Consider the following 43,937-nt stretch of genomic DNA (forward strand, 5'->3'; position numbering starts at 1 on the left):
CTATCGCGTCTGCTTCGGTGCAACGCATATCGCAACCATTGACCTCAACCATACCCGAAACGATCATCAATGACTGTCAGCCATGTCCCCGAACACCTGTCAATCATCTCCCCGGGACAAACATCAAGGCCCGGGGTGACGCTGAGGATGGCGCCCAATCTTTGAAAAGCACCAAATTGCGGAGTCGCGGAAAGCGAAAAGCAGAGCGAAGCGAACCGTGGCGGTGACGCGCCCCCTCCCCCCGCGACAATGCAGCCCCCTGACCAATGTTGTCCTTTCGGGCTAGGTTTTGACGCTGGTCAATTCCACCCCCTCAAAGCCCGGTTAGTGTCAATCCGTCATGACAGAAACGATCGTCGCCAAACCGCCGTTCACCCCGCCGGACCTCTCCAGGCTGCCGCGCTTCCTGCTGGCACCGCTGCCGCTGCCGATCGTCCAGCCGGTGCTCGCCCGCATCGTCACCCATGTGGCGAAGACGCGCCCGGAAGTGTTCGAGCGGCTCGGCGCCTGCGCCCGCCGGCGCTATCTCATCGATCCGACCAACCTGCCCTTCGTCATGGTGCTGGTGCCGGATCCGGTGCGCCCGAGCCTCACCGCATATCGCCGCGGCGCGGACATCGCCCATGACTGCTCGATCGCCGGCACCTTCCTGACGCTCCTCGACATGATCGACGGCAGGCTCGACGGCGACGCCCTCTTCTTCAGCCGCGATCTGAAGCTGAACGGCGACACCGAGGCGATCGTCACGCTGAGGAACGCCATGGACGACCTGGAAGGCAGCATCGTGGAGAACGTCGTCGGCGCGCTCGGCCCGGCCTCGGCCCCGGCGATGCAGGCGCTGCAGAAGCTTCGCAAGATCAGGACACCCGACAATGACCGCTGAATCCCTCACCAAGACCGAACTGGTCTGCCCCGCCGGCACGCCCGCTGCCCTGCGCACCGCCGTCGATGCCGGCGCCGACGCGGTCTATTGCGGCTTCCAGAACGCCTCCAACGCGCGCAACTTCGCCGGCCTCAACTTCACGCCGGCCGAGCTGGAAAAGGCCGTCGACTACGCCCACCAGCGCGGCGCCAAGGTGCTTCTGGCCTGCAATACCTTTCCGCCCGGCGGCAGCACGGACATCTGGAAGACCGCCGTCGACGATGCCCACAGCTTCGGCATCGACGCGATCATCGTCGCCGATGTGGGCGTCGCCAACTATGTCCGCGAGACCTATCCCGACCAGCGGCTGCACCTGTCCGTCCAGGCCGGCGCCTCCTCGCCCGAGGCGATCCGCTATTTCTGCCGCGAGTTCGACGTCCGGCGCGTTGTCCTGCCGCGCATCCTGACGGTCGCGGAGATCAAGAAGGTCCACGACGCCATCCCCTGCGAGATCGAGGCCTTCGTGTTCGGCAATATCGGCATGATGAAGGAAGGCCGCTGCGCCCTCTCCACCTATGTCACCGGCGAATCGACCAATATGGACGGCGCCTGCTCGCCCGCCCACCACATCCGCTACGTGGAGGACGACGAGCGCAATTTGACGACCCGGCTCGGCCGCTTCGCCGTCGACCACTTCGCGGCCGGCGAGGCCGCCGGCTACCCGACTATCTGCAAGGGCCGGTACCTGACCAACGACCGCACCTGCGGCTACTACGCCTTTGAGGAGCCGCGCACCCTCAACCTCTCCGCCCTCTTGCCCGACCTGATGAAGGCCGGCGTCACGGCGCTGAAGATCGAGGGCCGGCAGCGCAGCCGCGCCTACGTCAAGGCCGTCGTCTCCGCCTTCCGCCATGCGGTCGACGCGCTGATGGAGGGCCGCGATCCCAAGCTCGCCGACCTCATCGCGCTGACCGAAGGCGCCAAGCAGACCGAAGGCGCGTTCAAGACCAAGACCTGGAGATAAAAACGGTGACCGAGAAGATTTCCGCAGAGCTCACCCTCGGCCCGGTGCTCTACAACTGGAAGGCCGACGCCTGGCGCGACTTCTATTTCAAGATCGCCGACGAGGCGCCGGTCGATACCGTCGTCATCGGCGAGACCATCTGCTACAAGCGCGCGCCCTTCTTCGAGCCGCTCTATGGCGAGGTCATGGAACGGCTGGAGGCCGGCGGCAAGACGGTGGTGTTTTCCACCCTCGCCGAGGTCATGCTGCCCCACGACCGGCGCATCGTGGAGAGCATCTGCTCCATCGAGGACCACCTGGTCGAGGTCAACGACGCCTCGGGCCTCTATCACCTGACGGGAAAGCCGCACAATATCGGCCCGCTCTTCAACACCTACAACGAGGAGGTGGTGAAGACGCTGGCCAAGCGCGGGGCGAAGAATTTCTGTGTGCCGCATGAGATGCGCGCCACGGCGATCGAGGCGGTGGCGAAAGAAGCGAATGCCCTCGGCTGCACCGTCGAGGTCCAGGTCTTCGGCCGCCAGTCCCTCGCCCTGTCCGCCCGCTGCTACCACGCCCGGGCCCATGACAGGATCAAGGACACCTGCCAGTTTGTCTGCGAGGATGACCCGGACGGGCTGAACCTCAGGACGCTGGAAGGCCAGCCCTTCCTGACCATCAACGGCGTCCAGGTGCTCTCCAACGACTATGTCGACCTGATCGCCGAACTGCCGGACCTCGCACGCATGGGCGTCGCCCGCTTCCGCCTGTCGCCCCAGAACGTCGACATGGTCGCCGTCGCCAAGGTCTACCGCGCGGCAATGGACGGCGATATCACGGCGGCCGAAGGCCACGAGACCCTGAAGGACCTGGTCGGCGACACGCCACTCGCCAACGGCTTCTTCTACCAGCAGCCCGGCTATCGCTTCATCGACGGCGACGCCGTGGTGCACTGAGGGAACTCGGCTTTCCGTCTGAGAGGCCCATCGCCGCCTTGACCAAGTCGTCTATGCGGCGCCGATCGATCGTTCCGAAAGGCCGCCTGGATTGCCGCGTCGGCCTTACGGCCTCCTCGCAATGACGTTGAAATAATTGAGAAAATCGTCATTGCGAGCGAAGCGAAGCAATCCAGTGCTGAGACGGCGGCATAGACAGGCGGCCCGATAGGCCGCGCCACCAAGCAGGCCCCTCACCCCTTCGTCAACTCCGCAATCCGCTCGTGCACGAACGCCGGCAGCTCCACTGCCTTTCGCGTGGAAAGGTCCATGGCGAGTCCGGCCGTTTCCGTGACGGCGGCGAGCCGGTCGGTGCGGGACTCGAACAGATAGTGCGTGAAGGTGAAGGTCTTGCGCGAGGCGCCGGTGAAGACCGTCACCATGTGGACGAGATCGCCGGCGCAAAGCCCGTCGAAGACCGTCAGCTTCATCTCGATCGCCACCCGCCCGAAGCCCTGTTCGGCGAGCCAGCGCGCCTTCAGCCCGCCATGCTCCCAGGCGTGCGGCGCGCCGTCGGTGACGCACGAGATATAGGTCTGGTCGAGCGCCTTGCCCTTGACGTCCGCCTGGCGCGGATGGATGGCGCCGCGGAACGTCACGCTGCCGCCACGGGCCAGAAGCGCTTCGCTGGTCGCGCCGGCCGGGTGCGGCGCGGCGGCAAAGCTGCGCGGTGACGCGGTGTCGAAATCGGCAACGGTCGGCAACCCCGCTGCGCCGCCTGGATGGACGGCGAACCCGTCGAGCGCCGTCGCCGCCAGCCGGCCGGTGACCGGGTCGTGCATCTCGTGCATCACCGTCAGCGGATGCGGCCCCCCGTCAACGACCGCCGAGGTCACCACCAGCGTCTCGGCCGCGCGCATTTCCTTGTGGTAGCGCACATGGCGCACCAGCCGCGGCCCGGTGCGTGCTTCGCTGAGGTCCGTCTCGGCCGCAAAGCGCCGCCCGGCCGTGTCGAACTGGGCGAAATAGAACTGCACGTTCATATGGGCGTTCTCGTCACACTCCCAGGTGTTGACGACGCTGCGAACGGTCTCGATCGCGCCCATCGCTCAGGTCCCCGCCACGGCCTTTGTGAGGAAGGCATCGATCCGCTTGCGGCTCTCCCGGGCGATAGCGATCGGAAAGGCCTGGAACACGTGGCAGCCACCGGGCGCGACGTCGAGGGCGGTCGGATTGCCGCTCGAGGCCCAGCGCTGCGCCATGAAGAGGCTGTCGTCGAGGAGCGGATCGCGCGAGCCGACGGAGAAGAGCGCCGGCGGCAGGCCGGAAAGATCGCCGTGGATCGGCGAGATGTCCGGATCGGCGACGTCGCGCGCCGGGCCGGACAGGAAATGGGCGACGAACATCTCGATGTCGCGGGTGTTGAGCACCAGCTTGCCGGCGCCCCAGCGCCGCACGCTCGGCGTCAGCGCCAGGTCGTAGCAGCCGGCAACGAGGTTGGCGCCGCAGAACGGCGTCATCCTGCGCCGGTCGCGCAAGCGCAGCAGCGTGACGACGGCAAGATGGGCGCCGGCGGATTCGCCCCCGATGGTCAGCCGATCGGTGCGGAACTCCTTTGCGTGTTCCACCAGCCAGAGCGCGGCCGCCTCGCAGTCGTCCGGCCCGGCCGGATAGGGGTGCTCCGGCGCCAGCCGGTAGTCGACGGAGACGACGACGAGGCCGCAATTGTCGGCGATCTCCAGCAGACGGTCGTCCTGCTGGTCGGTCGTCCCGAGCGTCCAGCCGCCGCCATGGAAGTGCAGATAGACGCCGCGCGGTGCGCCCGTCGGCGCAACGATCCGCATCGGGATCGGCCCGCCCGGCCCGGGGATCGTCACGGTCTCGGCGCGCGGGCTTTTTTCCGGCAGCGGAAACGGCCCGCCGCCTTCCGCCCGCGTCTGGCGAACAAGGGCCGGCTCGAACTGCCAGGGGTCGGGCAGCGCGGAAAGCGTTTCCAGCAGGTCGGCGTTGAAGGCGCGGGTTTCCGCCGAAACGGCGGTATCCTCGAAGAGGGCGGAATCGATTGCGATCATGGGCTTTCTTGCGGCTATCTTGTCCGTTCCGTGCGGAACCTTAGAAACTGAAGGAAGGGTCGCGGCGAGGCTAGCCTCTCGCGGGCGACAATCCAAGGCACGCCGGTCGCAGACGAACCAGGAAAGAGATTATGTACCGAACATCACGAAGTGACGTCACGGTCGACAACGCGGCAACGACGACGACCGACACGCTGCGCCAGGCGATGACCCGGATGACCGTCGGCACCAGGGGCCGCGGCATGACCGAGATCACCGACGCGATCGACGACTGGCTCTCCGGCGTGGAGGCCGGCGACGGGCTGTTGACGGTATTCCTGCGCCACACCTCCGCCTCGTTGACGATCCAGGAGAACGCCGACCCGGACGTCCAGCACGATCTCCTGACCTCGCTCGACCTGCTGGCGCCGGAGGACGGGCCCTGGATCCACACCATGGAGGGCCCGGACGACATGCCGGCCCACATCAAGTCGGCGCTGACCGATATCAGCCTCTCCATCCCGGTCGTCGGCGGCCGCATGGACCGCGGCACCTGGCAGGGCGTCTACGTGGTCGAGCACCGCGCCCGCCCGCACCGGCGGACTGTTGCGCTGCATTATCTGGGGAGTTGAGGAGGGGCGTCGCCGCAGACGCGCGTCGCCCGCAAGCCACTGCAGCGCAGGTATCTGCCATCGATGGATGGAGCTGACGCCGAAACTGGATTGCCGCGTCGGCCTTCCCGCGCTCGCGTCACGGGCCGCTCCCCGTCCTTCAGACCCTCGCAATGACGTTGAAACCAAGAAAAAAACGTCATTGCGAGCGCAGCGAAGCAATCCAGAGCAGAGGGCGCGGCAACGCATAGTCGCTTGCCGCAAGCCCTGAGTTTCGCTTGCGCCGGCCCCCGATACCCCGACACAGAACCGCTGGCAGAGCCGTACCGATAACCCGGCCGACTGCCGCCGCCCGGCCCACTGCCAAAAAACTACCGCACAACCATCACCGACACGTCGGTGTGACCGGCCAGGAATCCTGCATTGGAGGCGAACACATATTCCCGGAAATGGGGGATGTGCGAGGCCATGATGACGAGGTCGGCGCCGAGCGCGTGGATTTCCTTGTTCAGCGTCTCGTCGAGATCGACCGCCGGGTCGTGGCTGACCAGCGCCTTGGCGGCGATGTCGATCTCGTGCTTGGTACGCTGCCCGGCCGTGTATTCCTCCAGCACCCGGGCGAACTCTTCCGGATTGTGCGCCACCTTGCTCGGCGGCGTCGCCGTCACGGCGACGAAGGTGATGGTTGCGCCGTAGAGCTTGGCGATGTCGACCGCCGTGCCGATGGCCTTGTCGAGGTGATCCTTATGGACCAGGTCGATCGGCACCATGATGTTCTTGTACATGATTGTCCTCCCGCAAATGTCTCGTGCTGCAACGGAACCGGACCGCCGCGCCGGCAAAGGCGTCCCGCCGGCGGTCCGGATGTCCGAGCGTCAGGCCCTGCTGGCTTTCAACAGGCCCATGAAGATGCTGACGCACATGACCAGCAGGACGATGGTGAACGGAAAGCCCGTCGAGACCGCCATCGCCTGCAGGGCCGTCAGCGCCTGCGAGCCGCCGACCAAGAGCAGGGTCGCGGCGACCAGTCCTTCAAAGACGCACCAGAACACGCGCTGGGCGACCGGAGCGTCGGTCTTGCCGCCGGCAGTGATAGTGTCGATGACCAGCGAGCCGGAGTCCGACGAGGTGACGAAGAACACCACGACGAGGATGATGCCGAGGAAGGAGGTCAGCCAGGCAAGCGGCAGGTCCTTCAGCATTTCGAACAGCTTCAGGGGCAGCGCCGCCGACTTGACGCCGGCTTCCGGATCGGCCGCGACCTGCTCGATCGCCGTGCCGCCGAAGGCTGCCATCCAGACGACGCTGACCAGCGTCGGGATGACGATGACGCAGAACAGGAATTCACGCACCGTGCGGCCGCGCGAGACCCGGGCGATGAACATGCCGACGAACGGCGACCAGGAGATCCACCAGGCCCAGTAGAACGAGGTCCAGCCCTGCGAGAAGTTGGCGTCCTCGCGGCCGAACGGGTTCGACAGCGGCAGCAAATCCTTCACATAGGCCGCACCGCCCGCGATCATCGTGTTGAAGATGTCCATGGTCGGACCGATAACGACGATGAAGACCAACAGCAGCGCCGCCAGTGCGATGTTGATCTCCGACAGCACCTTGACGCCGCCGTCGAGACCGCGCAGCACCGAGATCAGCGCCATCGCCGTAATGACCGAAATCAGCACCACGCGCGAGACGTTGCCGGTCGGCACGCCGAACAGGTAGTTGAGGCCGGCAAGCGTCTGTTCGGTGCCGAAGCCGAGCGAAGTGGCAAGGCCGAACAGCGTCGCGAACACGGCCAGCGTGTCGATGATATGGCCTGTCCAGCCCCACACCCGGTCGCCGAAGATCGGATAGAAGGCCGAGCGCAGCGTCAGCGGCAGATTGTAATTATAGGCAAAGAAGGCGAGCGCCAGGGCAACCACGGCATAGATCGACCAGGGGTGCAGCGACCAATGGAAGATGGTCGCGGCCATGCCGAGATTGCGGGCCGCCTCGATATCGCCGGCCGCGCCGCCGAGCGGCGCCCAGTCGGTGCGCGCGCCGGCCTCCACGACCGTGCCGCCGAGCGAGGAGGAGAAGTGCGAGATCGGCTCCGACACGCCGAAGAACATCAGCCCGATGCCCATGCCGGCGGCAAACAGCATCGCGAACCAGCCGAGATAGCTGTATTCCGGTTTGGCATCGGCCCCGCCGAGCCGCACCTTGCCGAGCGGCGAGACCATCAACATGATGCTGAACAGCACGAAGATGTTGGCCGACAGCAGGAAGAACCAGTCGAAGGTCGAGGTCAGGAACGGCCTCAGCCAGCCGAAGAATTCCGTCGCTCCGGCCTGGAACATCAGCGTCACCATCACGAAGGCGATGATGGTCAGGCCCGAGATCATGAAGACCGGGTTGTGGATGTCGAGGCCGAGCATCTGGACATTGTCCTGGCCGACCTCGTAGTCGGTATCCGTTTCGATCTGGTAGTCGCTATCGGTTTGGTCCGTCATTGCGCTCCCCTTTGCTATCGTCGTCTTGGCGTCTGGCGCTCACACAAGCGACGGGCCGGCCGCAAATATGCCGACCTCATGCATCCCCAAAGGAAATACCCCTGCCGCTTGCCAGTTTAGGAAGGCATTTCGGAAACCGATGTTCCGTCTCCGACTCCAATGCCTTGGCGAACGACGGCCTCGAGCCGTCCCGGCAGTCCCGTTCGCAATCCAAAGATGTGAAGATCACCAGGAAAACGGGCGCAACGCCGCGCCCGCCAAAACGGGTTTGTATCCAGACGGTTGCACGGAACGGGGCCGCCGGTCAACGGCGGCGCCGGACGCTGCCCTTGCCCTTGTGGATAAAGCGGTAACTGGCAGGGGGCGAATGCTGCGCCGCAGCATCGGTGTGCGGGGGAGCGGAACCGACGCCCGCGCCGCATCCGGCCGCATCGCCGGGCCGATGGCGCCCCGGGCGCTGCGCGCCGTCTAGACCCCGAGATAGCCGATCAAGGCGCCCTGTATGAGGAGCACCAGGAGCCAGTGGCCGCCGTCGATGACGGTCAGCAGCACCTTCTTGCCCTGGAAGGCGTAGTTGACGGCCAGCGTGGTGACGACGAAGCCGGCCCAGATGAAGGCCGCCGAGATGACCCCGTTGCGCACCGTCACCGTATCCTGGCCGAGATGGCCGATGACGCCGGCAAGCATGAAGGCCATGATCAGGTTGGCGGCGGCACCGACCAGCATCGGCCCCTTTTGCGGGTTGCCGCCGCCCTCGCCCTTCAGCCGCGCCGGATCGATCTCCGCTGCCGCCATCCACTGCCGCCCGAGAATGCCGTACCAGACGGCGCCGACGACGAAGCCGGTGATCGCCGCGGCCAGGACCGCCAGGTAGTTGATGCCGGCAAAGATCATTCCGATGCCCTCCGTCATGCGCGGCGGGGCGCGCCGCGGTGATCCGTCGCCCTTGGGAGGCGCCGGATTGCTTTTACAATGATCCCTACCATGACCAAAGCCCGGATCGGCGTCACCGCTTCGTGACCGCGCGGCGGTGTCTCCCCATACGCAGCCCTTGCATCGATCGTGAGATAGGTATAAAGATATCTTTATATCAATGAAGCGATGCGACAGATAGTGCTGCAAAAACGCCAGCTCACCTCCAATGTCCTGCTCGGCAGCCTGAAGGCCGCCGCCGAAGTCACGCGCCTGCGCATCCTTGCGCTGCTCGCCCGCGGCGAACTGACGGTGAAGGATCTGACCGCCATTCTCGGCCAGAGCCAGCCGCGCATCTCGCGCCATTTGAAGCTTCTCGTCGAGGCCGGGCTGGTCGAGCGGCTGCCGGAGGGCGCCTGGGCCTATTACCGGCTCAGCGACGACGACACCGTCGGCGCCTTCATCCGCGGCATCCTCTGCCAGATCGACGACAGCGACCCTGTGATCGCCGGCGACAGCCAGCGCCTCGACGGCGTCAAGCAGGAGCATGCCGAGGCGGCCGCGCGCTATTTCTCCGCCAATGCCGGCGAGTGGGACCGCATCCGCCTGCTGCAGGCCGCCGATGCGGCCGTGGAAAAGGCCATGCGCGAGGCGGTCGGCAACCGCCCCTTCGAGGCCTTCCTCGATATCGGCACCGGCACCGGCCGCATGCTGGAGCTGTTCTCCGACCTCTACAATCGCGGCATCGGCATCGATGCCAACCATTCCATGCTGGCGGTCGCCAGGGCCAATCTGGAAAAGGCCGGCGTCCGCGACGCCCAGGTCCGCCACGGCGACCTCTACGCCCTGCCGCTGCCGTCCGACAGCGTCGACCTGGTCGTCATCCACCAGGTGCTGCACTATCTCGGCGATCCGGCGCGCGCCCTGCGCGAGGCGGCCCGTGTGCTCGCCCCCGGCGGCCGGCTGCTCGTTGTCGACTTCGCCCCCCACGACCTGGAATTCCTGCGCACCGAGCACGCCCATCTGCGGCTCGGCTTTTCCCACGACCAGATTGCCCAGGCCTGCGCCGCGGCCGGCCTTGAAACCGAGGCCATCCGCGACCTGGCGCCGGCAACCGCCGCCAGCGGCACCGGTGACGGCAATCTGACGGTTACCCTGTGGCTGGCCCGCGACCCGCGCATCCTGATGGCGGACGACGGCGTCGGCGCCAATCTGGAGACGGTCGGATGAGCGAGACCGAAACCGCCACCGACGACACCCCGGAGCGTCCCGAGATGCACGTATCTTTCGAGTTTTTCCCGCCGAAGTCCGACAAGATGGAAGCGACCCTGTGGCAGGCCATCGAAAAGCTGGCCCCGCTGGAGCCGCGGTTCGTCTCGGTCACCTACGGAGCCGGCGGTTCGACCCGCGAGCGCACCCATGCGACGGTCGCCCGCATCGTCCGCGAGACGAACCTCACCCCGGCAGCGCATCTGACCTGCGTCGATGCCACCCGCGAAGAGGTCGACCAGGTCGCGCGCGACTATCTCGCTGCAGGCGTGCGCCACATCGTGGCGCTGCGCGGCGACCCCATCGCCGGCATCGGCACCAGCTATCGTGCCCACCCGGGCGGCTATGCCTATTCCTCCGATCTCGTCGCCGCCCTGAAGAAGATCGCCGATTTCGAGATCTCCGTCTCGGCCTATGCGGAGCGGCACCCCGAAAGCCCCGACTGGCAGACCGACATCGACATGCTGAAGCGCAAGGTCGACGCCGGCGCCACCCGCGCCATCACCCAGTTCTTCTTCAACAACGACCTGTTCGAGGCCTATGTGGAGCGGGTGCGCGCGGCCGGCATCTTCATTCCGATCGTGCCGGGCGTCATACCGATCCACAATTTCACGCAGATCTCCAAATTCGCCGGCATGTGCGGCGCCTCCATGCCGCAGGCGCTGGTCGAGCGCTTCGAGGGGCTGGAGCACGACCCGGAGACCCACAAGCTGGTCGCCGCCGCCGTTGCCGCCGAACAGGTCGACGACCTCGTTTCGCGCGGCGTCACCGACTTCCATTTCTACACGCTGAACCGCGCCGACCTGGTCTTTGCGATCTGCCACATGCTCGGCATCCGCCCGCATATGGAAACGGTCGCCGCTTGAAAAAAGCGGCAGGACGAGCAGGAACAGCAACACGACCCGGCGCCTTTCGCGCCCGGATCCGAAAAAAATGATTGGACAAGAACCGTGACCGCACCCGTCAGCGAGACCGGAAAAACCCTCCGCGCCGCCGCCTCCGAACGCATCCTCATCCTCGACGGCGCCATGGGGACGATGATCCAGGGCTACGGCTTCTCCGAGGCCGACTATCGCGGCACCCGCTTTGCCGACTGGAACAGCGACGTCAAGGGCAACAACGACCTCCTCAACCTGACCCAGCCGGACGCCATCCGCGACATCCACCGGGCCTATATCGATGCCGGCGCCGACATCCTGGAGACCAACACCTTTTCCTCCACGACGATCGCCCAGGCCGATTACGGCATGGAGGAACTGGCCTATGAGCTGAACGAGTCCGCCGCCCGGCTCGCCCGCGAGGCGATCGATGCGGCCCGCACCGACGGCGTCGACCGTCCGCTGTTCGTTGCCGGCGCGCTCGGCCCGACCAATCGCACCGCCTCCATCTCGCCCGACGTCAACGACCCGGGCTACCGCGCCGTCACCTTCGACGATCTGCGCAGGGCCTATGGTGAGGCGGCAAGGGGGCTCATCGCCGGCGGCACCGACATTTTCCTCGTCGAGACCATCTTCGACACGCTGAATGCCAAGGCGGCCCTCTTTGCCATCGACGAGGTCTGCGACGAGCTGGGCGTCCAGGTGCCCGTGATGATCTCCGGCACCATCACGGACCTTTCCGGGCGCACCCTGTCCGGCCAGACGCCGACCGCCTTCTGGCATTCGGTCCGCCACGCAAACCCGATCTCCATCGGCCTCAACTGCGCTCTCGGCGCCAAGGAGATGCGCGCCCATATCGACGAGCTGTCGCGCGTTGCCGACACGCTCGTGTGCGCCTATCCCAATGCCGGCCTTCCGAACGAATTCGGCGAGTACGACGAAAGCCCGGAGGCGATGGCCACACTCGTCGGCGAGTTCGCAAAAAGCGGCCTCGTCAACATCGTCGGCGGCTGCTGCGGCACCACGCCGGATCACATCCGAGCCATCGCCGAGGCGGTGAAGGGCGCCGCCCCGCGCAAGCTGCCAAAGCCGCCGGCCCATCTGCGGCTGTCCGGCCTGGAGCCCTTCACGCTGACGCCGGAGATCAACTTCGTCAATGTCGGCGAGCGCACCAACGTCACCGGCTCGGCGAAGTTCAAGAAGCTGATCACCAATGGCGACTACGCGACGGCGCTCGACGTCGCCCGCGCACAGGTGGAAAACGGCGCCCAGATCATCGACGTCAACATGGACGAGGGCCTGCTGGATTCCGAGAAGGCGATGACCACCTTCCTCAACCTGGTTGCCGCCGAGCCAGACATCGCCCGCGTGCCGGTGATGATCGACTCGTCCAAATGGTCGGTGATCGAGGCCGGCCTCAAATGCATCCAGGGCAAGGGCATCATCAACTCGATCTCCCTGAAGGAGGGCGAGGAGCCGTTCCTGAAACAGGCCCGCCTTGCCCGGCGCTACGGCGCTGCCGTCGTCGTCATGGCCTTCGACGAGGATGGCCAGGCCGACAGTTTCAAGCGCAAGACCCAGATCGCGCGGCGCTGCTACGACATTCTGACGGAAAAGGTCGGCCTGCCGCCGGAAGACATCATCTTCGACCCGAACGTCTTTGCGGTCGCCACCGGCATCGAGGAACACGACAACTACGGCGTCGACTTCATCGAGGCCGCCCGCTGGATCCGGGAGAACCTGCCCGGTGCCCACATCTCGGGCGGCCTGTCGAACCTCTCCTTCTCCTTCCGCGGCAACGAGCCGGTGCGCGAGGCGATGCACACCGTCTTCCTCTACTATGCCATTGCCGCCGGCATGGACATGGGCATCGTCAATGCCGGCCAGCTTGGCGTCTATGACGACCTCGACCCGGAACTGCGCGAGCTGGCCGAGGACGTCGTCCTCAACCGCCGCAAGGACGCCACCGAACGGCTCGTCGACGCCGCCCCGCGCTTCAAGGGCGATGGCTCCGGCGCCAAGCGGGTCGTCAATCTGGAATGGCGCGCGCTGCCGGTCGAAAAGCGGCTGGAACATGCGCTCGTTGCCGGCATCACCGACTACATCACCGAGGACACGGAAGAAGCCCGCCAGGCCGCCGTTCGCCCGCTCGACGTCATCGAGGGCCCGCTGATGTCGGGCATGAACGTCGTCGGCGACCTCTTCGGGGCCGGCAAGATGTTCCTGCCCCAGGTGGTGAAGTCGGCCCGCGTGATGAAGGCTGCTGTCGCCTATCTGACGCCCTACCTGGAAGAGGAAAAGCGGCGCGCCGGGACCACCGGCAAGAGCTCCAACGGCAAGATCGTGCTCGCCACGGTGAAGGGCGACGTCCACGACATCGGCAAGAACATCGTCGGCGTCGTCCTCCAGTGCAACAATTTCGAGGTCGTCGACCTCGGCGTCATGGTCCCGGTCGACCGCATCCTGGAGGCAGCCGCGAGCGAGGAGGCCGACATCGTCGGGCTCTCCGGCCTGATCACGCCGTCCCTCGACGAGATGTGCCACGTCGCCGCCGAGATGCAGCGCCGCGACCTCGACCTGCCGCTCCTGATCGGCGGGGCGACCACCAGCCGCGTCCATACCGCCGTCAAGATCCACCCGAACTATACGGGCGGCCAGGCGATCTATGTGCCGGACGCAAGCCGCGCCGTCGGCGTCGTCTCCAAGCTGATGGGCTCGGGCCGGGCCGACTACTACAATGAGATCGGCGCGGAATATGCCGGCATCGCCGATGGCCATTCCCGCGGTCGCGGCCGCCGCCCGCGCCTGTCCCTGGCGGACGCCCGCAAGAACCGGTTCCAGCCCGCCTTTGCCGGCTACACACCGCCGGCGCCGTCCTTCCTCGGCACCAAGGCGATCCACAACGTGCCGGTTGCCGACCTCATCCCCTATATCGACTGGACGCCGTTCTTTGCGACCTGGGAGATCACCGGCAGCTTCCCGCAGATCCTGGAGGACGACCGCCGCGGCGAGGCCGCCCGCGCGCTCTATGACGACGCCCAGAAAATGCTGGCAAGGATCGTCGAGGAGAAATGGCTGCAGGCCAACGGCGTCGTCGGCTTCTGGCCGGCCAACGCCTCCGGCGACGACATCGTCCTCTATACCGACGACAGCCGGAGCGAGACCCGCGCCACGCTCTATTCGCTGCGCCAGCAGATTGCCCGCCAGGGCGGACGCCAAAACGAGCGCAAGAACACCGCCCTTGCCGACTTCGTCGCGCCTGTGGAATCCGGCACGCCGGACTATATTGGCGGCTTCGCCGTCACCTGCGGCCTTGGCGAGGCAGCCCGCTCCAGGGATTTCGAGGCAGACGGCGACGACTACAACAAGATCCTCTTCCAGGCCCTTGCGGACCGGCTGGCCGAGGCGTTCGCCGAATATCTCCACGAGCATGTGCGCCGCGACTACTGGGGCTATGCGCCGGGCGAGAAGCTGACCCAGGAGGAGCGCATTGCCGAAGGCTATCGCGGTATCCGCCCCGCCCCCGGCTATCCGGCCCAACCGGACCACACGGAGAAGGAGACCCTGTTCGATCTGCTGGACGCCACCGCGGCCACCGGCATCGAACTGACCGAGAGCTTTGCCATGTGGCCGGCCTCCTCCGTCAGCGGCCTCTATCTCTCCCACCCGGACAGCCACTATTTCGGCGTCGGCAAGATCGAGCGCGACCAGGTCGAGGATTATGCCCGCCGCAAGGGCTGGTCCTTGCAGGAAGCGGAGCGCTGGCTGGCGCCGATCCTCAATTACGATCCGGCCGACGAGAACAAGGCGGCAGCGGAATAGGGCTGCCGGGAAAAGGTGTTTTCGGACCGGCGCCGGCAATGGTGCTCGCCACCGCCGGCAGCTGTCATGTCTGCCATGCGCATGATCGATAAAAACACCTCGACCCCGGTAACCAAATTCCAATCCGTAATTGTCTATAGTGGGACCGATCGGGGTCCTACTGTGCACATCGCGGAACGGCTTTATGGCGGGCGTCAGTCTTCTTGAGGAAATGACTCACCTTGCGGCGCAGCCGTCGGACGAGAGCCGGCGCGCGCTGTTGAGGAACCTCACGGACCTGTTCGACGCCGAGACGCCGGAAGCCCGCGATCACACCAAGGGTCTCTTCGAGGAAGTCGTCACCCGCGTCATCGACGATGTCGCGGTGCAGATCCGCGCGGAAGTCTCCGAGCGCCTGTCGAAAATCGACCAGTCGCCGCGCAACCTGATGCTGCGGCTTGCCAATGACGACGCGACGGTCGCCGCCCCGGTCCTGCGCAATTCCGAGGTCCTGACCGACCACGACCTGATCCGGATCGCCGAAATGAAGGGCCAGGATCACCTGATGGCGATTTCCCGTCGCAAGGCCCTGTCTGAACGGGTCACCGACATCCTGGTCGCGCGCGGCGAGACGCAGGTGCTCCATTCGGTGACGCGCAATGTCGGCGCCCGCTTTTCCGAGGCGACCTTCGAGACCCTGATCGAGCGCTCCGAGGGCGACGACGAACTCCAGAGCAACATCGTGGAGCGCGCCGACCTCACCGAACCGCTGGCCAATCGCCTGAGGCCCTTTCTGTCCGAAATGCTCCGGGAAAAGCTGGACGAGGCACAGCTCAACGCCAGCGACACCACGTTCCACGCCGCGGTCTCCACCACCGTCAGGCGCGTGGAGAACAAGCTGAAGGCCCGCCAGCGGGCGCGGCTGGAAATCCGCGTCATCGCCGCCGAGATCCAAAAGGGCGAGCGCGATATCGGCCCCACGGTCGAGGCACTATGCAAGGCGGACCGCGCCCTCGACGTCGCCAGCCTGATCCTGACGCTCTCCGACCTGCACGGCATCGACGCCACCAAGACGATCTTCAAGCGCGAGCCGGGACCGATCGCCGTGCTGTGCAAGAATGCCGGCATCCCGACCAGGACCTTTGCCGCCATCGTCCGGTTGCGCCGCAAGCGGCTGAAGCTCGACGACGCGGAGTCCGCCAAGGAAGTCGCGCTTTACGAAGCCCTCAAGGACTCCGACGCCCGCCGCGCCGTCCATTTCCTGAAGCTGAGGAATTCGGCCGCTTAAAGCGCGTCTCCCGAAAGGGAAGCCGGTCTTGCGGCCGGCACAGCTGCACAAAGCAAATGCGGGGTGCGCCCTGCGTCGACAGGACAAAGCCTCAATCGGGAATGTCGTCGACGCCGGCAACCACGATCGCAAAGCGGTCGGCAAGGCCGGCGAGACTCGCCGTCTTCAGCGTCGCGGCGGGCACGACACCTGCCCCGGCCGGTCCCGGCAGGTCGCGCGTCGCCGTCGCCTCGGCCGGAATGGTCACCCGGAAGCCCCGATCCACCGCCGCCCGCGTCGTCGCATCGACGCACATATGGTTCATGAAGCCGGTGATGATCAGGTTCCGGCATTTGTCGGCGGCAAGGCTTTCCGCAAGGTCGGTGTCCTGAAAGGAATTCGGCAGCGGTTTCTCATGCACCGGTTCGCCGTCCTGCGGCGCCACTTCCGCCATGATCGCCCCGCCGGGTCCGCTGCGGTCGAAGGCGCCGCCCGGCTTGCCGGCATGGGCCACGTGGTGGACGGGCACGCCCGCCGCCCGCGCCCGGGCGAGCAGCCGCGCGATCGCGTCGACAGCAGGCCCGACGCCCTCCAGCGGCAACAGGCCGGAGCGGTACTCCTCCTGGGCATCGATGATGATGAGAACCGAGTCCGACAGGCTCGACGGTGCGGCCGGCGCACCGGCCATTTCCAGAAGGGTCTTCGGCGCCATGGCGGATCACTCCCTGAGTCGCAACGAACGGTGGCCGCGAGCATAGCCGCTTCCGGCGACGATCTCTTGACCTTCCTTGTGCCGACGGTCGCGACATTCATCGCGAAGCCGGTCCCCCCCGCCTTCGCACCGCAACATGACTTTTCACCGGCAAATTGTCGCATTAAGGCGAATCGGATCGCTTCGTGGTTGCATTGGAAAGGCTTCCGGGCTCGGCCTCCGGCGCTGCCGCCCGGCGGCGCCTGTCGCCACTGGCGCAGCGGCCGTGCCGGAAACGGAAACGGGGCGCTGCGATCGCAGCGCCCCGCATTGACTGTCACTCATTTTCGGCAATCGAAGGTTTTTTCGCCAACCTTCTGTTTTTTAGCCGTTTTTGCCGCCTTTCCGCTCTGGCGTTTAGAGGGTACCCACGATAATTGCGGCGATGAAGACGAAAGCTCCGCTGATCAACAGCGCATTCAGACTTCGTGTCATGCTCATCATTGGTCTCCCTTCTGCCAACACACCGATGATAATGCGGAACGACACGTAGTCGAAGAAAAAAAGTTTGTGCGGCGCAGAACTCGAACCAGCCCAGGTTGCGGGACCTGGCGGGGTGTCCGTTGAAAAAACTCAATAAACGGTTTTTACATCGCAGATGAAATCCTGATGAAAAAAAACCTCCGAAAACCATGTCGATCAATTGGAAATTAATTTCAAAGTCGAAATAACGCCGCAATTCATTTGCGTTTTTTACGATATGTTCGCCGTGCTCGACCGATTCGCCCGATCGTTTCGGGATAGATATCATTTTAGAGATGTTTTTAACGGCACCGCCATCTTGGTTGGCAATACTCGCTGGACTTGTGTCCATCCATAACCATGTGGCGTGACCGACGTGAGCAAGAACGCGGTTCTGAAGGAATACGAAACCCTCGCCGGCAAGGCCGCGCCGGACGGACGGCGACGGTTGCTGCGGCGCCTCGGCGACCTGTTCGGAGCCGGCAGCCTGGCCTCCAAGGCGACCTCCCGCGATCTCTTTGCCGATGTCGTCGGTCGGGTTCTGGAGGACGTTCCGGTGAAGGTCCGCACCGAAGTCGCACGGCGGCTGGCGGCGGACGACCAGGCCCCCCGCAAGCTGGTGTTGCGCCTGGCCGGCGATCATATCGTCGTCGCCGACCCGCTCCTGCGCACCTCCGTTGTCCTGACCGACGACGATCTCGTCAGGCTTGCCTCCGAGCAGTCGGTCGATCACCTGCTCGCCATTTCCCGGCGCGCGACGCTGTCGAAGGCGGTGACTGAAATCCTCGTCCAGCGCGGCGACCGTGCCGTCCTCCACGCGGTCACCGGCAACAATGGCGCGGAATTCTCCGAAGCCGCCTTCGACATGCTGGTGCGCTGCGCCGGCAACGACGAGGTGCTCCAGGAGAACCTGGCCGGCCGCAACGACCTGACGGCCACCGTCGTCGAGTGGCTGCGGCCACTCCTGACCGAGGAACTGACGATCCGCCTTGCCAAGGCGGACATCGCCGCCAGCCAGGAAGGCCTCGACCGCCTCGTCATGGTCACGGCCAAGCGCATCGAAACCGAGCTGATGGAGGTGCGCCAGACGCGCATCGACGCCAGCATCATGGCCGACGACATCCGCAGCGGCGTCCGCGACCTCGATTCGGTGGTGGAATCCCTCGTCAGGGCCGACCGCGCGCTCGACATCGCACTGGTCATCGAGGGCCTCAGCGAAGCCGAAGGGGTCGATGTCAGCCGCCTCATCTTCCGCAAGGAAAGCGGCCCGATCGCGGTCCTGTGCAAGGATATCGGCCTCGGCACCAAGGCGTTCATGGCGGTCGCCCGGCTGCGCGAAAGGCGTCTCAAGCGTGCCGCCCCCGTGACCCGGGCCGAGATAGAACTCTATTCCCGCATGAGCCCGGAGGAAGCCCATCGGGCGATCCGCGTGCTCAAGGAACGCCGCAAGCCCGAAAAGCAGGCGAGCTAGAAGAGACCGGCGACCCTTCGGTCCGCTCTAGGACCGCGCGGCGATCACCCGTTCCAGCCACGCCGCGGCGGCGAGCGTCGTCTTGTCCACCCTGACCGGGCCGACGATCTGCACGCCGAGCGGCAGGCCCTTGTCGCCAACGAGCCCCGGCACGTTCACGGCCGGCGTCCCCATCAGCGTCCACAGCCGGTTGAAGATCGACGAGCCCGTGCTGCCGAGGCCTTCCGGCGCCGCGCCCGGCGCCGACGGCGTCAGGATGACGTCGACGTCGGCGAACAGTTTTCCCAGCCCGTGCCGCGCCGAGCGCGCCGTCGCCTGCGCCGCATCATAGGCCTCCGGCGTGATCGCATCGCCGGCATCGAGCGTCTCGCGCAGGATCGCGCTGAGCTCGTCGCTGTGATTGTCGCGCTCGTAGGACAGCGCCAGATTGGCCTCGAAATCCTGGATCACCTGGTGCGCGGCAAAGGCATCGGCATAGGTCCCTGCAAGCTGCAGCGTCTCGACCCTGGCCCCGGCAGCGGCCGCAAGCCGTGCCGCCTCGCCGACGGCGGCCCGCATCTCGCCGCTCGCCTCGTTCCACAGATGCGTTTCGACAACGCCGATCCGCGGCGGCGAGATCTCCTCGGAGACCTCAAGATCACGACCGGTGAGAAGGGCGGCAAAGAGCGCGACGTCGACAACCCCGGCGCCGAACAGGCCGACCGTGTCGAGCGTCCAGGAAAACGTCTTCATGCCGACGGTCGGCAGCAGGCCGAAGGTCGGCTTGTAGCCGGCGATACCGCAGAAGCTCGCCGGCCGCACGACCGAGCCGCCGGTCTGGGTGCCGACCGCAAGCGGCAGCATGCCGGCCGCCACGGCGGCGGCCGAGCCGGACGACGAGCCGCCCGGCGAATAGGCCGGATTGTGCGGGTTGCGGGTGCGACCGGCGTGCATGAAGGCGAACTCCGTCGTCACCGTCTTGCCGATCACCGTCGCCCCGGCCCGCCGGCACAGCGACACGATCGCCGCATCGGTCCGCGCCATATGGCCGGCATAGATCGGCGAGCCGTAGGTCGAGGGCATGTCGGCGGTATCGAAGATGTCCTTGATGCCGACCGGCAGGCCGCAGAGCGCGCCGGTCGCCGGAGGCCGCGCCGCGCCATGGTCGATCGCCTCGAAGGCGCCGATCAGTTCTTCCTCGGCATCGATGGTGTCGAACACCTGGGCGAGCGTCTCGCCGATCCGGGTCTTGCCGGCACGGATATCGGCAACGAGTTTTGCGGCGGACAGCATGAGGGATCTCCCGAGCGGCAGGACGCCGAGCCGTTTCAAGCGACTCGGGCGCGTGCGATTGACAGGCGATAAAACACGCTCACCATGGCAAAAGGCAAGGCGCATTGCGACACGGCCGGCACATGCACAACACGCCGGAAAAGCAGTGTCGAACGCCTTTTCTCGGAAAGGAAACACCATGCGCGCGATGGTGCTGACGGAGCAGGGCAAACCACTGCAACCGACGGACCTGCCGACGCCGGAGCCCGGCCCCGGCGAGATCCTCGTGGAGGTCGCCGCCTGCGGCGTTTGCCGCACCGATCTCCATGTCGTCGATGGCGACCTGACACGGCCGAAGCTGCCGCTGATACCGGGTCACGAGATCGTCGGACGGGTCGTCGCTACGGGACCCGGGGTCGACCGCCACGCCGTCGGTGAGCGGGTCGGCATTCCCTGGCTCGGGTCGACCTGCGGCCACTGCCCCTATTGCGACAGCGGCCGGGAGAATCTGTGCGACGATCCCGGCTTCACCGGCTACACGCTCGACGGCGGCTACGCCACCCACGCCATCGCCGATGCCCGCTACGCCTTTGCCATCCATGGCGACTACTCGGATGCCGAGGCAGCACCCCTGCTCTGCGCCGGCCTCATCGGCCACCGCGCGCTAAGGATGGCGGGGCCGGAGGCGCGCACGATCGGCATCTACGGTTTCGGCGCCGCCGCCCATATCGTTGCGCAGGTCGCACGATACGAATATCGTAAAGTTCTTGCCTTCGCCCGGCCCGGCGACACGGAGGCCATGGCCTTTGCCCGGCAGATGGGCTGTGAATGGGCCGGCGGATCGGACGAGCCGGCGCCGGAGCCGCTCGACGCCGCGCTCATCTTCGCACCCGTCGGAAGCCTCGTGCCGACGGCGTTGAAGGCGGTCAGGAAAGGCGGCACCGTCGTCTGCGGTGGCATCCACATGTCGGATATTCCGGGCTTCCCATATTCCGATCTCTGGGAGGAGCGCACGATCCGCTCCGTCGCCAATCTGACGCGCGGCGACGCCGAGGAATTTCTCGCGCTCGCCCCGAAGGCCGGGGTCAGGACGGAAGTCGTTCCCTATCCGCTTGAGGAGGCCAATACGGCGCTCGACGACCTGCGTGCCGGGCGCCTCAGCGGCGCCGCGGTGCTGGTGCCTTAGGAGCGACGGACGCGCCGGCCGATTATTTGGCCGCGCGCTTGTCCTCCGGATTAAGGCTCTTGCCGAGGACGTGCCGGGCCTCGCCGAGGGCGTGCGCGCCCGATCCGACGATCAGCGGATCCGGTCCCCGCACCACCGAAGGGTTCTTGTTCGGATAGGGCAGCGACGACAGGAAGTGCTGCATGCAGTTGAGGCGGGCCCGCTTCTTGTCGTTCGACTTGACGATCACCCAGGGCGCATCGGCGGTGTCGGTGTAGAAGAACATCGCCTCCTTGGCCTCGGTGTAGTCGCCCCACTTGTCGAGCGAGGCGCGGTCGACCGGCGATAGCTTCCACTGCTTCAGCGGATCGGTCTCGCGCGCCTTGAAGCGCCGCCGCTGCTCGCCCTGCGAGACGGAGAACCAGTATTTGAAGAGCTGCACGCCGGAGCGCACCAGCATCCGTTCCAGATCCGGGCAGGTCCGCATGAATTCCAGATAGTCGTTCGGCGAGCAGAAATTCATCACCCGTTCGACGCCGGCCCGGTTGTACCAGGAGCGGTCGAACATCACGATTTCGCCGGCAGCCGGCAGGTGCTCGACATAGCGCTGGAAGTACCACTGGGTCTTTTCCCGCTCCGTCGGCTTCGGCAACGCGACGACGCGGGCGGCACGCGGGTTGAGGTGCTCCATGAAGCGCTTGATGGTGCCGCCCTTGCCGGCCGCATCGCGGCCCTCGAACAGGATCACCACCTTCTGGCCGGTCTCCTCCACCCAGCGCTGGACCTTCAGGAGTTCCACCTGCAGCTCCGCCTTGTGCTCCTCGTAAGGGGCGCGGCGCAGCTTGGTCTTGTAGGGGTATTCGCCGCTCTCGAAGATGCGCTTGATCTCCACCGGATCGTGCCGCATCTCGGCGATGTGATGGGCCGGGTTCTCGATGGCTGCGATCTTGTCCGCGCCTTTTTTCTTTCCGGCAGGTTTTTGCCGCGCGGTCGTGACCAGCTCGGTGTCCGGCAGGTCCGGAACTGCGGTCGCCACGTCGTCCGCGATCGAAAAGCCCTGGCGGTCTTCGGAATCCATCATGCCCCGTCTCTCTTGTTTGCGCCCTGATTTTGTTTTGCCGGATCATGATCCTCGATTTGAATTGAAATTGACCTAACCAAAAGGCTTCACGGAAAGTAAATTTCCGGCAGTTCAAGTCGCCAATAGTTCGCAAGGACTTGTCGAGATCGGAGAGTAGCCGGGAAGTATTTACCGGATACACGAGGTTGGCGGCACCGGGCACCGGCAGCCACCCGATGCTGCAACGTTTCCGGTCCCGCAGCGTTAATGAATCGTAATCGTTCGACGCGCAGACTGGACCGATGCCGATCAGACATCCCTGGCGCCTTGCAGCGGCGCTTTTCACCGCCCTTGTCCTCACCGCCTGCGCGGCGGGCATGATGGCCTTCGACGACAGCCGCGAGGAATGGCGCAGCCAGGCCGACCGGACCTGCCGCGCCAGCGGCCGGGTCACGCCCTCGCCCTTCGTCACGCCGCTGGAGCCGATTTTCGAGGAAGGCGAATGCGGCGCGGACGTTCCCTACAAGGTCACCGCGGCGGCCGACGGCTCGGTCGCCTTTTCGGTGCCGGCGACGCTTGCCTGCCCGATGCTGCCGGCCCTCGACCGCTGGCTGCAGACCGTGGTCCAGCCGGCGGCGGGCGAAACCCTCGACAGCAAGATCGTGTCCGTCGACGTCGCCGCCTCCTATGTCTGCCGCACGCGCAACAACAAGCCGGGCGCCAAGGTGTCGGAGCACGCCTATGCCAACGCCATCGACATTTCCGCCTTCCGCACCGAAGACGGCCGCCGCGTCGCCGTCGCCGACGGCTGGCACGGCAAGGCCGACGAGGCCGCCTTCCTGAAGACCGTCCACGACAAGGCCTGCGGGCCGTTCAACACCGTCATCGGCCCGGACGGCGACCGGCACCACCAGGACCATTTCCACCTCGACCTCGCCCGCCGCGGCCGCAATGGCGACGGCAAGTTCTGCCAGTGACCGGACAGGCAGCGGTCTGAACCGACGGGTTCTTGTCACCGGGCCGGATGCGGCCGGGGCGCGCGGCGTTCAGAAACGCTTAACCCAGGCGGGCGTTTTTCGACCCTTTCTTGCGAAATAATGATATGCGACGCTTCCCCCAACCACGCCTCGGAGGTGATTCGCCATGACGGCAACGGCATCCGTCAGCAGCTCGTCGTCGGCCGGTATCAACGGCGTCCTGTCGGGCACCAAATGGGGCGTGACGAGCCTCACCTACAGCTTCCCGACGAGCCCGTCCTACTACGACTACTCCGGCGAAAAGAGTAACAATTTCGGCGCCTTCAACAGCTCCCAGAAGGCCGCGGTAAAGAACGCGCTGGCCGATTTCGCCGCCGCATCGAACCTGACGTTCAACCAGGTCACGGAAACCGGCAGCACCGAGGCGACCCTGCGCTACGCCTTTTCCGATTCCCCGTCCGCCGCCTGGGCCTACTACCCGAGCACCGGAAGCTGGGGCGGCGATTCCTGGTACAATAAGTCGAACGGCTATTTCTCCAATTCCAAGATGGGTGGCTGGGCCTATTCCACCTACCTGCACGAGACCGGCCACGCCGTCGGCCTCAGCCATGGCCATGAGGGCGAGAGCGGCTTTCCCAAGATGCCCGCCAGCATCGACTCCACCGAATTCTCGGTGATGACCTATCACGACTTCGTCGGCCAGAACCTCAACACCGACTACGGCCCGGAAACCTGGGGTCACCCCCAGTCGCTGATGATGTACGACATCGCCGCCATCCAGCACATGTACGGCGCCAACTACGATTTCCGCAGCACCGATACTTTCTACCGCTGGGAGCCCGGCAGCGGCAGGACCTTCGTCAACGGCACGAGCCAGGGAACGCCCGGCGCCAACCGCATCTTCCTGACGATCTGGGACGGCGGCGGCGAGGATACCTATTCCTTCACCAAATATTCCGACGACCTCCGGATCGACCTGCGGCCCGGCAAATGGACCACGACCAACAGCGAGCAGACGGCGCTGATCGGCACCGAGGACGACGGCACACAGCATTATGCCCGCGGCAACATCGCCAACGCCCTCCTCTACAAGGGCAACAAGGACTCGCTGATCGAGAATGCCTATGGCGGAAGCGGCGACGATACGATCCAGGGCAACGCCGCCGAGAACGAGCTGAAGGGCAATGGCGGCGACGACCGCCTGTTCGGCTTCGGCGACAGCGATACGCTCGCCGGCGCCGGCGGCGACGATTTCCTGAAGGCTGGCGGCGGCGATGACCGGGTGTTCGGCGGCAAGCACGACGACACCCTGCTCGGCCAGGCCGGCAACGACAGGATGAACGGTGGCGCCGGCGCCGACCGCCTGTTCGGCGGGGGTGGCAATGACCACATGTCCGGCGGCAGCGGTCAGGATCTCCTGAACGCCAAGGCCGGTGCCGACACCCTGTTCGGCGGCAAGCACGACGACACCTTGTTCGGCGGATCGGGGAACGATTCCCTCAATGGCGGCAACGGCGTGGACCGCCTCGTCGGCGGCAGCGGCAACGATACCCTCGTCGGGGGCGCGGGCGCCGACGACTTCGTTTACGGCGGCAAGGCCGGCAGCGACGAAATCCAGGGCTTCGAACCGAACGTCGACGACATCGACCTGTCCGCCTACAAGAGCCTCGATCACATTTCCGACCTGACCATCCGCAACGACCACGGCGATACGGTGATAGAATTCTTCAACACGACCATCGTGCTGGACGGCGTCTCAAAAAGCGCACTCGACAACGACGATTTCATTTTCTGATCGGACGCGACCGGGCCGAAGCCCGGGATTTCGGCGCAGCCGCTTTTGGGCAGCCGGATTGCTGGCCATTGGCCGCGACATCTTTGCGTTGCAGAAAGGTTTTGCTGCGACAAACCTTAAACGGACCCGCGTGCGGCGTTATGGTGGGGCTTCCGATCGCGAATCAAGATGGCAGGGTATTCGGCAAGACGAGCGAATCCCTGGCACGAACAGAGAGCGGCGGTGCGGTGACGATGAAACGCCTCCTGCCCCGGAGATGATGCGGCATGACAGCAACGGCTTCCGTCAACAGCTCTTCCATGCAGGGCGTGAACGGCCTTCTTTCCGGCGTGAAATGGGGCGTCTACAATCTCACCTACAGCTTCCCGTCGAGCCCCGGCTATTACCATTATTCCTTCAACGGCGAAAAATATAATCATTTCAGCGCGTTCAACGCCACTCAGAAGGCAGCGGCGATCGATGCGCTGAAGCAGTACGATTCCGTCTCCCTTCTCGGGCTACGGCTGATCAACGAGACCCGCGCCAGCGAAGCGACCCTGCGCTATGCCTTTTCGGACGCCCCGGCCGACGCCGGCGCAGGCGCCTGGGCCTATTATCCGAGCACCGGCACCTGGGGCGGCGATTCCTGGTACAGCAAGTCGGGCGGGCCTTTCGACGAGACCGAAGTCGGCGGTTGGGCCTATCTCGCCTTTATGCACGAGAGCGGCCACGCCCTCGGCCTCAGCCACGGCCACCAGGGCGGCAACGGCTTTCCCGCGATGCCGCGCAGTCTCGATTCCTACGAATTCTCGGTGATGACCTACCGGTCATTCGTCGGCCAGGACTTCTACACCGATACCGGGCCGGAGGACTGGGGCTATCCCCAGTCGCTGATGATGTACGACATCCGCGCCATCCAGCACATGTACGGTGCCGATTACACACACAATTCCGGCAATACCCGCTATAGCTGGAACGAGAACACCGGCCGCATGTTCATCAACGGCAAGGGCCAGGAAACGCCGGGCGCCAACCGCATCTTCCTGACCGTCTGGGACGGCGGCGGCAAGGATACCTACGACTTCGAGAACTACTCCTCAAACCTCCGCGTCAACCTCAACCCGGGCCAATGGAGCAAGACCTCCGCCGAACAGACCGCGCTGCTCGGCGAGGACGACAACGGCACGCTGCACTACGCCCGCGGCAACATCGCCAATGCCCTGCGCTACCAGGGCAACGATGCCTCGCTGATCGAAAACGCCCTCGGCGGCAGCGGCGACGACCGCATCGTCGGCAACTCCCGGCACAACCTGCTGGTCGGCAACGAGGGCGACGACACCCTTCTCGGCAAGGGCGGCGACGACCGCCTCGTCGGCAAGGGCGGCGAAGACAAGCTGATGGGCTCCAATGGCGACGACAAGCTCATCGGCGGCGGATCGGACGACACCCTCGGCGGCGGCAAGCACGACGACACCATCCTCGGCGGCAACGGCAATGACAGCCTCAGCGGCGACAGCCAGAGCGACAAGGTCTTCGGCAATGGCGGCAGCGATCGCATATCGGGCGACGGCGGCAACGACACGCTTGCCGGCGGCAGCGGCGCCGACACGCTCTACGGCGGCAGCCAGAACGACAAGCTGGCCGGCGGCGGCAACGGCGACATGCTGTTCGGCAACACCGGCAACGATACCCTCTACGGCAACAATGGCAATGACCAGTTGTTCGGCGGCAACGGTACCGATTTTCTGGTCGGCGGCAGCGGCGCCGATGTCCTGACGGGCGGCGGCGGCAGCGACGTGCTCATCGGCGGGCCCGGCAACGACACGCTGTCCGGCGCTACCCGTGCAGACGACTTCGTCTATGCCGGCAGGGCCGGCACCGACACGATCCTCGATTTCAAGCCCAACACCGACGAGATCGACCTCTCCGCCTACAAGACGCTCGACCACATCTCCGACCTGACCATCACCAGCAATGGCGGCGATGCGATGATCAGCTTCTTCAAGACGACGATCATTCTGGAAGGTGTCGAGAAGGCCTCCCTCGACAACGGAGACTTCATTTTCGCCTGAAGACCTCTCCCGCAAGGTCGACAGACTTCCTGGACGGAAAATCGCGCAGGGGGCGCCGCTCTACTCGGCGCCCTTGTCGGTCTTGGCGTCGTCGCTCTTCAGGTCGCGCTCGATCTCGCGCATGACGCCGAGAAATCCGCGAAACGCCTTTTCGGTGACGTCGAGGGCCTCCTTGACCGCCTTTTCGTCGGTCTCCGACAGCTCCGGCGGGTTGGTGAAGAAGCGCATCAACTCGTCGCGCGACAGCGTCTTGTCCTTGTTCCTGTCAGCCTCGTCGCCGAGCGCCTCAAGGCGCCGGCGGATTTCCGCAAGGCGGTCGGCAAGCGCCTTGTTCTCGGCCGAAAGCCGGTCGATCTCCGCCTCGTAAGCGGCCCGCTCGTCGGCCGCGATCTGGCAGGTCCAGCCGCCCGAGACCTTTTCCCGGCAGGTCGAGACGTTGCCCGTCTCCTTGTCGATCCTGAGGATGCCGGTCGCCGTCTCCACAATGGTGAAGCGGTCGTCCGGCGTGCCGTCATACTCCTCGGCCGCAGCACCGGGCGCGAGCAGCAGCATGGCCGCCACGATCGCCGGCCCGCCGAAACGTATTGCACCGTTCAACATCGCCATTCTTTACCTCCCATGTCGGCGCTCGTCTCGTGCAGAGAGATAGAGCACCGGCATGACGAAAGCAGGGCGATGGATCAGGGGCCGAAGACCCTAGGGCGCATAGGGATGTCGGCCGGAAACGATGGCCTCTTCCAGGAGATCGAGCCGGTCCTGGCCCCAGAACGGCTCCCCTCTGAGCACGTAGCAGGGCGAGCCGATGATCTCCAGCGCGATGCCGTCGGCCTGGTTCTGCTCGTAGATCGCCTTGACCGCATCCGACTTTGCCGCCGTCAGCAGCGCATGGGCATCGTGGCCGGCATCGGCCAGCATCCCTTCCACCACATGCTCGTCGGCAACATCCTTGTCATATGCCCACATCGCCCGGAACGCCCGGTGCGAGAAGTCAGCCGGGCTCTCGCCGGCCTCCTGGATAGCGATCGCGGCGCAGTCGGCGAGCGTCGGCGCCGGATTGGCGAAGGCCGGCTGCAGGTTGAGCGGCAGGGCGCGCTTGTCGCGCCAGCGCTGCAGCTCGATCAAGCGGTAGTGCCGGCGCGCCGGATGGCGCTTCGGCAGCGGCAGGCCGCCGGTCGCCTCGAACACCGGGCCGAGGAAGACCGGCCGGTAACGAACCTTGACCCCGTGCCGGGCCGCCATTTCCACGAAATGATCGTGGCCGAGATAGGCCCAGGGCGAGCCATGGGTATAGAAATAATCGACGGTGATTTCGGACATTTTTTACGAGCCCCCAACGCTATGGTCCGGGCGCAGCCTCGCCCGGCCGGAAGCCCCCGTCAACGGGACCGATTGCACCATTGTGTGAAGCCGCGAACCGCCTCAGTCGCAGGCGCCTCCGTCCTTGCGGGTGAACACGAACCGGCCGTTTTCCTTGACCCCGGCAAGGTCGTCGTCGGGATAGGTGGCGCGCTCGGTCGGGCTCCGCGTGCCGACCTCCAGATAGAAGGCCGGCCCGTCGGAGCGATTGACGAAATGGTGCCCGTTGGCAACCCCCGCCTTGAAGGTCGCCGCATCGCCCGCCGCCATCGGCGTTTCCCCGTCGTCCTCGATCAGCACCACCTCGCCGGAAACGACGAAGACGAACTCGTCCTCGTTTTCGTGCCAGTGCCGGAGCGCCGACATCGCCCCCGGATCGAGCCGGGTCAGGTGGGCGCCGAACTGGGTCAGCCCGCCAGCATCGCTGAGCCGCTTGCGCATTCGGCCGGCCACACGCTCGCGAAAGGGCGACGGGTAACTGCTGCCACCAGCCCACTCCATCGTCTCGATATCGACCTTCGGCATCGCGCTTTCCTCGGCTGATCAATCGACGGGTTTGGCCGTCGCATCGGAATAGGGCTTTCCGTCGCGGTGCAGCAGGCGATCGGTGCCGTTGACGATTTCCACGATCAGATCGTGCCCCGGATAGTGGCAGCGATCGCCGATCGCCCTGGTGCCGACCTCCAGCATCACCGCCTCCTCCGCGCCGCGATTCTCGATGTGGTGGCCGACGCCCGTGCCGGCCTTGAAGCCGGCCGCATCGCCCGGCCCGAGCGGCGTTTCGATGCCGCCCTCCACCAGCACCACGTCGCCGGCGAGCACGAAGACGAACTCGTCCTCGTTCTCGTGCCAGTGATTGAGCGAGGACCGGGCGCCCGGCTCGACCCGGCAGAGATTGACACCGAACTGGGTGAGCCCCGCCGCATCGCCGAGCTTGGCCCGCGTCCGCCCGCCAAGCAGCTCGCCGAGCGCCCCGGAAAAATCGGTCGGCAGCGCCGGCACCTTGACCACATCGATCTTCGGCATCAAAAAATCTCCTTCTGAAGGAAACCGGCGGGTCCCGCCGTGAACTCAGTCTTTTTCCGGCAGCGGGTGCCCGGGCATCAGGTCGTAAGGGTGCTTCCAGCCCGGCAGCGCCCGGATGCGGTCGAGCCATGCCGTAACCGCGGGATAGGCGGCAAGGTCGATGCCGATCTCGTCGGGCCAGAACAGGTAGCCGCAGAGCGAGAAGTCCGCCGTCGTCGGCCGCTCGCCGGCGACGAAATCCCGGCTTTTCAATTGCGCATCGAGGACGGCCAATGACCCCTTGGCGCGGCTTTCCAGAAAGTCGATCACCGCCGGATCGCCGGATTTTGCGAAGGTGCGCAGGAAACGCAGCGTCGCCACGTAGCTGGTCAGCTTGTGATTGTCGAACAGCGTCCAACGCAGCACCTCGCGCCGCTCGGCCTCGTCCACCGGCCGGTAGTTGCCGAGCGCCTCGGTGAGGTAGTCGAGGATGACGCCGGACTGGGAGAGCTTAACGTCGCCATGGACCAGCACCGGCACCTCGCCCATGACATTGAGGGCGCGGTATTCCGGTGTCCTCGTCTCGCCGTTGAAAAAATCGACGAAGCGCGGCTCCCAGTCGGCGGCGGAAAGCTCCAGCATCAGTGCCGCCTTGTAGGCGTTGCCGGATTGCGCGAAGCAGTAAAGGGTGTAGTCCGCCAAGTGAGATCTCCTTGCTGGCTCTGTCGTGGTCCGCGGCGGCGCGTCAGCCGTATTTGCGTTTCAGATAGGATTCGACGTCCTCCGGCGCACGGCCCGTCAGCGTCTCGATGTCGTCGGTAACGAGGTCGAACTCGCCGGCGGCAACGGCCCGGTAGAGGCTGGCGAGCGCCGTCGGCAGATAGTCCGGTGCCTCCGGCTCCTCGCACAGCCGGGCGAAATCCTGCTCGCTCATCGGATCGTAGAGGACCGGCTTGCCGGTGACGTCGGAGATGATGCCGGCGATCTCCACGAAGCCTTGCGCCTTCGGCCCGGTCAGCCGGTAGAGCCGGCCGTTCGCCGCATCCGACAGCGCCGCTTGCGCGATCGCCTCGGCGAGATCGTCGCGGGTGACATAGGCGACCCGCCCCTCGCCGGCCGGATAGGGAATGCGGCCCATGGAAACGATCTCCGGCACCCAGTCGGCAAGCGGGTCGAGATAGAGCCCGTCGCGCAGGATCGCCCACGCCATGCCGCTCTGGCGAACGGTCGCCTCGGCAAACAGCATGAAGGGCGAGACCGTGAAGTGGGATTCCGGCGTCGCCGGCAGGAACGAGGCGAATACGACCTTGCGAACGCTCGCCTCGCGCGCGGCGGTCAGCGCGTCGAAATGCTGGCGCACCCGGTCGACGACGGGCGCGAAGGTCGGGATCAGGATCGCGGTGTCGCAGCCCTCGAAGGCGATGCGCATCAGCGTCGGATCGTCATAGTCGAACCGCCGCGCCTCGGCGCCGCGCACCCGGAGCGGCTCGATGCGCTCCAGCCGCCGCGCGCCGGCCACGACCGCGACGTCGGCATCGAGGAGATGGCCGGCAATGCGCCCGCCGAGCGCGCCGGAGGCTCCCGAGACGAACACTTTTCTGGTCATGGAACGGCCCCCGCGACGGGTTTGATAACTGGACCCGCAGTTTAGCGAGGCCTCCGCCGGGGAACAAATTCAATCGCGTTCATGGCACGGCGATGACGGTTCAGCCGGCGCGGGATTCCCGCTCGCGCACCATGCCGGAGACGATCTCCACGGTGCGGCCGAGCTCTTCGATCGCCTGCTCGATGTCGCGCTTCTGGGCCTCCAGATGGGCGATCTGCTCCTGGAACCGGTCGAGCGCGGCGCGCATCTGCGAGACCTCGCCGTCGCGCAGGTCGTAGAGGCCGAGCATGTTGCGGATTTCCTCCAGCGAAAACCCGACCCGCTTGCCCATCAGGACAAGTTTGAGCCGCGCCCGGTCGCGCCGGCTGTAGAGCCGGGTGGTGCCGCGCCGGCGCGGGTTGATCAGCCCCTTGTCCTCGTAGAAGCGCAGCGTCCGCAGCGTCACGTCGAATTCGCGCGCCAGTTCGCCGATCGTGTAGTGGGTCTTGTTGCCGTCGTCGTGGACGGCCCGGTCGGCCACTGTGCTCCTGTCGTCCCGTGCGCTCGCGCTGTCGTCTCGCGCCATCTCGTTATTTCCTCGCTGTCGCAAAGCCCCCGCCTTTGCAAGCGGACAAACTAAATTCCGTAAACGTAAGCGTCAAGCAACCGCGCCGGTCGCTATACGTCGCATCCATCCGGTCGGGGCCGCGGCTCGTCCCGGAACGGAACGTCCCGGTGATCCGCCGTTAAGCCCTGTTACCGGTTTATGCATTTACCGATGGAGGGTTAACGGGTTGTTTACCCTAAATCGCGCAAATTCGCCCGGAACGCATTGACATTCCGCCACTCCGCCAGGTGCGATTCCCGCCACTGGCGTTCCGGGAATCCGGGGGAGCCCGTGGCGGATGGACTCCGACGGCCAACGAAGAGGTCCGCCTTGAACCGGCATCTCCTGAAGGAGCTTCCCGGCAAAGAAACGCCAACGACGACGGCGGCAGACCTTTCCCGTTCGTTCCGCCGGGCCGAAGACCCGACAGGTGGGTGAGCCATGTTCCGCAACCGTCCCAATGCCCATGCCGCAACGCCCCGGTCCGCGCCGGCCGGTCGCCATGGGCCGTCCGACCCGCTCTCCGACCTCAACAGCCGGCTCGATGCGCTGTCCGAACGCCTGGGCCAGTTGAATGCCGGCGCCACAGCGAAAATGCCGCCGCGCCGCGAGACGAAGGCCCCGCGGGGCGACGATCTCGCCGGCATTGCCGAGACGGTCGACCGGCTGATGAACAAGCTCGACGCCCGGTCCTCGACCCGCGAGAGCCGTGATCCCGCCGCCGGTCGCAATGGCAACGCGCCCAACGCCGCTGCCCGCGCCGACGCCTCCCGCGACCGCATCGACGCCATCCTGGAAACGCTCGACGGCATCGACCGGCGCATGCGCAACCTTCCGGCCAATGGCGAGGCGCCGTCCCAGGACCGGCGCACCGTCGCGGCGACCCGCGCCCCGTCCTTCGAGGCGGCGGACAGCGAGGAGGACGCCCTGCGCCGGGCCATTGACGAAATCACCGCCCGCCAGCACAGCCTCGACCACGACGGATACCCGATCCACAACCATAACACCGGCCGCGAGCCTGCGCGCCGCAACGCCGTTGACGCCCGCGACGCCTCCTATGACCGGGAGCGCTCCCGCGATCGGGATGAAAAAAGCTTCGGCCTGCCGGACGTGGAGCACCACTTCAAGGCGCTGGCGGAGAAGATCGATTCCCTGCGCCAGAGCGACACCGAGGCTGCCGTCGAACGGCTGCGCCGGGAGATCGGCAATCTGCGCCACGAGATCGAGCGCCGCGACACCGTCGGCCTGTCCGACGAGGACGCGACGATGATCCGCGCCCTCGGCCAGAAGGTCGAGACGCTGTCGGCCGCCCAGACCGACCCGCGCGCCGTCGAGGCGCTGCGCGACGAGATCGCCGAACTGCGCCAGAGCGTCATCTCCGGCAATGTGGAAGGCACCCTGCACAGCCTGGAATCCGGCTACCAGCACATCGTGGAGCGGCTCGACGAGATGCGCCGCACCGTCGGCGATCCGCGCCTTCTGGTACGCCTTGCCGACCGCATCGACACCATCGATTCGGCCCTCAAGACCATTCCCCAGGTCGGGCAGATCAACACGCTGGAACAGCGGGTCACCTCGCTGGCGCGCCAGATCGACGGCCTCTCCCTGGACATGAACGATCCGGCGATCGGCCAGTTGGAAAACCAGATCGCCGACCTCAAGGGCCTGTTCAGCGGCCTCGACACCCAGGCCGCCGTTGCCACCCTCGACCAGCAGCTCCGCGCCCTGCACGACAAGATCGACGGCCTGGAGCGGCTCGCCGCCGAACCGCCGGCCCAGCCCGAGCCTGCCGGCGACGGCTACCTGGAAGCCATCGAGCGGCTGTCCGGCCAGATCGAGGACCTGCGCGACGCCATGACCGGCGGCCGCGACACCGATCGCTTCACGCTGATCGAGAGCAATATCGCCTCCGTCGCCCAGAAGCTCGACGAGCTGGAAGACGCCCGCACCCAGGACGACGCCATCCTCGCCCTGGAGCGCCGCATCGACGACATGATCGGCCGCGTCGAGGAGATCGTGCCTGGCACCGACACCGGCTCCGGCGATGCCTTTGCCGCGCTGGAAGCCCGCATCAACCAGATCGCCGACCGCCTCGACAGCTTCGAGCCGGGCCGCCAGATGGGCGACGGCGCCGCCTTCGCCGAGCTGGAAGAGACCATCCAGCGCATCGACGACGCCCTGCAGCGCACCTCCGGCAGCGACGCGCTGGCCGCTCTCGACCGCAAGGTCGCCTCCCTTGCCGGCCAGCTCGACGACCTCGGCCGCGCCCCGCTCGACCTTTCCGAGATGGCCAATCTGCGCGACGAGATCGCCGGCATGCGGATGGCCTTCTCCAAGCCGATCCCGGTCGACCTGACCCGGCTGGAACGCCAGATCCACAACCTCGCCGACAAGGTGAACGGCAGCAGAGGCGGCTTCGATGCGAACGCCCTTGCCCACCTGGAGGACCAGGTCGCGCGCATCGCCCAGCTTCTCGGCGACCGCACCGAGCAGTCCGAGGCGCTGGGCGCGATCGAGACCGCGCTCACCCATCTCGACCGCCGGCTGGACACCAACCGCGACGAGACGGCCCGCGCCGCGCGCGACGCCGCCCGCGAGGCGATCGCCGAATTCGCCCGCAACGGCAGCGTCGGCGGCAGCCTCGACAATGACGAGCAGATCCGCGAGCTGCAGTTCCACCTCGACAAGCTGCGCGCCACCACCGTCGATTCCGCCGAACGCACCCAGGACACGCTCGTCACCCTGCACGACGCCCTGCAGTCGATTTCATCGAAGCTCACCGGCTTCGCGCCGGCCAATGCCGACGCCGAGCCCCGCGGCATCGCCGTCAACGACACCACGGCCTATGACGGTGGCCGGTCCCGCGGCGCCGGCCCCGACCGGTTCGCCGCCGTCAGTGGCGCAACGCTCGACGCCTCGACCCGCCCGCAGCACGCAGCGGAGCCCCAGCACCGCGAACCGCGCGGCCCGCTGCCGGGCAGCGCCGAGGACAGCCGCCCGCTGGAGCCGGGTGCCGGCCGTCCCGAACAGAGCCGTGCCGACCTGGACCACAACGAACCCTATCGCCCCGACATGCCGCGCGAGCCCCAGGCCCGCCGCGTCGAAGTCGATCCTGACGTGCCACTGGAACCGGGCACGATGGCCGAAACGCTGCCGCCCGATCCGGCCGGCCGCGACCGCAAGACCGATTTCATCGCCGCCGCCCGCCGCGCCGCACAGGCCGCGGCCGCCGAGGCGGACGGCGCCGCCAACGCCAAGCCGGCCAGGAAACGGAACTGGTTCCGCCGCCGCAAGGGCGAGCCCGCGACGAAAGCGCCCGAACGGCAGGATCCGGTCCCGCACATGGAAGAGCCGGCGCCGGAGGACGACATCTACGCGACGCCGCTCGCCGGCAGCAGCAACGGCCCTGAGGAAGACGGCGGCAGCGGCATCAGCGGAGCCCTGAAGAAATACCGTCGGCCGCTGATGATCGCCGCCATCGGCCTTATCGTCATCTTCCTCGGCAACCAGCTCATGAAGGCGTTCCTGACGCCGGTGAACGAGACCGCCGCGATCGAGCAGAGCGTCGCCCCGGCGACACCGGCGCCGGCCGCCGAAGAGCCCGCGCCGGCACCGATGGACGAGGTCCCGAGCCTCACGCCGGCGGCCCCGGTCGACGATGACCGCTCGTCCAGCATCGCCGATCCCGCAGGCACCGACACCGATCCGGAGACCACCTCCGCGGTCGGCTTCGACATGGCGACCGCGCCCGATACGCCGGCAACCACCGGCCCGCAGGCCGACACCGCGCGCCAGGCCCTTGGCGGCGACACGGCGCCGGAGACCGTTACCGCCTACGCACCCGAAACCGGCAGCGCGCCGGCCGCCCTTGCCATGCCGCCGGCCGATGTCGGGCCGATCGCGCTGCGCGCCGCCGCCGCCGACGGCAATCCCGACGCCCAGTTCGAGGTCGCCGCCCGCTACACCGAAGGCCGCGGCGTCCGCCCCGACCTGAAGCTCGCCGCCAAATGGTACCGGCTTGCCGCCGACCAGGGCCTTGCCCCGGCCGAATACCGGCTCGGCAGCCTCTATGAAAAGGGCACCGGGGTCGCCAAGGACATGGACGAGGCCCGCAAGTGGTATCGCCGCGCCGCCGAAAAGGGCAACACCAAGGCCATGCACAATCTGGCCGTCCTCTACGCCGAAGGCGCCAGCGGCTCGCCGGACTTTTCCTCCGCTGCCCGTTGGTTCAACAAGGCGGCCGCTGCGGGCGTCCGCGACAGCCAGTACAATCTCGGCATCCTCCATGCCCGCGGCCTCGGCGTCGCCCAGGACCTGAAAGAGTCCTACAAATGGTTCGCGCTCGCCGCCCGCCAGGGCGACAGCGACGCCGGCAAGAAGCGCGATGAGATCGCCAACGCGCTCGACCGCCAGGGCCTCGCCGCGGCGCGGCTGGCGGTGGAGACTTGGCGCGCGACCCCGGTCGACCAGAAGGCCAACACCATCGCCCCGCACGAGGAGTGGGGCGCCAAGCCCGAGCGGTCCGCCTCTGCCAGGCCGCAGCCGGCGCCGGTGCAACTGACCCAGCAGCAGCTCACCCAGAGCGCCCAGCAGCTCCTGACTGAACTCGGCTACGACCCCGGCCCGGCCGACGGCGTCTCCGGTCCGCGCACCCGCGACGCGGTGATGGATTTCCAGCGCAAGGCCGGCCTGCCGGTTACCGGCCAGGTCGACGGCCGGCTGATCAAGGCGCTGTCCAAGGAAACGATCTGACCGGGCGAGCGGGGCGGCCTCGGAACCGACACGGAAAGGCGGCCGCAAAGCCGCCTTTCGGCATTTCGCGGCGGTAACCGTGGCGGAAGATTGCCGCGAATGCCGCGATTGTGACCGGCGGAAAACACAAGGCCATCGTTGACACCTGAGCGGTGTCGTCGTTTAAACGGACAACCCTCAAAGCTCCTCTGCTTCGGAGCCGACAAAGCAACCGGGGAACGTCCTTGCGCCTTGCCGCCCTCGTCACCGCCGCCTGTCTCGCCGTCGCCGCCACCGGCGCCGCCGATACCGCGCGGGCCGAGCGGCTCGTTGCCGACATCTCCTCGCCGGACGTGCGCATCGCCTCCAATTTCACCGGCACGGAGATCACCGTCTTCGGCAGCATCGAGCGCGACCAGGCGACGATCGCCCGCGGCGGCATCAACGACGTCGTGGTCGCGATCTTCGGCCCCGAAGACAATCTGGTCACGCGCAAGAAGGAGCGGCTGCTCGGCATCTGGGTCAACCGCGAAAGCCGCGTCTTCAAGGGCGTGCCATCCTTCTACGCCATGCATTCCTCGCGCGGCCTCGATGCGCTCGGCAACGACGCCCTGCTCGACCGCTACCAGATCGGCGTCAACCACCTGATCCTGCAGACGGAAACGACGCCCGACGACCCCGAGGCCGCCGCCGAGACCAAGGAATTCCGCGAGGCGTTCCTGCGGCTGAAGCAGAAGAACCAGCTCTATGCCGAGCGCGTCGGCGCGGTGAAGTTCCTGAGCCCGTCGCTGTTCCGCACGACGATCCCGCTGCCGGCCAACGTGCCGGTCGGCATCTACCAGATCAACGTCTTCCTGTTCCGCGACGGCACCGTGCTATCGCACGAGGCCAAGCCCCTCTACATCCACAAGACCGGCTTCGAGCAGGTGACCTACACGCTCGCCCACGACTACAGCCTCGCCTACGGCATCGGCGCGGTGGTCCTGGCGCTGGTGACCGGCTGGCTCGCCGGCGTCATCTTCCGCAAGGATTGATCAGGGCGCCCTTTCGCACGGCGACGGGAGGTTTCTCCGAACCATATGCCGCTGATCTTCAGCGGCTTACGGCAAGCGCGACCGCGCGCCGGCGCCTTCGCGCCGTCAGCCCCAGTGGCGCCTGAACGTCCAAAAAACTTAATCCGGGTGCAGGTCGCAGCCGGCGACCGCGTAGACCCGGTCGCGGCCGAGGAGATGCGCCGCCATCAGGTGGCGCGGCACGACCGGCTCGAACGCCCGGTCGCAGACATTGAGCCCGCCCGTATAGACGCCGAAGGCCGGCAGCACGAGGCGGGTACCGTCGGTGACGAAGCAGCGCCGCCTGAGCGAGCGCCCGCGCACCCGGATGCGGGCCGCCGGATGCAGGTGCCCGGCGATCTCGCCCGGATGGGCCCCAAGCGCCGGCTCGTGGCGAAAGACGATGTCGCCGCAGGCTACCTCCGCATAGACGTCGCCGCCGAAACCCTCCGGCACGTCCGGGTCGTGATTGCCGGCGATCCAGATCCACTCCCGCCCCGCCTGCAATGCGGCGAGCCGCTCGCGATAGGGTTCCGGCAGCCGGTCGGGCGCGGCGCGGTCGTGAAAGCTGTCGCCGAGGGCAACGACGATCTTCGGGCGATAGAAGGCAATAACGTCTGCGAGCAGGTCGAGGGTCACCGCCGTGTCGTAGGGCGGCAGCATCACGCCGTGGCGGGCGAAGCTGGACCCCTTTTCGAAATGCAGGTCGGCGACGACGAGCGCCTGCTCCTCCGGCCAGAAGAGGGCGCCGGACGGATGCAGACGGAAGGCGGCATCGGCAAGGCTCAGGGGCCCGTCCGTCATCATCTCGGGATCGGCGCGCCGCGCCGCGTCATGGAGCATCCCGTTCCGCCTCGCCTTCCGTCCCGTCCCGCGTCAGCGCCTCGCGCTCCAGGCTCGCCGCGGCCTCCATCAGGAGCGCCTCGTCAGCGGCCCCGGAGATGGATTCCCGGCCGATTTCCAGCATCACCGGCATCGCCAGCGGCGTCACCCGGTCCGAATCACTCAGCATGATCCGACCCTTGATGCGGGAAAGCAATTCGCCGAGCCGGTGGATGTCGAGGAGGCCGCGCGCCGCGTCCGCCCAGGTCGCCTGCAACAGGATATGGTCCGGCTCGTGGCTGCGCAGCACGTCGTAGATGAGGTCGGAGGAGACGGTGACCTGGCGCCCGCTCTTTTCCTTGCCCGGAAAGCGCCGCTCGATCAGCCCGGCGATGACGGCGCAGGCCCGGAACGTGCGTTTCAGGAGGTAGGATTCGGCCATCCAGGCTTCCAGGTCGTCGCCCAGCATGTCCTCGTCGAAGAGCTCGTCGAGGCTCGGCCGGCCGGCCTTGAACCGTGCACCGAGGTCGGAGAGCGCCCAGACGCTGAGCGCGTAATCGCTGGCAACGAAGCCGAGCGGCCGGGCGCCGATCCGCTCCAGCCGGCGGGTGAGCAGCATGCCGAGGGTCTGGTGGGCGAGCCGTCCCTCGAACGGATAGGCGACCATGTAGAACCGTCCGGCGCGCGGAAAAGTCTCGACGAGGAGCGAATCGCGCCGGGGAAGCAGCGAGGTGTCGCGCTGTAGCAAGAGCCAGTCGCGCACGGCCTCCGGCAGCCGCTCCCAGGCATCCGGGTCGGCGAGCATCGCGCGCACAGAGTCGGCGAGATAGGTGGACAGCGGGAACTTGCCGCCGGCATAGGCCGGGATCTTCGGCGTCTCGGCCGTGGCGCGGCTGACCAGCGCCTCGGCTTCCCGAAGCGCCTCGAAGCGCAGCACCTCGCCGGCGAACAGGAAGGTATCGCCGGGCGAGAGGCTCTCGATGAAGGCCTCCTCGATCTCGCCGAGCACCCGGCCGCCGCGCCCGATGGTGCCGCCGCGTTTCCGGCTCGAAAGCCGCACTTTCAGCATCGGCGCCTCGACGATGGTGCCGACATTGAGCCGGTACTGCTGGGCGACCTTCGGATTGGCGACCCGCCACAGCCCCTCGCGGGTCCTGCGGATGCGCGCGAAGCGCTCATAGGTGCCGAGCGCATAGCCGCCGGTGGCGACGAAATCGACGACGCGGGAGAACGTCGCCCGGTCGAGCCCGGCATAGGGCGCCGCCGAGGTTACCTCGTGATAGAGCGCTTCATCGGAGAACGGCGCGGCAACCGCCATGCCGAGGACATGCTGGGCAAGGACGTCCAGCGCCCCGGGCCGGGCCGCGGGCGTGTCCTGCGCCCCCACATAATTGGCGTCGAGCGCCGCCTGGCATTCCAGCACCTCGAAGCGGTTGGCCGGGACCAGCAGGGCCTTGGACGGCTCGTCGAGCCGGTGGTTGGCGCGGCCGATCCGCTGGGCAAGCCGGCTCGCCCCCTTCGGCGCGCCGACATGGACGACGAGGTCGACATCGCCCCAGTCGATGCCGAGGTCGAGGGTCGATGTGCAAACGACGGCCCGGAGCGCCCCCGCCGTCATCGCCTCCTCCACCTTGCGTCGTCGCCCGACATCAAGCGAGCCGTGGTGGAGCGCGATCGGCAGTCCGTCCTCGTTGATCCGCCACAGCTCCTGGAAGACGGCCTCGGCCTGGCTGCGGGTATTGACGAAGATGAGCGCCATGCCGTGCGCCTTCACCGCCCGGTAGACGTCCGGCAGGGCGTAGCGCGCCGAATGGCCCGCCCAGGGGATGCGCTCGTCCGATTTCAGGATCTCGATGTCGGGCTTTGCCCCGCCCGCCACCTCGATGAGGTCGGCAAGCTGCGGCGGCGCACCCGCCTGCTGCGCCACCAGCCAGGCGCGCAGGTCGTCCGGCGCGGCCACGGTTGCCGAAAGCCCGATGGTCCTGAGGTCGGGGGAATGCGCGCGCAAACGGGCAATGCCCAGGGAAAGGAGATCTCCGCGCTTCACCGTCGTCAGCGCGTGCAGTTCGTCGACGATGACGGTGGAAAGGTTGGCAAAGAACCGCCGCGCGTCGCGATAGGCAAGGAGCAGCGAGACCTGCTCCGGCGTCGTCAGAAGAATGTCGGGCGGCGACAGGGTCTGGCGCCGGCGCTTGTGCTGCGGCGTGTCGCCGGTGCGGGTCTCAAGCGTGATCGGCAATCCCATCTCGGCGACGGGCGCTTCGAGATTGCGGGCGATGTCGACGGCAAGCGCCTTCAGCGGCGAGATGTAGAGGGTGTGCGGGCCTCGTGCGGGCGCGCCGGGCTTCTTCCTCATTGCCGCCGCCGCGGCGAGGTCGGTCAGGCTCGGCAGGAAGCCGGCGAGGGTCTTGCCGGCGCCGGTCGGCGCAATCAGAAGGACCGAGCGCCCGGCCCGCGCCCGGGCGAGGAGATCGAGCTGGTGGGCGCGCGGCTGCCAGCCGCGGGTCTCGAACCAGCGGCGGAACACTTCCGGCAGGTCGGGCTCGAGCGGATCCGCGTTCACCCGATCAGTGGTAGGGGAACATGCCCGCGGCGTCGAGCGGCAAGGAGGGAACGGCAGCGCCAATGCCGGTGACGGGCCGCCGGGTGCGACGGACGTCGGACCGGGTGAGGACGCAGTTGCGCCCGGCGCCCTTGGCCTCGTAGAGGGCGTGATCTGCCGCCGACAAAAGGCTTTCCAGGTCGTCGCCCGGCTGCTGGGCGGCGACGCCGATGGAAACGCTGAGATTGACCGTAAGGTTGCGGCTGGTCACGGTGCGCGCGAACACCGCCTTGCGGATGCGCTCCGCCGTTGCCCGGCCGACCTCCTCGTCCGCATCCCGAAGGAGCACGGCGAATTCCTCGCCGCCCATGCGGGCCACCAGGTCGCTGGTCCGGCACTGGGTGCGCAGGACGTCAGCGAGCACCACCAGCGCCTCGTCGCCGGCAAGGTGACCGAGGCTGTCGTTGAGGCGCTTGAAATGATCCGCATCGATGAACAGCAGACAGCGCGGTCGGCGCGCCTGGGGATCGCTGCCCAGGAGGGCGCTCGCCGAGCGGGCGAAGGCGCTGCGGTTCCAAAGCCCGGTGAGCGCGTCGCTCTCCGCCGCGCGGCGCAACTGCCGCTGCGCCTGGGCCAGCTCATGGTAGGACCTGGCCACCTGATAGGCGACGACGGGAGCAACCAGGGCGGGAACGCCGAGGGCGACCGCGAGGGAGAACTCCCTCAGCCCGACCTCGATCATGGTCAGGATACCGACGGTCAACAGCACCGACACGACGACGGACAGAACCGTCACCCGCAGCGTGAAGAGACGCATTTCCCTGGAGGAATCGTAGTCCATGGAATCCGTGCTTGCTAAACCGCGTTAATTTTCCACCCTGCCCGTATTTCGTAGCAAGGCATACCCTGCAGGTTGTGCATAAACGTGAGTGTTTTTCCCTAACAGGCCCTGGAATTTTACCGGGCAGCTAATTCTGGGTTAACGGAATCGCTAAGACAGAAGCCGCCGTCTGGCGCATCCGGCCCACGGTTCCTATCTAAGGTCGGCGCGACAGGGCCGGTGACCGCCCCCTGCCGCCCCTGGACCGACGAACAGCCTTGCCGGGAGCCCGGATCGCCCATGACCAACGATACCCTCACCCGTTTTCTCGGCGGCTCGCCCGGCCGGGTGATCCTGCGTCTCGTCCTGATGTCCCTGCTCGTCGGGCTGGTGCTCTCCGCCTTCAACATTCACCCGCTCGATATCTTCGACGGCATCCGCAACCTCGTCCACCGCATCTACCAGATGGGGTTCGAGACGATCGAGCACATCGCCGGCTACTTCCTGCTCGGCGCCGCCGTCGTCGTGCCGATCTGGTTCGTCATCCGCCTCCTGAACATGGGGCGCGACAGCCGTTAGGACAGGCGGCTGCGGTGGCGACGCGCGGTGTTTACTATGCACGTTCCGCCCGGCTCAAACAAACGAAAAACAGAATATGCTAACGTAACTTCCGGTTTTCACAGGCGGGCGCCATTCATATTTGCGCCAGATGCCCATTTACCTTGGCCGGGACGTATTTCTACGATGCGTCACATTGCCTGCAAAGCAGCCTTGCAAGCGGTTGCATCCCGGACCTAAATATTGACCAGGCAAAAACCGATCGGGACCTGCGGCTCTCCTCCCGTCTGCCCTGCCCGACCATTCGATTCCCACTGAGACATCAAGACGGCGCCAAGGCAGCTCCGGCGCCGTCGCGACAGCCATGGCACGGATCGCCTGCCGTAAAGGCGATCGTCCCGAACGGCCGGGATCGAAATCCCCGTCCGTCGGCAGCCAGGCCCGACCGCACGCCGCCCGGGTCCTCCCCCCGTCCGGTCTCCGCGCGGCCTGGCGCAGCGCAGGAAAGGACATCCCATGTTGCAGAAACGCACCTTCGTCATGCCGGCAATGAGCCTCCTCGGCCCCGGCGTCCTCGCCGATGCCGGTCCGGAGATCGTCGGCCTCGGGCTGAAGAAGGCCCTTGTCGTCAGCGACCAGCCGCTGGCCAGCCTCGGCCTCGTCAAAAAGATCACCGACATGCTCGACGCCAACGGCATCGCGTACGCCGTGTTCGACAAGGTGATGCCGAACCCGACCTGCAAATGCGTCGAGGATGGCACCGCGCTCTACCGGGCCGAGGGCTGCGATTTCATCGTCTCGCTCGGCGGCGGCTCGCCGCAGGACGCCGCCAAGGCGATCGGCATCCTCGCCGCCAATGGCGGCGACATCCGCGACTATGAGGGCATCCACAAATCGAAGCTGCGCACGCCGCACATCATCGCTTTCAACACCACCGCCGGCACCGCCTCCGAAGTGACCATCAACTACGTCATCACCGACGAGACACGGCACATCAAGATGGTCATGGTCGACAAGAATTGCCTGGCGACCCTTGCCGTCTCCGATCCGGAACTGATGGTCAAGAAGCCCGCCGACCTGACGGCCGCGACCGGCATGGACGCGCTGACCCACGCCGTCGAAGCGTATCTGTCGATCGGTGCCTTCGAGCTTTCCGACACCCTCGCCTATGAGGCGATCAGCCTGATCGCCAAATATCTGAAGCGCGCCGTCGACGACGGCACCGACATGGAGGCCCGCTCCGGCATGGCCTGGGCGTCGTTCGTCGCCGGCATGTCGTTCAACAATGCCGGCCTTGGCTACGTCCACTCCATGGCCCACCAGCTCGGCGGCCAGTACGACCTGCCGCACGGCGTCTGCAACGCGGTGCTGCTGCCCCATGTGGAACGCTTCAATGCCCCGGCCGTGAAGGAAAAGCTGGCAAAGATGGCCGGCGCCCTTGGCGTCGACACCACTGGCCTCAGCGTCGACGAGGCCTCGGCCGCCGCGCTCGATGCGATTGCCGCCCTTTCCGTCAGCGTCGGCATCCCGGACGGCCTCGCCAAGCTCGGCGTCAAAAAGGAAGATATTCCGCTGATGGCCGCGAACGCCATGGAAGACGTCTGCAAGGGCACCAACCCGCGCCCGGTCACGGTCGAGGATACCATCGCCATCTACGAAGCCGCGATGTAACGCGCGGCTCCCGGAGCGTATTCCCCGACCGGCGGCCCGGACGGGAATGCGCCCCGACATCGAGCGCTAGGGCGTTTCCCGTGAATCCCTAGTCACGCGAAACGCCCTCGGGGGAGAGGGTGCGGCC

General features: G+C 66.5%; 36 protein-coding genes. 17 read left to right on the top strand and 19 right to left on the bottom strand.

The window, feature by feature from the left end; genetic code table 11:
• The first annotated feature begins 340 nt into the window (after positions 1–340).
• The 3 genes from ubiT to ubiV are packed head-to-tail and all read left to right on the top strand — an operon-like array spanning position 341 to position 2,821.
• A complete protein-coding gene (gene ubiT / locus CH339_RS10430; protein WP_111434299.1) occupies positions 341–883 on the top strand; it encodes a ubiquinone anaerobic biosynthesis accessory factor UbiT in 543 nt (180 codons plus the stop codon).
• Positions 873–1,886, top strand: a complete 1,014-nt coding sequence (gene ubiU / locus CH339_RS10435; RefSeq protein ID WP_111434300.1) for a ubiquinone anaerobic biosynthesis protein UbiU — start codon at positions 873–875, stop codon at positions 1,884–1,886. The genes ubiT and ubiU overlap by 11 nt, the downstream gene beginning before the upstream one ends.
• A 5-nt stretch (positions 1,887–1,891) precedes the next feature.
• Positions 1,892–2,821 (top strand): ubiquinone anaerobic biosynthesis protein UbiV, encoded by a 930-nt coding sequence (gene ubiV, locus CH339_RS10440; RefSeq protein ID WP_245408133.1) that lies wholly within the window; start codon positions 1,892–1,894, stop codon positions 2,819–2,821.
• Between the two features lie 233 nt (positions 2,822–3,054).
• Here the strand turns inward: ubiV and CH339_RS10445 are convergent, their stop codons facing one another.
• The gene (locus CH339_RS10445; protein WP_111434301.1) at positions 3,055–3,906 is read right to left on the bottom strand and encodes a thioesterase family protein; all 852 of its coding nucleotides are present in this window, start codon (positions 3,904–3,906) and stop codon (positions 3,055–3,057) included.
• A 3-nt stretch (positions 3,907–3,909) separates the two neighbouring features.
• Complete coding sequence (locus CH339_RS10450; RefSeq protein WP_111434302.1) at positions 3,910–4,872, bottom strand: alpha/beta hydrolase; 963 nt, start codon at positions 4,870–4,872, stop codon at positions 3,910–3,912.
• Positions 4,873–5,003: 131 nt separating this feature from the next.
• Here CH339_RS10450 and CH339_RS10455 point away from each other — a divergent pair, with 131 nt between their 5' ends.
• A complete protein-coding gene (locus tag CH339_RS10455) occupies positions 5,004–5,483 on the top strand; it encodes a secondary thiamine-phosphate synthase enzyme YjbQ (RefSeq protein ID WP_111434303.1) in 480 nt (159 codons plus the stop codon).
• Between the two features lie 350 nt (positions 5,484–5,833).
• On the opposite strand, the gene CH339_RS10460 is transcribed toward CH339_RS10455, so the two are convergent.
• The 3 genes from CH339_RS10460 to CH339_RS10470 all read right to left on the bottom strand — a co-directional run bounded on the left by CH339_RS10460 (position 5,834) and on the right by CH339_RS10470 (position 8,845).
• A complete protein-coding gene (locus CH339_RS10460) occupies positions 5,834–6,247 on the bottom strand; it encodes a universal stress protein (RefSeq protein ID WP_111434304.1) in 414 nt (137 codons plus the stop codon).
• A 90-nt stretch (positions 6,248–6,337) separates the two neighbouring features.
• Positions 6,338–7,951 carry a BCCT family transporter gene (locus tag CH339_RS10465; protein WP_111434305.1) on the bottom strand — a complete coding sequence of 538 codons (1,614 nt, stop codon included), beginning with the start codon at positions 7,949–7,951 and terminating at the stop codon, positions 6,338–6,340.
• Between the two features lie 468 nt (positions 7,952–8,419).
• Entirely contained in the window at positions 8,420–8,845 is a 426-nt protein-coding gene (locus CH339_RS10470; RefSeq protein WP_111434355.1) for a DUF1761 domain-containing protein, read from the bottom strand.
• Positions 8,846–9,052: 207 nt separating this feature from the next.
• On the opposite strand from CH339_RS10470, the gene CH339_RS10475 reads away from it, so the two are divergent.
• From CH339_RS10475 to CH339_RS10490, 4 genes are all read left to right on the top strand, one after another.
• Positions 9,053–10,093: an ArsR/SmtB family transcription factor gene (locus CH339_RS10475; protein WP_420825919.1), complete on the top strand. Its 1,041-nt coding sequence runs from the start codon at positions 9,053–9,055 to the stop codon at positions 10,091–10,093.
• A complete protein-coding gene (gene metF / locus CH339_RS10480; RefSeq protein ID WP_111434306.1) occupies positions 10,090–10,998 on the top strand; it encodes a methylenetetrahydrofolate reductase [NAD(P)H] in 909 nt (302 codons plus the stop codon). Before CH339_RS10475 ends, metF begins: the two co-directional genes overlap by 4 nt.
• Positions 10,999–11,082: 84 nt before the next feature.
• Complete coding sequence (gene metH / locus CH339_RS10485; RefSeq protein ID WP_111434307.1) at positions 11,083–14,832, top strand: methionine synthase; 3,750 nt, start codon at positions 11,083–11,085, stop codon at positions 14,830–14,832.
• Positions 14,833–15,016: 184 nt separating this feature from the next.
• Positions 15,017–16,099, top strand: coding sequence for a DUF2336 domain-containing protein (locus tag CH339_RS10490; protein ID WP_111434308.1), 1,083 nt, complete (start codon positions 15,017–15,019; stop codon positions 16,097–16,099).
• 91 nt (positions 16,100–16,190) lie between these two features.
• Here the strand turns inward: CH339_RS10490 and CH339_RS10495 are convergent, their stop codons facing one another.
• Both CH339_RS10495 and CH339_RS24295 read right to left on the bottom strand, forming a co-directional pair.
• Positions 16,191–16,790, bottom strand: coding sequence for an isochorismatase family protein (locus CH339_RS10495; RefSeq protein WP_111434309.1), 600 nt, complete (start codon positions 16,788–16,790; stop codon positions 16,191–16,193).
• 316 nt (positions 16,791–17,106) lie between these two features.
• Positions 17,107–17,643 carry a hypothetical protein gene (locus CH339_RS24295; RefSeq protein ID WP_146610151.1) on the bottom strand — a complete coding sequence of 179 codons (537 nt, stop codon included), beginning with the start codon at positions 17,641–17,643 and terminating at the stop codon, positions 17,107–17,109.
• 15 nt (positions 17,644–17,658) lie between these two features.
• Between CH339_RS24295 and CH339_RS10500 the strand changes: the two genes are divergently transcribed.
• On the top strand, positions 17,659–18,762 hold the full coding sequence (locus tag CH339_RS10500) for a DUF2336 domain-containing protein (RefSeq protein ID WP_111434310.1): 1,104 nt from the start codon (positions 17,659–17,661) through the stop codon (positions 18,760–18,762).
• A 27-nt stretch (positions 18,763–18,789) separates the two neighbouring features.
• Here the strand turns inward: CH339_RS10500 and CH339_RS10505 are convergent, their stop codons facing one another.
• Entirely contained in the window at positions 18,790–20,034 is a 1,245-nt protein-coding gene (locus CH339_RS10505) for an amidase (protein WP_111434357.1), read from the bottom strand.
• Positions 20,035–20,212: 178 nt separating this feature from the next.
• On the opposite strand from CH339_RS10505, the gene CH339_RS10510 reads away from it, so the two are divergent.
• On the top strand, positions 20,213–21,199 hold the full coding sequence (locus CH339_RS10510) for a zinc-dependent alcohol dehydrogenase family protein (protein ID WP_111434311.1): 987 nt from the start codon (positions 20,213–20,215) through the stop codon (positions 21,197–21,199).
• Positions 21,200–21,221: 22 nt separating this feature from the next.
• Here CH339_RS10510 and ppk2 read toward each other — a convergent pair whose 3' ends face one another.
• A complete protein-coding gene (gene ppk2 / locus CH339_RS10515) occupies positions 21,222–22,259 on the bottom strand; it encodes a polyphosphate kinase 2 (RefSeq protein ID WP_201240897.1) in 1,038 nt (345 codons plus the stop codon).
• Positions 22,260–22,540: 281 nt separating this feature from the next.
• Here ppk2 and CH339_RS10520 point away from each other — a divergent pair, with 281 nt between their 5' ends.
• From CH339_RS10520 to CH339_RS10530, 3 genes are all read left to right on the top strand, one after another.
• Positions 22,541–23,215 (top strand): extensin-like domain-containing protein, encoded by a 675-nt coding sequence (locus CH339_RS10520; protein WP_111434312.1) that lies wholly within the window; start codon positions 22,541–22,543, stop codon positions 23,213–23,215.
• A gap of 166 nt (positions 23,216–23,381) precedes the next feature.
• Positions 23,382–25,010 carry a M10 family metallopeptidase gene (locus tag CH339_RS25285; RefSeq protein ID WP_111434313.1) on the top strand — a complete coding sequence of 543 codons (1,629 nt, stop codon included), beginning with the start codon at positions 23,382–23,384 and terminating at the stop codon, positions 25,008–25,010.
• A gap of 266 nt (positions 25,011–25,276) precedes the next feature.
• Positions 25,277–27,061, top strand: a complete 1,785-nt coding sequence (locus tag CH339_RS10530) for a M10 family metallopeptidase (protein ID WP_111434314.1) — start codon at positions 25,277–25,279, stop codon at positions 27,059–27,061.
• A gap of 60 nt (positions 27,062–27,121) precedes the next feature.
• Here the strand turns inward: CH339_RS10530 and CH339_RS10535 are convergent, their stop codons facing one another.
• From CH339_RS10535 to CH339_RS10565, 7 genes are all read right to left on the bottom strand, one after another.
• On the bottom strand, positions 27,122–27,667 hold the full coding sequence (locus CH339_RS10535) for a hypothetical protein (RefSeq protein ID WP_146610152.1): 546 nt from the start codon (positions 27,665–27,667) through the stop codon (positions 27,122–27,124).
• Positions 27,668–27,757: 90 nt separating this feature from the next.
• Positions 27,758–28,378, bottom strand: a complete 621-nt coding sequence (locus CH339_RS10540; protein WP_111434316.1) for a 2-hydroxychromene-2-carboxylate isomerase — start codon at positions 28,376–28,378, stop codon at positions 27,758–27,760.
• Positions 28,379–28,480: 102 nt separating this feature from the next.
• On the bottom strand, positions 28,481–28,942 hold the full coding sequence (locus CH339_RS10545; RefSeq protein ID WP_111434317.1) for a cupin domain-containing protein: 462 nt from the start codon (positions 28,940–28,942) through the stop codon (positions 28,481–28,483).
• An 18-nt stretch (positions 28,943–28,960) separates the two neighbouring features.
• Entirely contained in the window at positions 28,961–29,443 is a 483-nt protein-coding gene (locus CH339_RS10550) for a cupin domain-containing protein (protein ID WP_111434318.1), read from the bottom strand.
• A 45-nt stretch (positions 29,444–29,488) separates the two neighbouring features.
• Positions 29,489–30,124, bottom strand: a complete 636-nt coding sequence (locus CH339_RS10555) for a glutathione S-transferase family protein (protein WP_111434319.1) — start codon at positions 30,122–30,124, stop codon at positions 29,489–29,491.
• 43 nt (positions 30,125–30,167) lie between these two features.
• Positions 30,168–31,028 (bottom strand): SDR family oxidoreductase, encoded by an 861-nt coding sequence (locus tag CH339_RS10560; RefSeq protein ID WP_111434320.1) that lies wholly within the window; start codon positions 31,026–31,028, stop codon positions 30,168–30,170.
• Positions 31,029–31,128: 100 nt separating this feature from the next.
• Positions 31,129–31,593 (bottom strand): MerR family transcriptional regulator, encoded by a 465-nt coding sequence (locus CH339_RS10565; protein WP_111434321.1) that lies wholly within the window; start codon positions 31,591–31,593, stop codon positions 31,129–31,131.
• A 462-nt stretch (positions 31,594–32,055) separates the two neighbouring features.
• Between CH339_RS10565 and CH339_RS10570 the strand changes: the two genes are divergently transcribed.
• A complete protein-coding gene (locus tag CH339_RS10570) occupies positions 32,056–36,366 on the top strand; it encodes a peptidoglycan-binding protein (protein WP_170138486.1) in 4,311 nt (1,436 codons plus the stop codon).
• Positions 36,367–36,590: 224 nt separating this feature from the next.
• A complete protein-coding gene (locus CH339_RS10575) occupies positions 36,591–37,379 on the top strand; it encodes a TIGR02186 family protein (protein WP_111434323.1) in 789 nt (262 codons plus the stop codon).
• A 138-nt stretch (positions 37,380–37,517) separates the two neighbouring features.
• On the opposite strand, the gene pdeM is transcribed toward CH339_RS10575, so the two are convergent.
• The 3 genes from pdeM to CH339_RS10590 are packed head-to-tail and all read right to left on the bottom strand — an operon-like array spanning position 37,518 to position 41,602.
• Positions 37,518–38,240, bottom strand: a complete 723-nt coding sequence (pdeM, locus tag CH339_RS10580) for a ligase-associated DNA damage response endonuclease PdeM (RefSeq protein ID WP_111434324.1) — start codon at positions 38,238–38,240, stop codon at positions 37,518–37,520.
• Complete coding sequence (locus CH339_RS10585) at positions 38,230–40,782, bottom strand: ligase-associated DNA damage response DEXH box helicase (RefSeq protein ID WP_111434325.1); 2,553 nt, start codon at positions 40,780–40,782, stop codon at positions 38,230–38,232. The genes pdeM and CH339_RS10585 overlap by 11 nt, the downstream gene beginning before the upstream one ends.
• A gap of 4 nt (positions 40,783–40,786) precedes the next feature.
• Entirely contained in the window at positions 40,787–41,602 is an 816-nt protein-coding gene (locus tag CH339_RS10590) for a GGDEF domain-containing protein (protein WP_111434326.1), read from the bottom strand.
• 279 nt (positions 41,603–41,881) lie between these two features.
• Here CH339_RS10590 and CH339_RS10595 point away from each other — a divergent pair, with 279 nt between their 5' ends.
• Entirely contained in the window at positions 41,882–42,160 is a 279-nt protein-coding gene (locus tag CH339_RS10595) for a DUF6460 domain-containing protein (RefSeq protein ID WP_111434327.1), read from the top strand.
• Positions 42,161–42,655: 495 nt separating this feature from the next.
• Positions 42,656–43,810, top strand: a complete 1,155-nt coding sequence (locus CH339_RS10600) for an iron-containing alcohol dehydrogenase (RefSeq protein WP_111434328.1) — start codon at positions 42,656–42,658, stop codon at positions 43,808–43,810.
• Positions 43,811–43,937 lie beyond the last annotated feature (127 nt).

The sequence above is a fragment of the Rhodobium orientis genome, assembly GCF_003258835.1.
GTDB classification, from domain to species: domain Bacteria; phylum Pseudomonadota; class Alphaproteobacteria; order Rhizobiales; family Rhodobiaceae; genus Rhodobium; species Rhodobium orientis.

Bases quoted from the DNA above. Each gene is read 5' to 3' on its own strand.
- CH339_RS10560 (WP_111434320.1), bottom strand. From the start codon at position 31,028: ATGACCAGAAAAGTGTTCGTCTCGGGAGCCTCCGGCGCGCTCGGCGGG.
- ubiU (WP_111434300.1), top strand. From the start codon at position 873: ATGACCGCTGAATCCCTCACCAAGACCGAACTGGTCTGCCCCGCCGGC.
- ppk2 (WP_201240897.1), bottom strand. From the start codon at position 22,259: ATGATGGATTCCGAAGACCGCCAGGGCTTTTCGATCGCGGACGACGTG.
- CH339_RS10510 (WP_111434311.1), top strand. From the start codon at position 20,213: ATGCGCGCGATGGTGCTGACGGAGCAGGGCAAACCACTGCAACCGACG.
- ubiT (WP_111434299.1), top strand. From the start codon at position 341: ATGACAGAAACGATCGTCGCCAAACCGCCGTTCACCCCGCCGGACCTC.
- CH339_RS10540 (WP_111434316.1), bottom strand. From the start codon at position 28,378: ATGTCCGAAATCACCGTCGATTATTTCTATACCCATGGCTCGCCCTGG.
- CH339_RS10490 (WP_111434308.1), top strand. From the start codon at position 15,017: ATGGCGGGCGTCAGTCTTCTTGAGGAAATGACTCACCTTGCGGCGCAG.
- CH339_RS10445 (WP_111434301.1), bottom strand. From the start codon at position 3,906: ATGGGCGCGATCGAGACCGTTCGCAGCGTCGTCAACACCTGGGAGTGT.
- CH339_RS10545 (WP_111434317.1), bottom strand. From the start codon at position 28,942: ATGCCGAAGGTCGATATCGAGACGATGGAGTGGGCTGGTGGCAGCAGT.
- CH339_RS10530 (WP_111434314.1), top strand. From the start codon at position 25,277: ATGACAGCAACGGCTTCCGTCAACAGCTCTTCCATGCAGGGCGTGAAC.
- CH339_RS10550 (WP_111434318.1), bottom strand. From the start codon at position 29,443: ATGCCGAAGATCGATGTGGTCAAGGTGCCGGCGCTGCCGACCGATTTT.
- CH339_RS25285 (WP_111434313.1), top strand. From the start codon at position 23,382: ATGACGGCAACGGCATCCGTCAGCAGCTCGTCGTCGGCCGGTATCAAC.
- CH339_RS10475 (WP_420825919.1), top strand. From the start codon at position 9,053: ATGCGACAGATAGTGCTGCAAAAACGCCAGCTCACCTCCAATGTCCTG.
- CH339_RS10495 (WP_111434309.1), bottom strand. From the start codon at position 16,790: ATGGCGCCGAAGACCCTTCTGGAAATGGCCGGTGCGCCGGCCGCACCG.
- CH339_RS10450 (WP_111434302.1), bottom strand. From the start codon at position 4,872: ATGATCGCAATCGATTCCGCCCTCTTCGAGGATACCGCCGTTTCGGCG.
- CH339_RS10535 (WP_146610152.1), bottom strand. From the start codon at position 27,667: ATGGCGATGTTGAACGGTGCAATACGTTTCGGCGGGCCGGCGATCGTG.
- CH339_RS24295 (WP_146610151.1), bottom strand. From the start codon at position 17,643: ATGGACACAAGTCCAGCGAGTATTGCCAACCAAGATGGCGGTGCCGTT.
- CH339_RS10505 (WP_111434357.1), bottom strand. From the start codon at position 20,034: ATGCTGTCCGCCGCAAAACTCGTTGCCGATATCCGTGCCGGCAAGACC.
- CH339_RS10470 (WP_111434355.1), bottom strand. From the start codon at position 8,845: ATGATCTTTGCCGGCATCAACTACCTGGCGGTCCTGGCCGCGGCGATC.
- pdeM (WP_111434324.1), bottom strand. From the start codon at position 38,240: ATGCTCCATGACGCGGCGCGGCGCGCCGATCCCGAGATGATGACGGAC.
- CH339_RS10595 (WP_111434327.1), top strand. From the start codon at position 41,882: ATGACCAACGATACCCTCACCCGTTTTCTCGGCGGCTCGCCCGGCCGG.
- CH339_RS10570 (WP_170138486.1), top strand. From the start codon at position 32,056: ATGTTCCGCAACCGTCCCAATGCCCATGCCGCAACGCCCCGGTCCGCG.
- CH339_RS10455 (WP_111434303.1), top strand. From the start codon at position 5,004: ATGTACCGAACATCACGAAGTGACGTCACGGTCGACAACGCGGCAACG.
- CH339_RS10465 (WP_111434305.1), bottom strand. From the start codon at position 7,951: ATGACGGACCAAACCGATAGCGACTACCAGATCGAAACGGATACCGAC.
- metF (WP_111434306.1), top strand. From the start codon at position 10,090: ATGAGCGAGACCGAAACCGCCACCGACGACACCCCGGAGCGTCCCGAG.
- CH339_RS10600 (WP_111434328.1), top strand. From the start codon at position 42,656: ATGTTGCAGAAACGCACCTTCGTCATGCCGGCAATGAGCCTCCTCGGC.
- CH339_RS10565 (WP_111434321.1), bottom strand. From the start codon at position 31,593: ATGGCGCGAGACGACAGCGCGAGCGCACGGGACGACAGGAGCACAGTG.
- CH339_RS10520 (WP_111434312.1), top strand. From the start codon at position 22,541: ATGCCGATCAGACATCCCTGGCGCCTTGCAGCGGCGCTTTTCACCGCC.
- CH339_RS10590 (WP_111434326.1), bottom strand. From the start codon at position 41,602: ATGGACTACGATTCCTCCAGGGAAATGCGTCTCTTCACGCTGCGGGTG.
- CH339_RS10460 (WP_111434304.1), bottom strand. From the start codon at position 6,247: ATGTACAAGAACATCATGGTGCCGATCGACCTGGTCCATAAGGATCAC.